The 57,671-nt window shown below is 69.5% G+C and carries 45 protein-coding genes (1 of these 45 running past the window's edge); 19 read left to right on the top strand and 26 right to left on the bottom strand.

Features of this window, described 5'->3' with window-relative positions; all coding sequences use genetic code 11:
• From OU415_RS20910 to eccD, 9 genes are all read right to left on the bottom strand, one after another.
• Nucleotides 1-13,751: the 5' portion of a WXG100-like domain-containing protein gene (locus OU415_RS20910; RefSeq protein WP_270950608.1), read on the bottom strand. Its footprint begins 3,973 nt before the window's first position; the window shows 13,751 of its 17,724 coding nt (coding positions 1-13,751); its start codon is at nt 13,749-13,751; the stop codon falls past the left edge of the window.
• 49 nt (nt 13,752-13,800) lie between these two features.
• Nucleotides 13,801-14,157 carry a hypothetical protein gene (locus OU415_RS20905; RefSeq protein ID WP_270950607.1) on the bottom strand — a complete coding sequence of 119 codons (357 nt, stop codon included), beginning with the start codon at nt 14,155-14,157 and terminating at the stop codon, nt 13,801-13,803.
• Nucleotides 14,150-14,581, bottom strand: coding sequence for a YbaB/EbfC family nucleoid-associated protein (locus OU415_RS20900; RefSeq protein ID WP_270950606.1), 432 nt, complete (start codon nt 14,579-14,581; stop codon nt 14,150-14,152). The genes OU415_RS20905 and OU415_RS20900 overlap by 8 nt, the downstream gene beginning before the upstream one ends.
• Before the next feature lie 141 nt (nt 14,582-14,722).
• Entirely contained in the window at nt 14,723-16,891 is a 2,169-nt protein-coding gene (locus tag OU415_RS20895) for a hypothetical protein (RefSeq protein WP_270950605.1), read from the bottom strand.
• Between the two features lie 93 nt (nt 16,892-16,984).
• Complete coding sequence (locus OU415_RS20890) at nt 16,985-17,353, bottom strand: hypothetical protein (RefSeq protein ID WP_270950604.1); 369 nt, start codon at nt 17,351-17,353, stop codon at nt 16,985-16,987.
• Nucleotides 17,354-17,375: 22 nt separating this feature from the next.
• On the bottom strand, nt 17,376-17,678 hold the full coding sequence (locus OU415_RS20885) for a hypothetical protein (protein WP_270950603.1): 303 nt from the start codon (nt 17,676-17,678) through the stop codon (nt 17,376-17,378).
• A gap of 29 nt (nt 17,679-17,707) precedes the next feature.
• On the bottom strand, nt 17,708-18,061 hold the full coding sequence (locus tag OU415_RS20880) for a hypothetical protein (protein ID WP_270950602.1): 354 nt from the start codon (nt 18,059-18,061) through the stop codon (nt 17,708-17,710).
• A gap of 104 nt (nt 18,062-18,165) precedes the next feature.
• Nucleotides 18,166-19,596: a type VII secretion protein EccB gene (gene eccB, locus OU415_RS20875; protein ID WP_270950601.1), complete on the bottom strand. Its 1,431-nt coding sequence runs from the start codon at nt 19,594-19,596 to the stop codon at nt 18,166-18,168.
• 94 nt (nt 19,597-19,690) lie between these two features.
• Entirely contained in the window at nt 19,691-21,076 is a 1,386-nt protein-coding gene (gene eccD, locus OU415_RS20870; RefSeq protein WP_270950600.1) for a type VII secretion integral membrane protein EccD, read from the bottom strand.
• 44 nt (nt 21,077-21,120) lie between these two features.
• Here eccD and OU415_RS20865 point away from each other — a divergent pair, with 44 nt between their 5' ends.
• Both OU415_RS20865 and eccCa read left to right on the top strand, forming a co-directional pair.
• Nucleotides 21,121-21,279 (top strand): hypothetical protein, encoded by a 159-nt coding sequence (locus tag OU415_RS20865; RefSeq protein ID WP_270950599.1) that lies wholly within the window; start codon nt 21,121-21,123, stop codon nt 21,277-21,279.
• Nucleotides 21,280-21,344: 65 nt separating this feature from the next.
• On the top strand, nt 21,345-25,280 hold the full coding sequence (gene eccCa / locus OU415_RS20860; RefSeq protein WP_270950598.1) for a type VII secretion protein EccCa: 3,936 nt from the start codon (nt 21,345-21,347) through the stop codon (nt 25,278-25,280).
• Nucleotides 25,281-25,563: 283 nt separating this feature from the next.
• Here the strand turns inward: eccCa and OU415_RS20855 are convergent, their stop codons facing one another.
• On the bottom strand, nt 25,564-26,091 hold the full coding sequence (locus OU415_RS20855) for an RICIN domain-containing protein (RefSeq protein WP_270950597.1): 528 nt from the start codon (nt 26,089-26,091) through the stop codon (nt 25,564-25,566).
• Between the two features lie 315 nt (nt 26,092-26,406).
• Between OU415_RS20855 and OU415_RS20850 the strand changes: the two genes are divergently transcribed.
• Nucleotides 26,407-27,129, top strand: a complete 723-nt coding sequence (locus OU415_RS20850; RefSeq protein WP_270950596.1) for a response regulator transcription factor — start codon at nt 26,407-26,409, stop codon at nt 27,127-27,129.
• Between the two features lie 292 nt (nt 27,130-27,421).
• Here OU415_RS20850 and OU415_RS20845 read toward each other — a convergent pair whose 3' ends face one another.
• Both OU415_RS20845 and OU415_RS20840 read right to left on the bottom strand, forming a co-directional pair.
• Nucleotides 27,422-27,682, bottom strand: a complete 261-nt coding sequence (locus OU415_RS20845) for a hypothetical protein (RefSeq protein ID WP_270950595.1) — start codon at nt 27,680-27,682, stop codon at nt 27,422-27,424.
• A 72-nt stretch (nt 27,683-27,754) separates the two neighbouring features.
• Nucleotides 27,755-27,886: a hypothetical protein gene (locus OU415_RS20840; RefSeq protein ID WP_270950594.1), complete on the bottom strand. Its 132-nt coding sequence runs from the start codon at nt 27,884-27,886 to the stop codon at nt 27,755-27,757.
• 37 nt (nt 27,887-27,923) lie between these two features.
• Between OU415_RS20840 and OU415_RS20835 the strand changes: the two genes are divergently transcribed.
• Both OU415_RS20835 and OU415_RS20830 read left to right on the top strand, forming a co-directional pair.
• Nucleotides 27,924-28,766: a helix-turn-helix domain-containing protein gene (locus tag OU415_RS20835; protein WP_270950593.1), complete on the top strand. Its 843-nt coding sequence runs from the start codon at nt 27,924-27,926 to the stop codon at nt 28,764-28,766.
• Nucleotides 28,767-28,774: 8 nt separating this feature from the next.
• Entirely contained in the window at nt 28,775-29,020 is a 246-nt protein-coding gene (locus tag OU415_RS20830) for a DUF397 domain-containing protein (RefSeq protein WP_333778319.1), read from the top strand.
• A gap of 6 nt (nt 29,021-29,026) precedes the next feature.
• Here OU415_RS20830 and OU415_RS20825 read toward each other — a convergent pair whose 3' ends face one another.
• The gene (locus tag OU415_RS20825; protein ID WP_270950592.1) at nt 29,027-29,827 is read right to left on the bottom strand and encodes a sensor histidine kinase; all 801 of its coding nucleotides are present in this window, start codon (nt 29,825-29,827) and stop codon (nt 29,027-29,029) included.
• Between the two features lie 213 nt (nt 29,828-30,040).
• Here OU415_RS20825 and OU415_RS20820 point away from each other — a divergent pair, with 213 nt between their 5' ends.
• Both OU415_RS20820 and OU415_RS20815 read left to right on the top strand, forming a co-directional pair.
• The gene (locus tag OU415_RS20820) at nt 30,041-33,250 is read left to right on the top strand and encodes a right-handed parallel beta-helix repeat-containing protein (protein WP_270950591.1); all 3,210 of its coding nucleotides are present in this window, start codon (nt 30,041-30,043) and stop codon (nt 33,248-33,250) included.
• A 193-nt stretch (nt 33,251-33,443) separates the two neighbouring features.
• On the top strand, nt 33,444-34,589 hold the full coding sequence (locus OU415_RS20815; RefSeq protein ID WP_270950590.1) for a S8 family serine peptidase: 1,146 nt from the start codon (nt 33,444-33,446) through the stop codon (nt 34,587-34,589).
• A gap of 84 nt (nt 34,590-34,673) precedes the next feature.
• Here the strand turns inward: OU415_RS20815 and OU415_RS20810 are convergent, their stop codons facing one another.
• The gene (locus tag OU415_RS20810; protein ID WP_270950589.1) at nt 34,674-35,606 is read right to left on the bottom strand and encodes a DMT family transporter; all 933 of its coding nucleotides are present in this window, start codon (nt 35,604-35,606) and stop codon (nt 34,674-34,676) included.
• Between the two features lie 181 nt (nt 35,607-35,787).
• Here OU415_RS20810 and OU415_RS20805 point away from each other — a divergent pair, with 181 nt between their 5' ends.
• Complete coding sequence (locus tag OU415_RS20805; RefSeq protein WP_270950588.1) at nt 35,788-36,417, top strand: superoxide dismutase family protein; 630 nt, start codon at nt 35,788-35,790, stop codon at nt 36,415-36,417.
• Between the two features lie 78 nt (nt 36,418-36,495).
• Nucleotides 36,496-36,726 carry a YqeB family protein gene (locus OU415_RS20800; RefSeq protein ID WP_270950586.1) on the top strand — a complete coding sequence of 77 codons (231 nt, stop codon included), beginning with the start codon at nt 36,496-36,498 and terminating at the stop codon, nt 36,724-36,726.
• A 199-nt stretch (nt 36,727-36,925) separates the two neighbouring features.
• Here OU415_RS20800 and OU415_RS20795 read toward each other — a convergent pair whose 3' ends face one another.
• Nucleotides 36,926-37,318 (bottom strand): PIN domain-containing protein, encoded by a 393-nt coding sequence (locus OU415_RS20795; RefSeq protein ID WP_270950585.1) that lies wholly within the window; start codon nt 37,316-37,318, stop codon nt 36,926-36,928.
• The gene (locus OU415_RS20790; protein WP_270950584.1) at nt 37,315-37,635 is read right to left on the bottom strand and encodes a hypothetical protein; all 321 of its coding nucleotides are present in this window, start codon (nt 37,633-37,635) and stop codon (nt 37,315-37,317) included. The genes OU415_RS20795 and OU415_RS20790 overlap by 4 nt, the downstream gene beginning before the upstream one ends.
• Before the next feature lie 115 nt (nt 37,636-37,750).
• Between OU415_RS20790 and dusB the strand changes: the two genes are divergently transcribed.
• The 6 genes from dusB (at nt 37,751) to OU415_RS20760 (ending at nt 45,153) form a co-directional block, all read left to right on the top strand.
• Nucleotides 37,751-38,890, top strand: coding sequence for a tRNA dihydrouridine synthase DusB (gene dusB, locus OU415_RS20785; protein WP_270950582.1), 1,140 nt, complete (start codon nt 37,751-37,753; stop codon nt 38,888-38,890).
• A gap of 58 nt (nt 38,891-38,948) precedes the next feature.
• Complete coding sequence (locus OU415_RS20780) at nt 38,949-39,404, top strand: hypothetical protein (protein ID WP_270950581.1); 456 nt, start codon at nt 38,949-38,951, stop codon at nt 39,402-39,404.
• A gap of 405 nt (nt 39,405-39,809) precedes the next feature.
• Complete coding sequence (locus OU415_RS20775; protein ID WP_270950580.1) at nt 39,810-40,673, top strand: GGDEF domain-containing protein; 864 nt, start codon at nt 39,810-39,812, stop codon at nt 40,671-40,673.
• A gap of 252 nt (nt 40,674-40,925) precedes the next feature.
• The gene (locus tag OU415_RS20770; protein WP_270950579.1) at nt 40,926-43,328 is read left to right on the top strand and encodes an LCP family protein; all 2,403 of its coding nucleotides are present in this window, start codon (nt 40,926-40,928) and stop codon (nt 43,326-43,328) included.
• A gap of 185 nt (nt 43,329-43,513) precedes the next feature.
• A complete protein-coding gene (gene phoU / locus OU415_RS20765; protein WP_270950578.1) occupies nt 43,514-44,161 on the top strand; it encodes a phosphate signaling complex protein PhoU in 648 nt (215 codons plus the stop codon).
• A gap of 152 nt (nt 44,162-44,313) precedes the next feature.
• A complete protein-coding gene (locus OU415_RS20760; RefSeq protein WP_270950577.1) occupies nt 44,314-45,153 on the top strand; it encodes a helix-turn-helix domain-containing protein in 840 nt (279 codons plus the stop codon).
• Nucleotides 45,154-45,425: 272 nt separating this feature from the next.
• Here OU415_RS20760 and OU415_RS20755 read toward each other — a convergent pair whose 3' ends face one another.
• The 3 genes from OU415_RS20755 to OU415_RS20745 all read right to left on the bottom strand — a co-directional run bounded on the left by OU415_RS20755 (nt 45,426) and on the right by OU415_RS20745 (nt 48,130).
• The gene (locus OU415_RS20755; RefSeq protein WP_270950576.1) at nt 45,426-46,277 is read right to left on the bottom strand and encodes an oxidoreductase; all 852 of its coding nucleotides are present in this window, start codon (nt 46,275-46,277) and stop codon (nt 45,426-45,428) included.
• Nucleotides 46,278-46,386: 109 nt separating this feature from the next.
• Nucleotides 46,387-47,262 (bottom strand): helix-turn-helix transcriptional regulator, encoded by an 876-nt coding sequence (locus tag OU415_RS20750; protein ID WP_270950575.1) that lies wholly within the window; start codon nt 47,260-47,262, stop codon nt 46,387-46,389.
• 58 nt (nt 47,263-47,320) lie between these two features.
• A complete protein-coding gene (locus tag OU415_RS20745) occupies nt 47,321-48,130 on the bottom strand; it encodes a helix-turn-helix domain-containing protein (protein ID WP_270950574.1) in 810 nt (269 codons plus the stop codon).
• 106 nt (nt 48,131-48,236) lie between these two features.
• Between OU415_RS20745 and OU415_RS20740 the strand changes: the two genes are divergently transcribed.
• Complete coding sequence (locus OU415_RS20740; protein ID WP_270950573.1) at nt 48,237-48,590, top strand: nuclear transport factor 2 family protein; 354 nt, start codon at nt 48,237-48,239, stop codon at nt 48,588-48,590.
• Between the two features lie 73 nt (nt 48,591-48,663).
• Here OU415_RS20740 and OU415_RS20735 read toward each other — a convergent pair whose 3' ends face one another.
• Nucleotides 48,664-49,554, bottom strand: coding sequence for a TIGR03564 family F420-dependent LLM class oxidoreductase (locus OU415_RS20735; protein WP_270950572.1), 891 nt, complete (start codon nt 49,552-49,554; stop codon nt 48,664-48,666).
• Between the two features lie 89 nt (nt 49,555-49,643).
• Here OU415_RS20735 and OU415_RS20730 point away from each other — a divergent pair, with 89 nt between their 5' ends.
• The gene (locus tag OU415_RS20730) at nt 49,644-50,207 is read left to right on the top strand and encodes a TetR/AcrR family transcriptional regulator (protein ID WP_270950571.1); all 564 of its coding nucleotides are present in this window, start codon (nt 49,644-49,646) and stop codon (nt 50,205-50,207) included.
• A gap of 55 nt (nt 50,208-50,262) precedes the next feature.
• On the opposite strand, the gene pstB is transcribed toward OU415_RS20730, so the two are convergent.
• The 6 genes from pstB to OU415_RS20700 all read right to left on the bottom strand — a co-directional run bounded on the left by pstB (nt 50,263) and on the right by OU415_RS20700 (nt 56,277).
• Nucleotides 50,263-51,039, bottom strand: a complete 777-nt coding sequence (gene pstB, locus OU415_RS20725) for a phosphate ABC transporter ATP-binding protein PstB (RefSeq protein ID WP_270950570.1) — start codon at nt 51,037-51,039, stop codon at nt 50,263-50,265.
• Nucleotides 51,040-51,049: 10 nt separating this feature from the next.
• A complete protein-coding gene (pstA, locus tag OU415_RS20720; RefSeq protein ID WP_270950569.1) occupies nt 51,050-51,964 on the bottom strand; it encodes a phosphate ABC transporter permease PstA in 915 nt (304 codons plus the stop codon).
• Nucleotides 51,961-52,872: a phosphate ABC transporter permease subunit PstC gene (gene pstC / locus OU415_RS20715; protein WP_270950568.1), complete on the bottom strand. Its 912-nt coding sequence runs from the start codon at nt 52,870-52,872 to the stop codon at nt 51,961-51,963. The genes pstA and pstC overlap by 4 nt, the downstream gene beginning before the upstream one ends.
• A 217-nt stretch (nt 52,873-53,089) precedes the next feature.
• Nucleotides 53,090-54,205, bottom strand: coding sequence for a phosphate ABC transporter substrate-binding protein PstS (gene pstS / locus OU415_RS20710; protein WP_270950567.1), 1,116 nt, complete (start codon nt 54,203-54,205; stop codon nt 53,090-53,092).
• Nucleotides 54,206-54,426: 221 nt separating this feature from the next.
• Complete coding sequence (gene mshD, locus OU415_RS20705) at nt 54,427-55,380, bottom strand: mycothiol synthase (protein ID WP_408641879.1); 954 nt, start codon at nt 55,378-55,380, stop codon at nt 54,427-54,429.
• A gap of 162 nt (nt 55,381-55,542) precedes the next feature.
• Nucleotides 55,543-56,277, bottom strand: a complete 735-nt coding sequence (locus tag OU415_RS20700; RefSeq protein WP_270950566.1) for a winged helix-turn-helix transcriptional regulator — start codon at nt 56,275-56,277, stop codon at nt 55,543-55,545.
• Between the two features lie 203 nt (nt 56,278-56,480).
• Here OU415_RS20700 and OU415_RS20695 point away from each other — a divergent pair, with 203 nt between their 5' ends.
• On the top strand, nt 56,481-57,221 hold the full coding sequence (locus OU415_RS20695) for an alpha/beta hydrolase (protein WP_270950565.1): 741 nt from the start codon (nt 56,481-56,483) through the stop codon (nt 57,219-57,221).
• A gap of 43 nt (nt 57,222-57,264) precedes the next feature.
• Nucleotides 57,265-57,671: LmeA family phospholipid-binding protein (locus OU415_RS20690; protein ID WP_270950563.1), on the top strand; the 407-nt coding region annotated here is incomplete at its 3' end.

Genomic DNA, 57,671 nt, shown 5'->3' with positions numbered 1-57,671 from the left:
CCCTCCCAGGTCGGGTGCTCCTCGTAGATCGTCACCCCGCCGTTGAGTACCTCCCGCTGCACCGCCTTCTGGTCGAGGAGCTGCAGGCGGCGGATCGCGTCGTAGAGCGGCAGGTGCGGCGCGCCCTCGCGGTTCGACGTCGGCACCAGGTCGGGCACGTGCGCCTTGTAGATCGCCGCAGCCCGTTCGGACAGCGGGACGTCGCTGGTCAGCTTCTCCAGGCCGACGCTGGCGTCCAGCGACTTCCCGAGGTCGGTGGGGGCGGGCAGCTCCGCCGAGCCGGTGGACGCCGCCTGGTGCTGGTTCACCAGCGCGTCGGCGTCCGCCTCGGGCATCAGCAGGACGGTCGAGTCCCGCATCAGGTAGCTCTGCTGCTTCTGGGCGCCGCCGACCGGGTACGGGTTCAGGAACTTCCAGTGCGTCGGGTGACCGCGGAAGTTCTGGTAGCTGTCCACCTGCTGGGTCAGCAGGGCGTCGACCTGGACCAGCGCGTACTTGACCTGCTTCCCGGACTCGCGGGTGATCTTGTGCGAACCGGAAGCGGACTCGCCCTGCCCGGTGCCCCGCGAGGCGGACAGCGACAAGAACCCGTCCAGCCCGGCCGCGCCCAGTTGCAGGGTCCCGCCGCCGGACAGGCCCGAACCGGTGCCGGACTGCAGGCTGCGCCCCAGCTTCGCGATCTCGCTGACCGTCAGCGAACCGGGATCGATGGTGCCCAGCTTCGCCGGGTTGTAGTACTCGAGCTTCGCCGTTTCCCGCACCGCGCGGTCGAACACCTGCCCGCCGCGGATCCCCTGGGCGGTGATCTGCGGCCCCTGGTGGCTCTGGGACAGCGCGCTGCCGACGATGTTGGGATCCAGTCCGGCGCGGAACTTCGGTTCGCTGGTGCCGGGCAGCTTCAGCCGGTTCGCTTCCCACGACGCCTTCACCGCGAGGGAGGCGGACTGCTGCAGGTTCCCGGATTCGCCCTGCAGCAGCTCGAAGAGCGCATCGCCGGGCGAGGTCAGCACGTGCCCCAGGCCCTTCGGCACCGGCTGGCCGAGGTCGAGGTCGGCGGATCCGCCCTCGAGGACCTGCACGGTGCCGGTCCGGAAGTCGTTCGCGTGCTCGGCCAGGAACTCCGGGACCACGTACTCGGCCGCGCTGCGCACCGTTCCCCCGGTGGTGCTGCGCACCTCCCCCCGGTGCGTCACGTTGACCGCGAAGTCGAGGTCGAACGCCTGCTTGATCTCGAGCGCGGCCCCCTGGTAGGTCACGTCGGTCTCGTCTCCGGCGGTGGTGGCCGAGCCGGAGGAGGTGCTGCGCGAGGACGTGACGTCGAAACCCGCGTTGAAGTTCGCGTACAGGCCGCTGCCGGGCCCTGCCGCGAAGTTCTTGATCCGCGACCGGAACCGGCCGGCGAAGCTGCCGGAGACGCTGTTCGCGGTCGAGCTGCCGACGGTGGTCTCCAGACCGCGGTTGCCGGAGATCTTGGCGTTCTGCACCGCCTGGGCGGTCAGCACCTCCTTGGGGGTTCCGGTGACCGCCACGTCGATCTCGTAGTCGCCCAGCTCGAGTTGGACGGTGTAAGCGTGCTTGCTGCCGCCGCTGCGGCGGTTCTCCTTGTCCGCCTTCAACATCTCGCGAACCGCGTCGACCTGCTTCGCGTCGAGCTCGATGCCCTTCTTGCCCAGCTCGTGGGCGAACTCGGCAGCCGCGGCCGAGGCGGACTTCGTGCTGCGCACCTGGTAGTTCTTGCCCTGGACGTGGATCGCGGTGTCGATGGTGAAGGGCTTGCGCAGCGCGTTCTCGGCGCGGATCGCCTGGTTCGCTTCGAGCTCGGCGAGGATCTGCTCCTTCTCCGCGGGGGTGACGGGTTCCTCGCCCCGGACTTCCAGCTGGGCGTCCAGGTGGGCGGCGAAGTCCACCAACGCGCCGGCGGCGTCCTTCGAGCTGTGCACCGCGTACTCGTCGCCCCGCACCACGACCTTGGTGGCGATCGCCGTGGTGCCGATGTGCGCGAACTCGCGGATCAGCTTCGCCGGGGACAGCTTGGCGAGCTGGTCGTCCAGTTCCACCAGCAGCTTGTCGCGCTGATCCGACGTCAGCGAGTCGTCGCGCGTGATCGCACCGCGGGCGATGTCCCGGACGCGGGCCGCGACCTGCTCCGACCCGGTCAGCTTGCTCAGGTCGGAGAGCCTGGTGTTCTTGGCGACCTCGGCGTAGGCATCCTTCTGCTGGGCGGTCAGGGTGCTGTCGGCCCGCGGCAGCGGCGTCGGGCGCGGCACACCGTCCAGCGCGGCTTGCAGGACCGCCTCGAACTCGGCGGCGTCGGTGTCCCGGACCCACACGTAAGCCGCGGTTTCCCCGGTGCCGGAAGGGGTTTCGCCGGTCTTCTTCCCGCCCGCGGTGACCGACAGCTCGTAGTCGAAGCCGAGGTCGATCCGGTACAGGGTGCTGCCGGACTCGTAGAAGGACTTCTGCTTGATGCGCTGCTTGGTCTTGCCGTGGACCGTCGCGGTGTGGCTCGCACCGCCCTTCAGCACGCCGCTGCCCCCGACCTGCACCGGTAGTTTCCCGGCCTCGCCCACCTGGCCGACCGCCTTGAGCCCGCGCACCTCCAGGCCCAGTTCCAGCGCGGAAGTCGTGCTGCTCTGGAACACCAGCTGCTCGTCGCGGCGCCGGTTGGTGCCGGACTGCATGGTGGACGTGCCGACCGCCTGGAAACCGCGCAGCTTCGGCCGCATGGTCACCTCGGCGCTGTACTTCGCGGTGTCCGAGGAGAAGTAGTTCCGCACCGCCTTTCCGATGCCGTCCACCGAGTCCGGCAACCAGCTCGTCACCGGACCGGACTTGTCGCGCAGTTCCGCCACCTGCCGCGCGATCTTCACCGGCGAGGTGAGCGCGGGGGTGAAGTTGTCCAGCAGGCCGTCCTCGGAGAAGTTGGCCCCGAAGTCCCGGTGCAGCTTGGTCGCGTCCGGAACCAGCTGGACCAGCTTCTGCAGCACGGTTTCCCGCAGGCCGCTGAGATCTCCGTAGCCGGCGACCTTGCTGATCAGGTTGTGCACCGCGGTCGGCACCGCCGGGGGTTTGCGGTCGCCCCGCAGCGCGTGGTGCGCGGCGTCCTGGACGGGGGTGCCGAGCGCTTCCTCCGGGTAGCCGAACTGCATCGTCTCGGACAGCGGGGAGACCATCTCGGCGTGCTCGACGCCGTCGTCCACCAGCGTCGCGCGCATCTCGAAGTCGAAGTCGAAGGCCGCGAGCTGCTGGCCGAGCTTGCGCTCGTGGAGCAGGCTCTCCGCGGTGGACTGCCCGTACTTGACCGCGCCCTCCTTGCTGGTGGAGATGGTGGGCCACACGTAGAACGGGCTGCCGGAGAGCTCCATGAGGACACCGGCGGTGAGGTTGAGCTTCTGCTTGTGCGAGTGCTGCGCGCTGCTGCCGGAGCTCGGCCCGGTCTCGAACCGGACTTCCTGCCGCGGCCCCGGACCGCGCTGCGCGTGCGCCACCGCCGTCGGCGTCAGGTGCAGCCAAGCGTGGCGCTTCGGGCCGAGCGGAACCAGGTGCCCGGCGTTGAGCTTGTGCACCAGGTCGACCTCGGTGAGTCCGTTCAGGTGCTCGGTCAGCGCGGTGAGGTCGGCCCGGGTCCACGTCGACCGACCGGCGTCCGGCGCGTTGAGCGGGTTGTTCTCGATCGCGTCGACGACCGACGCGACCAGCTGCTCCTTCGCGGTGCCGACTTCCCTGCCGCCGACCGCGAGCAGCTTCGCCGACGGTGAGATGACCTTGTCCGAGATGCCGAGCGGGGTCGGCGCGGCGGCCCGGTCGCCGACGCTCTCGATCGTCGTGCCCGGGCTGGGCAGCGTCGCGTAGTAGTGCGCGAGGTTCTCCTCGCCGGTGCGCCCGAGGACGACCGGCCCCGGGCTGATCGCGGTGGGGGCGAGCCCACCGACCTGGAAGTACTCGCCGCTGTCGAGGTCGAGCACTCGGAGGTCGAGGCCGTAGGCGTCCGCGATCAGGCTCGGGATGACGTTGCCCGCCTCGTCGCCGTAGTACCCCATCTGCCTGATCAGAGCGGCAGCGTCGGCAACCCCGATGTCGTGGAAGAAGTCCTGGTAGACGGCGGAGTTGTCGAGGAGGTGGTTCGCGACCTGGTTGCGCATGTCCGCCACCGGCAGGTCGGACAGCGCGGGGCTGGCGATCTTGACCGCGTTGAACAGGCAGTCCCCGTAGCCGGGCACGTAGACCGGCGTCCGGCCGTCCAGGTTCGCGGCCTGAACGTCCGTCAGGTGGGCGTAGGCCTCCTTGATCGCCTCCTCGTGGGCGATGTGGCTCGCGGGCCGCTCCGGCGGCGCGTAAGCGGTGTCGATCTTCCCGGGAGCGTCCACTTCGAACGGGGGGAGGTGATCCGCCTCCGGCGGCTGCTCCGCCAGATCGATCTGCGACAGCAGGTCGACTTCCGCCTGGAAATCGGCTTCCTGCTGCTGGGGCGTCGGATCCTCGTCGAGCTGGATTCCCGACAACGCCTCGAGCTCCGCGGCCAGGTCGGCGAGCGCTGCGGACTTGCGCACGTTCGGGTCGAACTTCGCCGCGTCCGCGACACCGACGTCGAACACCACGCTCTTCGGGTAGAGCCAGGCCGAACGGTGCGGGGCGGTCCACCCGCCGCCGCGCAGCTTGGTGGACACCTCGACGACGTGCACCGCGTCCGCGTGGTAGCGGTTCAGCTCGACCTTCGAAACGCGCTCCCCGACCTCCAGCTTCGTGCTGCTGTTGTCGCCGTACCGCTCGCCGGTCTTCCGGTTCACCGGCCGGGCATCGAGGTTCTGCTGCACGTGCGGGCTGGCCGCGCCGTAGCCCAGACCCCCGTAGTAGCCCTCCTCCGCGGTTTCCGCGTAGTCCTCGGCGCGCAGCTGGGCGTGCTTCTGCTGCCGCTGCGGCATGTTCCAGGACAGCTCGTGCTCCGGGTTGTACAAGCGGGTTTTGACGCGCACCGAGATCTCCTCGCGGCGGGTCCGGTCCGGCACCCGGATCTCGAGGGTCGCGCCGTCCTCGTCGAGGAAGAGCTTCGCGTTGGTCACCAGCGAATCCGGTGAGAGCGCGGTCTCCAGGACGCCCCGGTTGAACAGGCCGGGACCGGTCGACCGCTGCGCCGGGCCGTCGGTGCCCGCCCCGTGCTCGCGGGCCTCGACGATGGTCTTGACGACCTTGTCCACCAGATCCCCCGGCAGCGCCTTGACCACCTCGAACGAAGTCGAACCGACCACCTGGCCGGTGATCTCCGGCGGGTGCAGCGGGGCCGGGACGAGCCCCTTCGGGGAGGTTTCGGCACCGCCGCTGGGCACCAGGTCCGCCGGCACTTCGAGGCGCACCGTGCCCTGGTAGGTGTGCTCGCTGGTCGTGGTGCGGCTGTCGACGTCCCGGAAGGACTTGCCGCCGAAGCCGTTGGTGATCGTGCTCAGCAGCAGCGGCGGCCGGGTGACCTTCGTGAGTTCGACCTTCAACCGCACCGGCTGGTCGAACTGGGCGTTGTCGCCGGTCCGGGCGCGGTTCTGGTGCTGGTCGGTGACCGAGTCGCCGACCTCGGTGCCGGACGCGGTGTGCGCGCCGAGCACCGCCGCCGGGCCCGCCACGTTGCCGTCGTGCGGCACCAGCGGGTTCGCGGTGAGGCCTGCGGTGAGCTTGGTGGACCGGCTGCCCTGGTGTTCCGTCCCGGTGCTGCCGGTGGCCTCCGTCGAACCGCCGCTGCTCGGCTCCTGGTGGACCACCTGATGGGTGGTGCCGACCGGCTCGGCGGTGACCTTCACCGCGTAGTGCTCCGTGCCGAACCAGCCCGAGCGGTTGAACGACCGCGTCCACCCGCCGTTGAGGACCTGCCGCATCGCTCCGCGGTTGTCGAGGCCGTCCAGGGCGCGCACCGCGTCGAAGGCCGGGGCAGGCGAACCGCTCTTGGGGTTCCAGTGCGGCACCAGCTTCGGGAACGCCTCCGCGACCGCCTTGGTCGCCCAGCCCGACAGCTTCTGCTGCCCGCTGCCTGCGTCCGGGGTGAAGCCGACGACCTTGACGTCCTTGTCCAGCGCCTGCCCCAGCCCAGTCAGCACCGGGACGCCGTCCGGCTTCGGCACGAGCTTCGGCGGTGCCGACTCCCAGCCGTCGGGCGCGGGCAACCCCTGCGCCGCGCGGCTCTCCTCGGAAACGCTCACCAGCGCGCCGCCGGGGAACAGGACCTGCACCTGGCCGCGGGTCGCCGCGATCGGGTAGGGGTTGATCGACGGCCACTTCGTGGTGGGCTGGCCGAACAGGTTCTGCCAGGTGTCCCAGCTCATGGTGGCGAGCACGTCCACGCCGTAGAGGTGCACCGGCCCGGGCTGCTTGCCCGCGGTGAGCTTGTTCGCCGCCGAAGTCGTGTCCCGGTCACCGGTTTCGGCCTGCCAGCCGTAGTTCACGCCGAGTTCGCCCACCCCGAACAGCAGCGAACCGCCCGCTTCACCAGCGGCGCTGGAGGACTTGCCGTGCTGCGTGGACCGATCGCCGGTGGTGCTCGGCTGCCACGAGAGGTCGTTGCGGACGTCGACGTGCTTGGGGTTGAACGCCTCGAACTCGATGGTGCCGACCCCGGCCCGGTCGAACAGCAAGCCCCGTTCCAGGCCGTCGGTGCGCCGCTGCCCGCCGGTGAACATCGACTGCTGCGCCGGGTCGAACCAGGCGTGCAGCAGGTCCGTCGGGTTCTTGGGGGCGCTGCTGCCGGGCGGGCGGAACCGCAGCCCGGACTTGCCGACGACTTCCGCCTGCAACTTCTGGAACTTCTCGTTGAGCAGCGAGAACTGGTCGGTCGCCGAGATGACCGCGCCGTCGAGCCGGATCGGGTCGCGCAGCGGATTGCTCGCCAGGTGCTGCTTCAGGGCGTCGCCGTGCAGCGGCTCGCCGGGGCGCAGCTGCGCTTGCAGGTCGATCAGGAACTTCGGCACCAGGTGCGTGGTGGTCGCCTGGACCGACACGTCGCCGAGGTCGCTGCGGACCGAGCGCTTGCCGAGCTCGGACAGGTCGGTGGGTCGGTGCACGCTCGCCCACCGGTCGCCGAGACCGCGGTGCAGCGCTTCCTCGACGTGCGCGTTGAAGGTGATCTCGCGGTGGACGCGGCTGGCCGGGCCGGCGTACTTGTGCTTGTCCTCCTGGCCCGAACCGCTCAGGTGGCTGCTGTTCTTGCCGAACTCCCCCTTGCCCTGCGCGCCCGCTGCGCCGCCGACGTACATGGCGCGCTGCATCCCGTCGCTCGCGAGCCGCTTGCGGGCGTAGGCGGCCAGGTTTCCGCTGATGCTGAAGGCGTTCTTGCCGCGCATCCGCCAGCTCGTCCCGCCGGAGCGGGTTCCGGTCAGCACGGCCTGGTCCACGTGCTGCTCGCCGACCACCTTGCCCAGCACGCCGTCGACGGTGATGGTGAAGGTCCGGTCGCCGACCTGCACGGTCACCTTGTGCGGCGCGGCGGGCAGGTCGTCGTAGTGGTGGGCGATGTCGTGGTACTTCGCAGCCAGGTCGAACGGGTTGAGCCCCTTGAGCTGCCGGTCGATGCTGCCGCGGGTCTTGGCGTCGAGCTCGACCCCAGCGCCGCGCAACCGCTCGTGCAAGAACTGGCGCACCCCGTCGAAGAGCTTGGACGCGTTCTCGATGTGCGTCAGATCGGTCAGCAGGCCGTTCTCCGCGGCCGACTGCAAGTCCGCGGCCCGCTGCGGGTCGAGGTCGGCTGCGGTGATCACCGGCTGCTCGACGTGCGCGTCGTCGAGCGCGGAGTCGAGCAGGTCGCGGAACTCCTGCGCCTTGGCCTGCTCCACCACCACGTAGTGCGCCGCACCGTCGACGTTGCCCAGGTCCTGGAAGTCGAGGGCCTTGCCGCCGTACTTCTGCGACTCCAGCTCCAGCTTCAGGCTGGTGTCCAGTTCGAAGGCCACCACGGGGCCGTCGACCCGGGCCTTCTGCTTGAGCCCCCAGGACTCCTTGCCGGTGCTGGTCTCCTTGTACGACGGCCCGGCGTAGACCTGCAGGTTCGGCCCCAGCTGCACGTCACCGCCGAGCCCGTCCAGGTAGCGGGCCCGCAGTCCGGCTTCGAAGGCCGTGGGCACGCTGGTCTCCTGCAGGTTCTCGAAGCCCTGCCGGTGGTCGGTTCCGGTCAGCGCGGTGAAGGTGCCGATCTCGCGGTAGTTCTTGAGCTGCGGGCGGACGTGCAGCGACACCTCGGCGGGCTTGGTGCCCGGCTTGATCGACAGCGGCGGCAGCTTGCGGCCGTGCTCGGAGCGGTGGGTGATGGTGACGCCGTGCGCCAAGCCCTGCACCGACGCCTCCTCGAACAGCGCGGGGTTGAGGCTGTCGCCGAGCTTGTTGCGCAGTGCGAGGTCCTGCTTGACGTGGTCCGGGAGCTTGGCGAGGACCTTCTGCACGTCGCCGAGCACCACGGTGTCGACCGCGGCCACCAGCTCGGTCAGCTTGGTCGGCAGCTCGACCGGGGTGTTGTTCGCCGGCGCCTCGCCGCCGGTGGGCAGGTCGGCGCTGCTGACCAGGTTCGCTTCCGGGTAGGCGAGCCGTCCGGTGCCGAGCGCGGCCTGCCCGGTGCGGCCGTCGCCGGTCTCCCAGCGCACGTCGAAGCCGACGTCGAAGGCGTGCTCGGCCGAACCGAGCTTCATCGAGCCGACCACGGTGTTGTAGTGCCGCGCACCGGTTTTGGTGGCGGTCTCCCCACCCAGGTTGAGGGCCGGGACGACGGCGGCCAGGTTGTTGGCCAGCGAGATGAGCCCGCCCAGCACCGTGTTGACCGGTCGGCGGCGCCCGATCTCGGTGCTGCTCTCCCACTTCTGCGCGGTCTCCTGCTTGACCTTCTCCTGGACGTCCAACAGGTCCGGCGAGTTCGGGTCGACCGCGCGGATGTCTCCGACCGGCAGCTTCAGGAACACGTCCAGTTGGCCGGAGGAGCTGGTCAGCTGGAACTGCTTGCCGTTGCCGGCGAGCGCCTGCAGCAGGCCGTGCGGACCCTTGTGGTGGGCGTAGTCGGTGAGCTGCTCGACCAGGTCCGCGGTGGCCGTCGCCTCGTCGAGCCGGACGTGCTCGGCGATCTTGGCGGCGAACTCCGCGGCGTTCTGCTCCCAGCTCTTGCCGTTGGACGGCCCGACCACCTGCCCGTCGAAGGAGAGCAGCACCGCGCTGGGGGAGATCGCGCCCTTGACGGCCAGCGCGTACGGCACCTTCTCCGGCAGCGGCCGCGCCGGGAGCGGCTTGTCCTGGGGGTTGCTCGCGGACTGGGCTTGGTCGCCGGGGAGCGGTGGCAGCGCCTTGGTCTCGGTGTGCGAGGTCTGCTCGCCGGATTCGAGCGTCACCTCGGGACGGCGCTTGGGCGGCGCCTTCGGCTCCGAGTGGGTCTTGTCCTCCGGGCTTTCCAGGAGATCGCCGAACTCGTTGACCTTGTCGGCGATCGCCACCCAGGTGTCCACCGCGATCTTCGCGATCACATCGCGGGCCCCGTCGTCGCCCAGCTTCTTCGCGGCCTTCCTGACCTCCTTGACCACGGCGTCGCGCGGACCGGGCAGGCCCTCGCCCGCCGCGGCCTTCTTGAACACGAGATCCGCCACCTTGCCGAGCACTTCGGAGGCGCCGGTGATCCCGTGGTGCACTTCCAGGTAGTGCGCGAGCTGGTCCTTCCAGACCGTCTTGCTCGCGTGGCTCTGGGCGAGCTTGTCCATCAGGTCGTGGACCGTCGCCTTGCCCGGCAGCTTCTTCAGCTTGTCCGCGATCCGGTCGTCGTCGGTGGTCAGCGAGAACTCGGAGTCGAACGCGGAGTCGTCCTTGCCGAACACGTCGTCGGGATCCGCGGCCACGCTGTCGTAGAGGGCCTTCCCCTCTCCTGCACCAGTGCCGAACGTCCAGTCGTGGCCGAGCGGCTCGTGCCCGTACTTGATCTTCAGGAAGGTGTTCGGCTCGGTGAAGTACACGGTGCGCGGGTCGGTCTTCGCCATGGCCTCGCGCACCGCGAGGTCGAGCTCGATGGCCATCCGGGTCGCCGCGTGGTCCCCGGGGCCCCGGTAGGCACCGCTGAACAACTTCAGGGACGACCCGCCGAGGCGATCGGCGGCCGCGTCGAACAGCGGCTCGCCGCCCGGCGTGGTCAGCGACTTCACGTCCCCGTCCCCGATGTGCAGGTACGTCTCGTCGTTGGCCTCCGCGAACTGCTCGACGAACGACTTGCCGTCGTCGTGGCGCAGGACGACCTCGCGGAGCATCCCGTACGGAATGGCCTTCTGGTCGTCGAGGCCCATCGACCCCTGGTGGACCTTCGGGTTCGACCAGGTGAAGGGGAGGATCCGCACGGGGATGTCGAGCGGCTTCTTCGCCCACTCCGCCTTGAACTCCTCGATGGCGCTGTTGAGCGCTGTTTCGTGGCCCCCGTTGGCCTGCCGGTGCTGGTTGAGGCCGATCACCAACCCGAGGTGGTGCTGCCGCTGGTCGCCGGACATCGCGTTGGAGTACTTCTCGGCGAGCGCGTGGAGGCCGCCCTTCAGGTCCGGCGTCGCGAGCACCGTCGCGACGAACCCCACGGGGGACTTCTCCGGTTCCGGGACCGCATCCGGCACCCGGTCCACCGCGTCGCCCAGGAAGTGGACGTAGTGGTTCTTGAGGGCGTCCTTGAAGGTCGCGCTGCCGCTCTTCACCGCGGACGTGTCGAGGCCGTCGCGGGACGGCAGCGGACCGTACTGCGCGCCAGGTGCGGTGGTCTCGTCCTTCTTGCCCTTCTTCGCGGCGGCTTCCGCCCAGTCGTTCTGGTCGAAGTCGGACGAAGTGGTGGTCAGCGGCCGGGGCTGGTGGTCGGGGCTGGTGAGCGGGTGGTCGACCACGTTCACCACCTGGGTGGCGAACGCGTCGATCTTCGCCAGCTCCGCGTCGGTCAGGTCGGCGGACAGGTCCAGGTCGCTCATCAGACCGGGCCCAGCGGACGCGTTGCGCCGGAACAGCGAGTTCGAGTCGCGGTAGGTGTCCGGAAGCCCGACGAAGTGCATGATCTCGTGCACGAACTCCGCGGTGGGTGCTTCGTACACCCAGTTCCGCTGCGTGCTCGACTCCTCGTCCGGATCGCCGTGCCGCACCGCGACCTGGGCGTGCGGGTCCGGCGAGCCGAACTCGACGCGCAGGTGGAACTGGTCTCCGCCCGCGAACCGGTACCGCTTGTTGACCTGCGCTTCGACGGCCTCATGCACCTGCTTCTGGAGATCCGCGAGTTGGGTGGCGGTGATCTCGCCCTGCCCGACCAGGTCGAGCTTGACCGTGAACTCGCGAACCCACTTGCCGGGCGTGACTTCCAGGTGGCGCAGGTCGAAGCGGACCGCGGCCATCGTGCCGTCCAGGAAGCCCTTCCCGTGCCGGTCCTCCCGCCGGCCGCCCCGCCCCGGATCGAAGTGCTCGCTGCGGATCTGGGAGACGGGGGCACCACCCCGCCGGTCCTCCCACTGGGACGGGTCGAGGAAGTGCTGCTCCGCGTCGTCCCCCCGGGCGTTCTGCTGCGAAACCTGCTGGCCGTGGTCCTGCGACTGATCCCGGTGCTCGTCCAGCGGCGGCTCGCCGGCGACGCTGTCCGGCGAAAGGATCGCGCTGAAGTCCAGCTGCGGAACGTAGCCGTTGCCGCGCCTGGTCCGGTGGTCGCCCGTTCCGGTCGACTGCACCTGCGGGTCGCTGGAGCCGGTGGTCACCGCGGTCGGCTTCGGCGAGGTGCCGAGCTGGGCCGACTCGGTCGGCCGCGCGGTCGGGCTGGTGGGCGGCTGCGGAACCGGTTGCGGTGAACCGGAGTTCGGCGGTGCGGCGTTGGGCGTGGGGTGCACCGAGGTGGTCGGAGCGGTGGACGCCTGCGGCCCGGTGGAAGTCTGCTGCGGCGGAGGCGCGGTGCTCTGCGCGGCGGCACCGTGCTGCTGACCGCTCTGCTGGGCAGTCTGCTCGGAGTGCTCCGAGTTGGACGACGACTCGTCGTGCACCTCGAAGTCGTTCGGATCCGGCAGATCCACGTTGTCGTCCAGGTTCTCGGTGGACTTGCCGGTGTCGTTCGAGGTCGAGTTGTCCGTCTGCGACCCGTTGTCGTTCGCGTGGTGCGGATTCGAGGAATCCGCCTGCCCGGCGTCGTCGTTCGAGCTGAACGGGTTGGGGGATTCCGTCTGCACGGCGGTGTTGCCCGGACTGGTCGGGTTCGACGAATCCGCACCGGTGTGGTTCGAATTGCTGGGGCTGCTCAGGTCGTCGGTCTGCGAATCCGAGTGGTTCGAGCCGTGCAGGTCCGGCGACTCCGTCCGAACACCGTTGTTGTTCGGGCTGCTCTGGTTCGACGAGTCCGCGTTCCCGCCGGTGCGGTCCGGGCTGTTCGAACCCGACGGATCAGCATGCCCGCCCGAGTGGTCCGGACTGCTCTGGTTCGACGTGTGCGAGCTGCTGTTGTTCGGACTGGTCGTGTTCGACTGACCGCCGCTGTTGTTCGAGCCCGACGAGTTCGACTGGTTGCCGGCGTGGTTCGAGTTGGTCGAACCGGAGGAATTCGATTGAGCGCCAGCATGGTTCGAGTTGTTCGCGCCCGCCGGGTTCGACACCGAACCGGTGTTGTTCGAGCTGGTCACGGGGGTGTTCGCCGAGGTGTCGGTGCTGTTCGGGAACTCACCGATCTTGTCCGAGTTCGGCGACCACTTCTCGCCGTTCTCGTTCGGGTCGACCAGGGTGCTGGTCTCGCTTTCCGGCGGGGGATTGCCGGCCCCGGAGTTCGGGGCGTCCGCACCCTTGTTGCCGATTCCCGTCAGCGCGTTCTTCAGCTTCTCGTTGAGGGGTTCGCTGATGGTCTTGTCGCCGAGCTCCTCGGCGAAACCCATCACCGCGCCACCGGTGAAGCTGTACCAGTTGACGTCGAAGGAGCCATTCTCGTCGTAGTTCGTCAGGCCCTCGCTGAGCACGCCGTGCGCACCCATGATCGGGCTGCCCAGCGCCGACACCGCGGTCTTCTCCCAGAGGTCCTTCACGGTCGGGTTCGAGAACTTGACCGCGGCCCCGCCCGGCAGCTTGCTGGCCAGCTTGTCGAAGATGCTCTTGCCGAGCGCGTTCGCCCCCATCGACGCGATGCCGCCGAGCGCGCCCGAGATCGCCGCGCCTTTGATCGCCGAGTTGGTCAGGTCGTGGTTCCAGTCCCGGCGGGTGCCCGCGGCCAGCTGCTGCGCCTGGATCGCCGCGTCCAGCGCCACCGCGAACAGCAGCTCCATCGCCAGCGAGATGATGGTGGCGCGCACCATGTTCAGCAGCAGCGTGAGGATCCACTTGGTGACGATCTTGATCGTCGGGATCTTCAGCAGCGACAACCCGGCGCTCGGCACCGCCATCGCGATGGCTATCGCGATCTCGACGGCCATCAGGATCAGCTGCCCGATGGCTTGCCACTTCATGTACTCGACGTCCGCGGCGGTCTCGAACAGGAACTCGCCCATCGCGTCGGCGGCCTGCACCGCCGCCTCCAGCGGTACGACGCCCTTGTCGTTCTTGATGATGAACTGGCGGACGTAGTCCAGGAACGCCTGCTGCGCCTCGCCCTCGAAGTCCTGGTTGATCGCGTTGATGAGCTCCGCGATGTTGCCGTGCAGCGAACCGAGCTTCTCCGCGAGCGCGTGGTACCTGGTGGACAGCTCGCGGAGCTGGTCCTCATCGGCCTCGGGCCACGACGACCCGGTGAGGGCCGCGAACGCGGTCGCGTGTTCCGGCGGAATGTACAACGACAACGTTCAACACCTCCTCATCCGGCCGTCGCACCGTCCACATCGGACGGGATCAGTGCCTGCCGCCACCGGAGAACGAACCACCCTCGGTACCCGTCCCGAACTTGTTCGCGATCTCGGTGTTCTGGGCGTCGGCGTCGGCGAACTTCTTGTGGGTCTCCTGGCCCTTCTCCGAGTTGATCCCGAACGCGTCGCCGAGGGAGGTCAGCAGCTCGGTGAGGCTCGGGTTGACCTGGTCGGCCTTCTCCTTGATCTGCTTGGAGGTCTCCTCGTCGTTCCCGGCCGCCGTCTTGACCGCCTGGTCCAGACCGTTCCAGATGAACAGCGCCTCGCGGATGTCGTCCTCGGCCAGCAGCAACCTGCTGAACCGCTGCTTGAGGTCCTCCGGGATCTGGATCCGCTCAGCCATCGCGCCGCCCCGCGTCCGGGAAGTTCGACGCCTCCTGCTGCGCCTTGAACAGCGGCGCCAGGAACTCGCCCCAGTTCGATCCGCTGTGCAGCGATTCGCGCAGCTCGGCGGCCTCCCCCATGTGCGGCTCCACCGCGGCGTTGACCTGCGCGGTCATGTCCGCCCGCGCTTGGCCGACGACCTTGACGATCGCGTCGGCCAGCTCGGCCTTGGCCATCGACCGGTACCGCTCGTCGTGGAACTCCAGCTTGCTCAAACCCCCGGAGGAGTCGACCGTCGCGGACACCATCCGGTCCTTGGACCGCGCAGTCGCCGACCGGGCCCGCAGCTCCTCCTCGAGCTCCTGCATCCGCTGCTGCGTCTCGGTGATCTCCCGCATCGCCTGGTCCAGCTGCGCCTGCAGGTTGAAGGGCACTCGACCCACCGCTCCTCCTCACGTCCTCAAGCCGTCCCGGACCCCGACGTCCGGAAATCCGCAAATTCAATGGAAATCAGACCCGCGATTTCCATTGAAATCGGAGGTCCGATTTCAATGGAATTTGCGGGAGACACCGATCTCCGCAGGTCAGCGGCCGATGGCGCCGCTGAAGCCCTCGTCGGTGTTCCAGGTGTCGGCGTCCTCGGACAGCCAGGTGGTGCGCTGCCGGTCCTTGTTCTGGTCGCCGCCACCAGCACCACCCGCCATCGGCGGCGGCATCATCGGTTGCTGACCACCCGCGCCGCCCTTGCCGCCCTTGAAGCTGCTCTCGGTGGCGGGGTTGGTGGGCTTGCGCAGCGCATCGTCCAACGCCGAGGAGTTCACAGTGGACCGCCGCGTCGGATCGTTGATCTCCGCGGAGCCGAACCCACCGCGCTTGGTGGTCTCCAGCCCGGACGGGTTGTACGACGAGAACTTGTTGCCGGAGGTGTGCAGGTCCGGCGGCAGGGTCATCTTGCCCAGGGGCGGGTAGAAGCTGCTGTTCGACGAGTTCGGGTGGTAGATCGAGTTCGGCGGCACCTTGACCACGTTGCCGTGTGAATCGCGCAGCTGGGTCCCGTCGGGGGTGGTGACGGTTCCATCCGGGTTCACCACCGATCCCGGCGGGAAGTCCGGCTGGATCGACGATCCCGGCGGCACCTTGACCAGGTTGCCGTTGGCATCGCGCAGCTGGGTCCCGTCCGCCTTGGTGACGGTTCCGTCCGGGTTGATCTTCGCGCCGGGCGGCAGGTTGAGCGGCGAGCCGTCCGGCTTCGTCAGCAGCTTGCCGTCCGGCCCCACCACGCCGCTCCCGCCGCCGCTGTTGGGGAACAGGTTGTTCATCCCGTTCGGCGTGAACTGCGACGGGTTGAACGTGGTGACCGGCGGCGGTGGCGGTGGCGTTTGCCCGCCGCCGTGGTTGTTCGGATCGGTCAGGCTGCCCTTGCCGCCGTTGGCGTCGTCCTGCCCGTCGAGGTCGGTGTCCGGTGCATCGAAGTCCTGGCCGTCCGAGTTCTCATCGGTGGGCGGTACGTCGACGTTCTGATCGCCCGAGTTCTCATCCGTGGGCGGAACGTCGACGTTCTGATCGCCCGAGTTCTCATCGGTCGGCGGCACGTCGACGTTCTGATCACCCGAGTTCTCATCCGTGGGCGGCACATCGGTGTTCGTGTCGGTCGGCGGCACATCGGTGTTCGTGTCGGTCGGCGGGATGTCGACGTTCTGGTCGGCACCGGAACCGCCGCCGTTCCCGTTGCCACCACCGGGCGGCTGGTCACCACCGCCAGCGCCGACCGGGCCGAACTTCGGCTGCTGCGGCATGTTGTTCTTGGTCGACTGGTACTCGCTCTGGACGTCGTTGAAGGTGCTGTCGGTGCCGGGGTCCAGCTTGGCCGCGAAGTAGTTCAGCCACTCCTGCTTGGCCTCCTTGTCGAGGTTCTCCTTCAGCGCTGCGCCGTCCCTCGCATCGCCCAGGCCGAAGTCGACGTCCTTGACGTCCCAGGAACCGTTTTGCTGGTTGTAGCCGATGTTCACCGACAGCTGGTACTTGTTCAGCGCGGCAGCGACGGCGTGCGCCGGGTTCGAGAGGTTGGCTTCCTCCCCACCCGGTTTTCCCACCGGATCGGCGTAGTTCTTGTTGTTGTTCCAGCCCGTCCAGGCATCCGCGTTGCCGACCGCGCTCCCGTTGCGCCAGTCGATGAACTTGTCGAGCAGCTGGTTGAGCTCGGTGCCCAGCTTGGTCCCGGATTCGCGCAACTGGCCGACCAGCACGGAGTCGGAGATCTCGGCGCTGAACGCACCGATCTGCTTGCTGAGGCTCTGCAGGACGTTCTGCACCGCCGTCGCCGTGGCCCCTTCCAGCTCACCGCCGGATTCGATCTGCTTCGCCCAGCTGGCGACGTCGTCGCGCTTCCGGTCGAGGAAGTCGCGGGCGCCTTCCAGGGTGTCGGCCAGCTCCCCGAAGCTCGGTTGCCGGGTGACCGAGTTCGCCCCGCCGCGCACCAGCGGGTCCAGCCACTGCTCACCGAGGCCGAACAGCTGCTGGAGGGTGTAGTTGTCCCGGAGCAGGCCCCAGTTCAGCTTCACCCAGATCTGGACGGTCAGCGTGGAGCTCTGGCCGTTGTTGGTGACGGTGGTGGTGCCACCGCGCACGACGTCCCAGCTCGGGCTGACACCGCCCACCGAGATCCCGGCGTCTTCGATCCACGAAGGGGAGCCGGGGCCCGCGAGGTCGTTGCGATCGCGGATCGGCTGATCCGATGGAAGTACGCTGTTCACCGCTTGTTCCCAGGCGCCTGCCACGCCGTCCACCTCTCCGCAACGCCCCGCGGTCACCCACCGCGAACTCTCGAGCCAGATCCCGGGTCCCGGCTACGCCTTAGCGCCCATTCCCAGGTCGGCCATGAACTGCTGAATCGTGTAGGTGTTCTCGTCTTCGTTGTTGTTGAACTGCCGGATGGCCTCGTCCAGCCCGTGCCGCAGCTTCGGCAGCGTCGTGCTGGTCATGCCCTGGACCGCCGTGGTGACGGACTTCGCGAACGTCGCCGCCTGTCCCTTCAGGTCCGTCGCGGCCGGCGAGGACCCCGGCAGCAGCAGCTGGTCGCTGTTGAGGGCCAGCTTCTGCAGGTTCGGCTCGTCCGCGAGCTCCTTCTGGAGCTGCTCCAACCAACCCTTGATCTTGTTGAACTCGGACTCGGAGAACTTGATCTCGTCGCCGGTGCTCGTGTCCTTCTCCACCATGGTTCTTCGACCTCGGGCGACGTCAGCGGACGAAGTACTGCTTGGTGGTGTTGTCGGTGTTCAGGTTGTTCTCGTTCATCTGGTTCACCGTCACACCGCCGACCTTGATCTGGTTGTCCATCTGGCGCTCCAGCTCGTTGATCTTGGTCTGGGCGTTGGCCCACTCGGTGGCCCACTGACCACCGGACTCCTGGGCCAGCTTGCCCAGCTGGACCTCGAGCTGCTCCATCTGCTGGCGCATCTTCTCGGCCAGGGTGGTCATCTGCTGGGAGATCTCGTTGACCGCGTTGGGGTTGGTCTTCAGAATTCCTTCGAGCCCGCTCATTCGAACCTCCTGGGTGCGTGGTCAGTGGGTCACTTGCTGCCGGAGAGCCCGTTGTAGAAGTCGTTCATGAACTTGTGGCCCTCCTGGATGTTCTGCTCGTTGATGTCCAGGAACTTGGTGTCCGTTCCCTGCAGGCCGTCGATGATCCGGTCGAACTCGCCCTTGGCCTGCCGGTAGAGCCCGAGCCAGTCGTTGATCTTCTGCAGCAGCTGCTGCGAAGCGCTCGAGACGTAGGCGACCCGCAGGTCGTCGCACAGCGCGGTGACCTGCGCTTCGGTGCTCTGCATGATCGACGTGTGCTGGGTGAGCTGGTTGATGCCCTGCTTGATCGCCGCGGACTGCGTGACGATCTGCTGCCCGTTCTGGCCTGCGTCCAGTACCACCGGTCTTCCTCCTGTTGTCGTCTCCGCCCGCACCCTCGCGACCGAAACTAGAACCGGCGGGGGTGCTCCAACCACATCCCAGAACAGGGACGTGGCAAGGGAATTCAGCACTGCGGCGGGGTCACCGGCGGCAGCTCGGTGACCGGTCGCCCGGCCGCCGCCGGGTCCAGCGCCGGCCCGGTGGCCAGCTGGTCCACGAGCAGCGCAGGCATCGCGACGGGCGGTGCCGCGTACCCGAGCGCTCCGGCCACCTCGGCGGACGGGACCGGGTACTTCACGCCGTTGTCCGCGACCAGGAACAAGGTGGGCGACGGGGTTTCCCCGCTGGGCTCGACCGCGACCAGCACACCTGTGCCCGGCTCCACGCCGACCCGGTCCGGCCGGGTGCAGGACAGGGCGATCCCCGGCTGCGGCAACGTCGGCCGCGCGGCATCCACGACGCTTCGGTCCACAAGGGACACGCTGGTCACAGCAGGCGCCGGGGTGGTGGACACGCACAGCGCCTGCTTGTCGTCGTCGCCGACCAGCTGCGGCGGGGCGGCCGGGAACGCGCCTCCGCGGGTCAGCTCGTCCTTCGCCGCCGCGGGAGCGGAGTGCGCGGTGATGTCGCTGGCACCGATCTGCCGGGGCTGCACCGGCTGTCCGCCGTAGGCGGCGGCCTGGGTCCGCGGATCGCCGCTGATCAGCTTGAACAGGGTGTCGGTGAGCGGCACCAGCCCGGACTCGGCCAGCAGGTACGGCTTGCCAGCGGCGTCGCGGAACAGCTGCCCGACCACGCTCGGCGCCCCGGCCAGCTGCGGCCCGGGGTTGCCGCGACCGGCCACCTCCGGGGCGACCAGGTCGGGGCCGGTGGGCAGCGCGTTGAGGAACCCGGCGGGCACCGCGATCGGGTCGGCCGTGCTGTAGCCGAGCGCGGCGGGACCGGCGGATTCGGTGTCCATCCGCAGCTTGTGCCCGAACCACACCAGGAACACCGCGCCGTCCGGACCGGACACCAGCGCGCCCTCGTCCTTGGTCAGCCCGGTGCCCTCGGCCTCACCGATCAGCGCGGTGAAGTCCCGCTTCCCGTCCACCGGCGCGGCGCACGACAGCCACGGGTCGCTGCTCAGCGCGCCGGGCGACGGCAACCCGTCCGGCGCGCCGGGGATGCCGATGGTCGCGCCGCGCGGCGTTCCCACCAGCGAGTTCGCCGACACCGTGTGCACGGTCATGTCCGCGCCCGCGACCAGCCGCGCCGACGCCTGGTTGAGCACCGGGTGCAGCTCGCCGGCGAGGTAGAGCCAGCGCGCGCCGGACTCCTTCTCCACCACGACCGCGCCCGGCACCTGCCACGCGGTCGCGCCGCCGGGCTTGATCAGCCCGAACAGGAACGTTCCGAGGCCGAGCAGCACCGAGATGACCACGCCGATGACGACACCGCGCGAAGTCCGCCGCTGCGGGGTGTCGGAGATATCCGGATCGGCCCGCAACATCCCGGCGCTGAGCCGCCCCATGATGAACATGTGCGCCTGAACCTGGTCCCGCCGCGACTGCACACTCCCACGCCCTTACCGAAAGTCTCGAAGAGGATCCGCCGTTTCGTGAGTGCTTTGGGGCGCTATGACACCCCGAACCACTCACGAACGTCGGTCAGCCGTTGAAGGCTCGAATCCAGCCGAACACGCCCAGAACGGTCAGCATCAGCGGAATCAGGCTCACCGCGAGCAGGACGTGGATGATGTCCGCCGCGCGTCCCCAATACGGGACCAGGCGGTTGCCCGGCACGACCCAGCCGGACACCATCAGCGCCGTTCCGACCAGCGCGACGCCGACGAACAGCAGCAGGCGTCCGAACAAGTCCTGCATGGACAGCGCCAGCAGCAGCATCGTGACGCCGAGAACCCCGGGCAGCACAACGGAAAGCCGGTGCCAGATGCCGCCGACGTCACGCCCGTGCAGCAGCATGATCGCGCTCAGCACGCCGGCCATCGTGTACGTCGCCCAGTCCGGTTCGGTGAGCAGCCCGAAGACCGCCACCGCGCACACCGCGCCGACCGCCAGGAACAGCGAGGTCATGTACTTGTCGGCGATCGCGGTCCGGTCCAGCACGTTGCGGCTCGGGTGCGGGTCGATGCCCTCCTGCAGCTGCTCGGAGTTGGTCGGCAGCGGCGGCATCTTCAGCCCGGCCACCCGGAACGACAGCCCCGGCACGAACGCGCCGAACAGCACCGCGATCATCGCGGTCGCCGACACCGCCTCGGCCATGGTGCTCGTGACCAGCGCCAACAGCGCGGTGATCACGCCGAACACGCACACCACCAGCACCCCGAGGAACGCGTGCGGATGCGTCCCGGAAGCCGCCAGCGCCAGGACCGCACCACCGGCTGCCGTGGCTGCCGCGGCGAGCAGGACCGCCATCCCGGACGCCCCTGGCCCAGGCACGAGGAACCCGGCCAGCGCGAAGAAGGGCACTGCGGCAAGACCGAAGATCGTGCCGGCGAAGGCGTCTCCGACCGCGCGCGATGCCGACAACGACGCGGCCAGCAGCAGCAGCGCTGCGACACCAGCGGCCAGCGAGCGGACCAGCCATTCGCCGGGGAACCCACCCGGCAGCAACAGCCCCAGCCAGATGATCCCGGCCGCGACCAGCACCGATCCGTGCAGCAGCCGCTTGGTGGCGGCCGGCTTCCAGGCCCACGGGCGCTCCTGCATGCCCTTCGAGATGCCGTCGACCAGGTCGTCGAAGTGCACCGCAGGCATGACCTCCTGCCGCGAGCGCAGGTGCAGCACCTGGCCGTCGTGCAGGTCCAACGCCTCCGGCGTCGACTCCTCGTCCAGCGGATCACCGCCGACGTCCTGCAGCACCCAGCCGCCGTGCTCCAACCCGGCCTCTTCGACCTGGGGGCCCGCGTAGCTGACGATGGTCGGCATCAGGTCGATCAGCGGCACGTCGGTCGGCACCGCGAGGTCGAAGTTCCGATCCGGTGCCCGGATGGACAGCCGGCACAGGCCCGCGGCCGCACTGGTGGTGCTCACGCCGGTTCACGCTCCCTCTTCCCGCAAGGATTCGGCGAAAATCGGTGCCGGGCACCGAAATCGCGATGCCCGGCACCGTCGAGATCAGCCTCGATCGTCGGGGGACGGTTCGAATCGTCGAGACCGGGACGGCGCCGCCGTCCTGGTGCAAAACCCTAGGGCGAATTCCGGTGATCGTGGTGTCGCCGATTTACGTGACCTGAAAATCCCCGCCGTCCGGTGGAATTCTTCGCGGGTCACAGTTTTCCCCAGCGGGAAGGGAATCCGCGTGAGCGTCACGCTGTTCCGCCGTCCAGAACGGCAACCGGGGCCGCCGATGCCGTCCGGCGAGCTGACCCTCCAGGAACCTCCGGAGCTGCCCGAAACGCAGAGCGGCTTCTCCGGGATGATCACCTACATGCCGATGGCGCTCAGCTCGTTGGCGATGGTGATGATCTTCCTCCGCCCCGGCATGGCCGGTAGCGGTGGCACGATCATGTACTTCGCGATGGGCATGATGGTGCTGGCCGCGCTCGGCATGCTCGCCGCGAACTTCCTGCGCACCGCCGCGGAGCGCAAGCGCCAGATCACCGGCGCCCGCCGCGACTACCTGCGCTACCTCGCCCAAGCCCGGCGCCAGGTGCGCAAGACGGTGGTGGCGCAGCGCAAGGCGCAGACCTGGCGGCACCCGGACCCGGACGCGATCTGGTCGCTGGTGCGCACCTCCCGGTTGTGGGAGGTCCGCCCGGAGCACCCGGACTTCGGCGAGGTCCGCATCGCCGTCGGCGACCAGCAGCTCGGCACCCGGATCGGGCAGCTCAACACCAAGCCGGTGGAGGACCTCGAACCGCTGTCCGCGCACGCGTTGCGCCGGTTCATCCGCGCCTACGCCACGGTCGCCGACCAGCCGGTCCCGCTGTACCTGCGGGCCTACGCGCGGATCCTGGTGCGCGGCGACGTCGAAGCAGCCCGCGCCATGGTCCGCTCGATGCTCGCCCAGCTCGTCGTGCTGCACGCGCCGCAGGACCTGCGCATCGTGGTCCTCGGCCGCGAGCTGGACCAGTGGCAGTGGACGAAGTGGCTGCCGCACTGCTTGCACCCGACCGACACCGACGGCGCCGGGCCGGTCCGGCTGGTCGCCGAAACCCCAGGTGAGCTGGAAGGACTCCTCGGCGAGGAGCTCGCCGGGCGCCCGTTCTTCGACCGCGACGCGATGCCCACCCGCGACGAGCCGCACGTCGTGGTGGTGCTCGACGGCGCGCAGCCCGCGCCCGGCAGCCGGATGGCCACCAACGGCTACCGCAACGCCACGGTGATCGACCTCAGCGATGCCCTGGACTGGCAGAGCGATCCCCGAACCCTGCTCATGCGCGTCACCCCCGACCGCGCCGAGCTGGTGCGGATCGGGCGCGCGGGCAAGGAGAGCACCTCCCCGATCGGCCGGCCGGACGCGCTCAGCCCGCTCCGCGCCGAGTCCCTCGCCCGCCTGCTCTCGCCCTACCGGCTGGCCATCTCCACCGACACCACCGAGCCGCTGGCCACCGACTTCGAGCTGACCACGCTGCTCAACATCAGCGACCTGCGCGGTTTCGACGTGCCCAAGCTGCAGGCGCAGCGGGCCTCGGGCGCCGCCCGGCTGCGGGTGCCGATCGGCGTCACCGGCGACGGCACGCCGATCGAGCTGGACATCAAGGAGTCCGCGCAGGGCGGGCAGGGGCCGCACGGCATGCTCATCGGCGCCACCGGTTCCGGCAAGTCCGAGCTGCTGCGCACCCTGGTGCTCGCGCTGGCGCTGACGCACTCCTCGGAGACGCTGAACTTCGTGCTGGTCGACTTCAAGGGCGGCGCGACGTTCCTCGGCCTGGACGAGCTGCCGCACACCTCGGCGGTCATCACCAACCTCGCCGACGAGGCGTCGCTGGTGGAGCGGATGAAGGACGCCCTGCACGGCGAGCTGGTCCGCCGCCAGGAGCTGCTGCGCAAGGCGGGCAACTTCACCTCGGCCACCGAGTACGAGAAGGCCCGCGCCGAAGGTGCGGACCTGGATCCGCTGCCGACCCTGTTCGTGGTGGTCGACGAGTTCAGCGAGCTGCTGGCCGCGCACCGCGACTTCATGGACCTGTTCGTGATGATCGGCCGCCTCGGCCGAAGCCTCTCGGTGCACCTGCTGCTGGCCTCGCAGCGCCTCGACGAGGGCCGCATGCACCAGCTCGAATCGCACCTGTCGTACCGGATCGGCCTGCGCACCTTCTCGGCGATGGAAAGCCGCGGTGTGCTCGGCGTCCCGGACGCCCACCAGCTGCCCTCGCAGCCCGGCGCCGGGTACCTCAAGACCGATGTGGACACCCTGACCCGGTTCAAGGCGGCCTACGTCTCCGGTACCTACCGGCACGCGCGGCGCGAGATCCGGCAGTCCGTGGTGGCTCGCCAGATCGTCCCGTACACCACCTCCTACGTGCCGTCCCGCGAACTGCCGATACCCGAGGAACCCGTTGCGCAGCAAGATGAAGCGGGCGAGTCGCTGCTGGAGGTCGCGGTGCAGCGGCTGGTCGGGTCCGGGCCGCCCGCGCACCGGGTGTGGCTGCCGCCGCTGGAGGTCTCGCCGACGCTGGAGCAGATGCTGCCGCCGCTGGAGATCGACCCGGCACGCGGTCTGACCACAGTGGACACCGAGCGGAACCTGCGGGTCCAGCTCGGCGTGATCGACCGGCCCTTCGACCAGCTGCACGAGCCGCTGATCGCCGACCTGTCCGGATCGGGCGGGCACGTGCTCGTCGCGGGCGGTCCGCAGAGCGGCAAGAGCACCCTGCTGGCCACCCTGATCACCGCCCTGGCGCTCACCCACACCCCGCGCGAAGTGCAGTTCTACGGCCTGGACTTCGGCGGCGGCATGCTCTCCTCGCTGACCGGGCTGCCGCACGTCGGCGGCGTCACCGGGCGCCTCGACAGCGAGCGGATGCTGCGCACGATCAACCAGGTCAACGCCCTGATGGAGGAGCGCGAGCAGCGGTTCGCCGAGCTCGGCGTGGACTCGATGGCCACCTACCGGCGCCGCCGCGCGGCCGGCGAGTTCGCCGACGAGCCCTACGGCGACGTGTTCCTGGTGGTGGACGGCTGGACCACCATCCGCCAGGACTTCATGGACCTGGTGCCGCAGTTCACCCTGCTGGCCACCCGCGGCCTGAACTACGGCATCCACCTGATCATCGCCGCCGGCCGCGCGGGCGAGGTCAACAACGGCATCCGCGACCAGCTCGGCACCCGCCTCGAGCTGCGGCTGGGCGACCCGGTCGAATCCACCATCAACATGCGCGCCGCCGCCACGGTGCCGAAGATCTCCGGTCGCGGCCTGACCGAGGACCAGGCGCACTTCCTCGCCGGGCTGCCGCGGCTGGACGGCGAGGGCAGCACGTCCGAGGGCACGCAGGAGCTGATCGGCACCATCTCCTCGGCCTGGCCCGGTCCGGCCGCGCCGCCGGTGAAGATGCTGCCGGTCGTCCTCGACGCCGGTGAGCTGCCGGCCCCCACCGGTCAGCTGCGGGTGCCGCTGGGCCTGTCCGGTGAGGACGTCGAGCCGCTGTGGCACGACTTCACCGAGCACCCGCACCTGCTCATCGCCGGTGACGACGCGACCGGCAAGACGAACCTGGTGCAGCACATCGCCCGCGCGATCACCAGCCGGTACACGCCCGAGCAGGCGCGGATCACCTTCGTGGACTTCCGCCGCGAGCTGTTCGACGCGGTGCCGGAGGAGTACCGGCTCGGCTACGCGGTCTCCAAGGACATCGTGCGCGACGCGGTGGCCGGTTCGTCGCGGGCGATGCGGGAACGCGTGCCCGGCCCGGAGATCAGCCCGGCGCAGCTCGGCCAGCGCGACTGGTGGACGGGTCCGGAGCTGTTCCTGATCGTCGACGACTACGACATGGTCAGCACCGACCAGACCGACAACCCGTTCGTCCCGCTGCTGGACTGCCTCGCGCAGGGCCACGAGATCGGCCTGCACGTGATCGTCTCCCGCAGCGCCAACGGCCTGTCCCGCGCGCTCTACGACCCGCTGCTCCGGCGGCTCCAGGAGGTCAACACCCCGGCGGTCCTGCTGTCCTGCCCGCCGACGGAAGGCACCGCGTTCCACGACGTCCGCCCGAAGAAGCTGCCGACCGGCCGCGCGCAGTACATCACCCGGCGCAAGACCGTCCTGCTGCAAACCCCGCTGCTCAAGGACTGATTCGTGCTCCGGCCCCCGTCGCAGCGTCGCGACGGGGGCCGGACGTTTCTCAGAACCTGCCTTGTGATCTCGGCGTTTGATCTTTTGCTGTGATGCGCCGCAGGCGCATAGCCCACCCAAGCAACCGGCACCGCCGCGGGTTCTCAGCGTTCGCCTGGCGAGGACGGCCCACCCGCCGTGTATTGGCATACATAAGGGTGGGCACCCGCAGTCCAGGCGGACGCTGAGGTTCCGCTACCCGCACCGCCACGCAAAGCGAGTGCTTCAGACAGGCACTCAGGCGTCAGAGCGTGTCCGCGACCTTGATGTATCCGCGCTGGAGGACCCACTGCTGGTTCTTGTTGCGGTCGTCGCACCGCCAGATGTGCACGCGGTCGCCCTTCTCCCTGGTCCTACCGGTGTCCAGGCACATCTCCTGGGCCTTGCCCACCGTGTCGGCGAGCACGATCTGCGAGTTGCGGACGATCCACTTCTGGTTGGTGTTGGTGTCACCGCACTCCCAGAGGTGCACGCCGGCACCGTTCGTCCGGGTCCAGCCGGCGTCCAGGCACCGTTCCTGCTGCCGCGTGCCGATCGTGTCCTCGACCTTGATCTGCCCGCCGGAGATCACGAACCGCTGGTTGGGGTTGTCGCCGCACTCCCAGATCGTCGCCTTGTCGCCCTTGTCCCGCGTCTTGCCGACGTCCAGGCACATGGCCTTGACGTGCGGCGCCGGCGCCGCTGTCGCGGCGGGCGCTCCCAGGCCGAGGGCGAGCGCGAGTGCTGTACCGGTGATGGCGCCGAGGCGTCGGGTGGTGAAGAACGAAGACATGTTCACTTCCTCAATCATCGGAGTGACGATGTGGACACCGCGCCGAATCGGACAGTCGGTGCGAAACGAATACTGATCGCGTCTGCAGGTGACCGGCAGCGGAGATCGGCGTTCTCCCTCCTCCCGGGTTACCAACGACCACCCATCCGAATACAAACGGGCGAATTGTGTAACGCTCTTGCGGACGCCGCATCGGCGGTGAGAGCCCAAACCGGCGCCATGGCAAGGGAAACCGGTCTCGGCCGCCTGCCCGCCCCCGGTTCAGGTCGTGGAGCAGATAGGCTCGACCCCGGTCGGGTCGAGCGGAGGAGTGCGGTGGAGAGCGGGTCCGGTGCGGTGCGGCGGCACCGAGTGCTCGTGGTCGAGGACGATCCGATGATGGCCGAGGTCATCGCCAGCTACCTGAACCACGCGGGCATGCTGGTCGCGGTGGCCGCCGACGGCGTGATGGCGCTGGACGGCTTCCAGGCGTTCAACCCGGACCTGGTGATCCTGGACCGGATGCTGCCCCGCCTCGACGGGACCCACGTCTGCCGCAAGCTCCGCGAGCAGAGCAACGTCCCGATCATCCTGGTCACAGCCCTGGGCGAGCAGGACGACCGCATCCACGGCCTGGAACTCGGCGCCGACGACTACGTCACGAAGCCCTTCAGCCCGCGCGAACTGGTACTCCGCGCCCAAGCCCTGCTCCGCCGCACCGCGGGCCAACCGGTCCAGCCGCAGCAGGCGCCGCAGACCCGCCAGGTCGAGGACCTGGTCCTGGACCTGACGACCCGCCAGGTCACGAAAGCCGGGAAACCGCTGCGCTTCACCGGCCGCGAGCGGGACCTCCTGGACTTCTTCTTCGACCACCCCGGCGAAACCTTCCGCAAGGACGAGCTGATGCAGCGGGTCTGGCAGTGGAAGGTGGGCGACTCGTCGATGATCAGCGTCTACGTCCGCCGCCTCCGCGAGAAGATCGAAACGGACCCGGCCAACCCGACGATCCTCAACACGATCTGGGGAGTCGGCTACCGCTTCGGCCCAGCCCCGAACTGAGCACGACAACACTGGAACAAGAAGCCCACCCTGCCCTTTGACCGGGCTCTCGTTTTGGAGGGCGGCCGGGCGCGGGGAGGGGGTCGCGCCCGGCCGCCGGAGTGGGCCGGCGCGGCTGATGCCGGGGGATGTCCAGCCGCACCGGCCCGGCTCAGGGGTTGGAGCGAACGGCCTGTTTGCCTCGCCAGACGGCGCAAAACGGCCCGTTCGCTCTTCACCTGGTGCTGTGAGCCGGGACTGGGGGTCGTGAGTGCGTAACAGTGTTCGAACACTGTTACGCACTCACGACCGCTCACAGGCGCAGGTGGTGGCGTCCGGTGGGTTGGTCGTCAGGGTCGAAGTCGGGAAACTGGGGTTGTGGTGGTTCGGGGGATATCGCGCGGTTCTCGGCTTCGATGTCGGCTATGAGGCGCCAGACCGTGTACTCGCCATCGCCCGTGCCCGAGTGCTGACCGGTGGCGAACCGCAGTCCTGGCACCGAGACGTGCGTGACGAGCAGAGCGAGGATGAGCACGTTGAACAGGACGAAGGTGCTCAGCTGAATCCAGAACATGGCGTGGTCCTTTCGGGCGATGGGTGGTCAATTTCGCGAGAAATTGACGCGGACTCAGGTGACGCGGCTGGGTCAGGGGCGTTCGGCGAGGATGCGCCAGCAGTCCATGCAGGCCTGCTCCCGCACCCAGTCCACTTCGGACCGGTCATGCAGCTGCGACGCTTCGGCCTCCGCCCCGCAGTAAGCCTCGACGGTGGAAGTCATGATGTTCGCCGTATAGAGGGAAGGCAGACTTGTGCGCATGACCAGCAACGACCCCGGCCCACTGGTGCAGCGACTCGTGCTCGGAGCCGAGCTGCGCGAACTTCGTGAGAACGCTGGCTTGTCCGCAGACGAGGCTGCGGCAGCTCTCGGTTGGTACCGCAACAAGATCAGCAAGATCGAGACGGGCGAGAGCAAGCTGTCTGATAAGGACGTTCAGGCTCTGGTCGCGCTGTACGGGGCCAAGGAGAAGGCAGTCGACCGGGTCCTCGAGATGGCGAAGGATGCGCGGCGCAAGATCCCGCCGGCGCGCGTGCCGGACTGGGCGAAGAAGTACGTGCACCTCGAGGCGTGTGCTTCTGAGATCAAGCTGTTCTACGGCGACACGATCCCGGGAGTCCTGCAGACCGCTGACTATGCGCGCGAACTGCTTTCAGCCTCGGTCGTAGTTCCGTCGGTCGACGTCGATGCGATGGCGGAGTCGCGCGAACAACGTTCGGCGAGGTTCTTCGGCTCGAACCCGCCCTTGCTGTGTGTCGTGCTGGGAGAGGAAGCGATTCGGCGACGGGTCGGCGATCGAGACGTTCATCGGGCTCAGCTGGAGCGGCTGCGCTCCCTCGCGGAACTGGACAACGTGACGATCCAGGTGGTCCCGCTGGAGAGCGGAGCTCACGCGGGCCTCGGCATCGCCTTTACCCTCCTCCACCTCGAGCACGCCAACTCGGATATCGCCTACATCGAGAGCCTGACCAGCTCCGATTACTTGTCTCGACCGCAGCACACCCGCGCATATAGCCTGGTTTTCGATCGATTGCGGGTAGCCGCTATCAGCGACAGGGACACGTTGTCGCTGATCAATCGGGAGATTGCAGCGCTTAGCTAGGAGTGATCATGCTGCGGAAATCGGACGAGATGGTCTGGCGCAAATCCAGCCGCAGCAACGGAGCGCAGAACTGCGTAGAGGTGGGCTGGCGGACGTCGAGCCGAAGCGCCGGGCAAGGAAACTGCGTTGAGGTGTCGTTAGACCCTGAGGTGGTCGGGGTTCGGGACTCGAAGGACCGGGATGGGGCCGTGCTGGCCTTCCCCCGTCGTCAGTGGGCGGCGTTCGTCTCTGGATTGCGGGATCGTCGCTGGTAGTGCAGCTCAGGTGAGGCCGGCGGGGAGGCGGGTGGTGAAGCGGCAGCCGTCGGTGACCTGGTCGACTCGGACGTCTCCGCCGTGGGCTCTGATCAGGCCGCGGGTGATTGCCAGGCCGCTGTCCGCCGGTTCCAGCGCGGATTCGAAGTCCGCCGCTCCGCCGCAGCCGTCGACGACGATCACCTCGATCTCGTCGCCCGACACCATCGCCGTCACCGTCACCGGCTCGCCGGGCACCGTGTGCCGGACCGCGTGCATCACCAGGTTCGCCAACGCCCGCGTCAGCACCGCGATGTCCACCCGGACCGGATCCGTCGCGCTGTCCAGGCCGACGCCGTGCAGCCGCACCCCGCGCTCCAGCGCGACCGGAAGTGCCGCCGCCAGCGCGGAATCCAGCAGGTCGGCCAGCCGCGTCGGGGTCCGCTCGACGGTTTCGACCTGCAACCGCGCCAGCTCGAAGAGATCGCCGGTGACCCGGTTCAGCCGCTGCGCCCCGCCGATCAGACCGTCCAGGTAGCGCTGCGGTTCCTGCGCCACGCCGTCCTGCAGGGCCTCCGCTGCGGCGCGGATTCCAGCCAGCGGGGTGCGCATCTCGTGGGAGATCGCGGTGATCAGCTCGCGCTGCGCCCGGCGGAGGTCGGCGCGCTCCTGCTCGGCTTCGATCAGCGCGTTGCTGGTCGCGGTGAGCTCCTGGCGCAGCCAGCGCAGTTCGGCCCGGGGGTAGCGGCGCGTCCAGCGGCCCAGCAGCCAGCCGGTCGCGCTCGACGCCAAGCAGGCCGCGACCAGCCCGCTGCTCACCCTGGCCACGTTCGGTCACCTCTGTTGCGCTCGCCGGCTGCCCCACCGATCAGTACCTCCATTCAACCTCCCGTTAACCGCGCGCCGGGAGTCCCATGAATAGGGGTCCGTGCGCGACGTTGTTGGGACTAACGCCGCCCGAGCGCGCGAGGCAGGCTGGGAACACCGTTTCTACTCAAGCGGATCCGGGTGCGCCCGGGTCGGCGACTGGAGGAATTCATCGTGGCGCGGCCTGTGCTTTCCGTTCGAGCGGAGGGATCCGACGGTCACCGGACCATTGCGGCGGCGTTGGAGCAGGCCCGCCCCGGGTCGGTCATCTCGGTGCACCCCGGCCGCTACCAGGAGAACCTGGTGATCACCAAGGTGGTCACCATCATCGCGGCCGAGGGTTCGCGCACCGTGGAGCTGTCCCCGGTGCGCGGCAGCGCGGTGCGCGTGGTGTCCGAAGCGGTGCAGCTCAGCGGGCTGGTGCTGCGCGGACGCGACCCCGAACTGCCCACTGTGGACGTTCCGCGCGGGCAGGCGGCGATGGACGACTGCGAGGTCACCGGCTCGGCCTGGACCGCCGTGCTGGCCCGCGAATCCGGTTCGCTGGCGATGCGCGACTGCCGGGTCACCAACTCCGCGGGCGCCGGGATCGTCGACACCTCCGAGGCGGGCAGCGTCGTCGAGGACTGCGTGGTCGAGCACCTGGGAAGCTCGGCGATCGTGATCAGCGACCGGGCGGCGCCGATGATCCGCCGCTGCGTGCTGCGCGACAGCCGCGGCAACGGGGTCTGCGCTAACGCCGAGTCCCGCGGCACCGTCGAGGACTGCCAGATCTCCCGCACCGACAAGCCCGCGATCGCGCTGGAAGCCAGCAGCAGCACCACGATTCGCGGCACCTCGGTCAAGGACGTGGCGATCGGCGCCTACATCAACAGCCAGGGCCGCCCGACCCTGCAGGACTGCTCGTTCACCGCCACCCGCGAGCACGGCCTGGTGGTGCTGGGCGGCAGCGAACCGGTGGTGACCGGTTGCCGCGTCGGCCGCACCAAGGCCAACGGCCTGCTGATCACCGACAAGGCCAAGGGCAGCTACGAGGAGCTGCGGATCTTCGGCACCCGCAAGGCCGCGATCGAGGTCGGCGAGCTGGCCGGGCCGGTCTTCCGCGACACCTCGGTGCGCGACTGCGCGGAGGACGGCGTGGTGCTCACCGACGAGTCCGTCGCGGAGTTCGAGCGGCTCGAGGTCGACGACGTCGAGGGCACCGCGATCACCGTGCGCGCCGGGGCGAACCCGATGCTGCGCCGGATCACCGTGCGCGACGTCCGCGGCGACGGCATCGCGGTGTTCGGCGGCGGGCACGGACGCCTGGAGGACGTCGAGATCGGCGGCGTCGCGCGCACCGGCCTGCGCATCGGCGAGGACGCCGATCCGTCCGTGGACCGCGCGGTGATCCGGGCCGCAACCGGGGTGGCCGTCGAGAAGGGCGGCACCGGGATGCTGCGGGAGTGCGAGGTCCGCGACTGCACCGGCGACGGCATCACCATCGCCGACCACGCGGACCTGACCGTGCTGCGCAGCAAGGTCGTCAAGAACGACGGGCACGGCGTGCTGGTGGCCAGCGGCGGCCGCGCCACGCTGGAGGACTGCGAACTGGTCGACAACACCCGCGACGGCGTCCGGGTGGAGACCACCGAGCCCGTCGCGGTCACCAACTGCACCGCCACCGGCAACGGCGGATCCGGGGTGCGCACCCCGGACAGCTCCGGCGGCGACCGGCTGGAGATCGAGAACCTGGACAGCAGGGACAACGCCGGCACCAGCGACGCGGAAGCCGGACCGCTGGCCGAGCTCGACGCGCTGGTCGGCCTGGACGGGGTGAAGCAGCAGGTCACGACGCTGGTGAACCTGACGGAGATGGCCAAGCGGCGGGAGGCCGCCGGGCTGCCTGCACTGCCGATGAGCCGGCACCTGATCTTCGCCGGACCGCCCGGCACCGGCAAGACCACCATCGCCCGCCTCTACGGCGAGATCCTCGCCTCGCTCGGCGCGCTGCGCAGCGGGCACCTGGTGGAGGTGGCCCGCGCCGACCTGGTCGCGCAGATCGTCGGCGGCACCGCGATCAAGACCACCGAGGCGTTCACCAAAGCCCTCGGCGGGGTGCTGTTCATCGACGAGGCCTACACGCTGAACGCGCAGGGCGGCGGCGGTCCCGACTTCGGCCGCGAAGCGGTGGACACGCTGGTCAAGCTGATGGAGGACCACCGCGACGACGTGGTGGTCATCGCCGCCGGGTACTCCGAGCAGATGGACGGGTTCCTGGCCTCCAACCCCGGCCTGGCGTCCCGCTTCAACCGCACCGTCGAGTTCGAGAACTACTCGGTGCCCGAGCTGGTCACCATCGTCGAGCGGATGTGCCAGGCGCACAGCTACGAACTCGGCGACGGCACCCGCGAGGCGCTGCAGCGCTACTTCGAGCGGCTGCACCGCGGCGCCGACTTCGGCAACGGCCGCGCGGCCCGCAAGCTGTTCGAGGAGATGATCGACCGGCAAGCGGTCCGGCTGGCCGGGCTGCCCTCGGTGGACCAGGACGAGCTGTCCCGGATGCTGCCCGCCGACGTCGGCGCCGAACCCGAAGCCGCCGAGCCGGACAAGCCGACGGCGCTGAGCCGGTTGCGGGAGATGATCGGCATCCCGGCGGTGAAGTCGGCGGTCGAGGACCTGGTCAACCTGCTGGCGGCCAACCGGCGTCGCGCCGAAGCGGGGCTGCCGACGCCGAAGATCAGCCACCACCTGGTGTTCGCCGGCCCGCCCGGCACCGGCAAGACGACCGTGGCCCGGCTCTACGGCGAGGTGCTGGCCGACCTGGAGGTGCTGCCGACCGGTCAGCTCGTCGAGGTCAGCCGCGCCGACCTGGTCGGCAAGTACATCGGCCACACCGCACAACTGACCCGCGACGCGTTCGAGCGGGCGCGCGGTGGCGTGCTGTTCATCGACGAGGCGTACGCGCTGACTTCCACCGGTGGCAACGACTTCGGGCGCGAAGCCGTCGACACGCTGGTCAAGCTGATGGAGGACCACCGCGACGAGGTCGTGGTGATCGTGGCGGGCTACTCGGCGGAGATGCAGGACTTCCTGGCCACCAACCCGGGCCTGGGCTCGCGCTTCTCCCGCCACGTCGAGTTCGCCGACTACACCGCGGCGGAGCTGACCGAGATCTTCGACCGCAACGCGCTCACCAACGGCTACGAGTGCGGCGAGGACGTCCTCGCGGCGTTGCACCGCCACTTCGAGGAGCTGCCCCGCGACCGCAACTTCGGCAACGCCCGCTACGCCCGCCAGCTGCTCGAAACGACCATGACCCGCCAAGCGGGCCGCCTCAGCGCCCTCCCCACCCCAACCCTCACCGACCTCCGCAACATCCACCCGGAAGACCTACCCGTCTGACACGCCGGAGGTCTGCAGTTTCAATTGAAACTGTGATCCGCCGTGCCTGGGATTTGCAGTTTCAATTGAAACTGCATTCCAAGACCCCGAACAGCAGACGGCGGAAGTACCGGAACGGGTGAAGGCACCGGTAGGTGCTCCCTCCCCGTTCCGGGACGTGCCGGGGAAGCTCTTGGTCGCTTAGCTTCGAGGGGTGCGAAATGGCGCCCTGGTACTGACCACTCTCGTTGCCGCGTCGGCACTTTCGGCTCCGGCCGCGGTCGCCGCGCCGGAGCTGCCGGCGATCCCGCAGGCGCTCTCGTCCTACGACGGGTGCCGCTCCGCGTCCACAGTGGATACTGCCGAGAAGCCGTGGGCCCAGGCCCAGCTCCAACCGGAACGAGCCTGGCAGCACGGGAACGGCACCGGTGTCACCGTGGCCGTCGTCGGCAGCGGGGTCGACGCCACGTCCTCGGCCCTGGCCGGGCGCGTGGACGGATCCGGCCCGGACTGCGTCGGCTACGGCACGTTCGTCGCGGGCATCATCGCGGCCGCTCCGCACCCGGGCGGCGGCTTCGCCGGAGTCGCACCGGGTGCGCGGATCCTGGCCGTCAAAGCCACCGACCAGCGGGGGAACGCCACCGCCGATGGTCTGGCCAACGGCATCCGCACAGCGGTCGCCGGCGGTGCGCGCGTCATCTCGGTAGCCGCGGCGTCCACCGAGCCCAGCGATGCGCTGGCCGCCGCGGTCCGCGACGCCGCAGCAGCTGGTGCACTGGTCGTGGCCCCGGCTTCGACCGGCGACGGCGACAAAGCCGTCCAGGCGTTCCCGGCCGCCTACCCCGAGGCCCTGTCGGTGGCCGCGACCGCACCTGACGGCTCTCCCACTCGATCCGCCCAGCCCCAGATCAAGGTCGACGTGGCAGCCCCCGGAGCAGCCATGACCGGCGTCGGCCCCGGTGGCAACGGCCTGTTCATCTCCGGCGGAGACGCGGTGGCCGCCGCCCAGGTCTCCGGCACCGCAGCCCTGGCCCTCTCCTACCGCCCGCACCTGACCACCGAGGACCTCGCCCGCCGCCTGCGCGACACCGCCTACCCGCCACCAGGCGGCGCCCCGCACTCCTTCCTGGGCAGCGGAGTCGTGGACCCGGCGACGGCGGTCACCGCAGAACTCCCCGCTGCGGCGGGAAAACCGCCCACCATCCCGGCAGCGGTTCACATGCCGCCCGCGACCGACCCCACCCCGTCCACCACTGCGGCGATCCTGGCAACCGCCGCAGCCCTCGTGATCGGCGCGGCCGCGGCGCTCGCCGTCGTCATCCCCCGGGGCCGGAACCGCCGCTGGCGCGCCGCCCCTTGAACAGTCCGGTCAGGACCGTGAGCACTTTTTGGTGCCATAGCGCCACAAAAGGCTCACGGCACCTGACCTGTGAAAAGTCCGCTCTCAGCGCGTCGGGCTGGGTTCGGATTCCGGGAGTTCGACGACCTTCACGCGGCTGACGCGCTCGTGCCAGCCGAGTCCGGCGACCATCGCCACCACCAGCACGAACCCGATCCACTGCGTCGCGCTCAGCTCCGCGCCCAGCACGAACACCCCGATGATCGCCGCGGTCGCCGGAAAGGCCAGCTCCGCCAACGTCGCCCGCGCCGCCGGCGTGGTGCTCAGACCCACGTAGTACAGCCCCAAGGCGATCAGTCCCGGGATCAGCGCCAGCAGGACCAACCCGAACGCGTTGTCCCAGCCGACCGCCACCGGCGAGCCGCTGAGCAGCAGGACCACCGCTGCCGCGGGCAGGCCGATCGAGAACCTCAGCGCCGTGACGTCCCGAGCGGGAATCCGACTGCTCACGTACCTGCCCAGCACGGTTCCCGCCGCCCACAACGCCGCCGCACCCAGGGCCAACAACGCGGGCAGGACCTGTGAAACCTCGATGTGCAGCGGGTTTTCGAACGCCAGCAACCACGCCCCGACCAGCGACGGGACCGCGAACAGGAAGTACCGCGCGGTCAACCGCTCGCGCAGCAGCGCGAACGACGCCACCGCCGCGAAGATCGGCTGCAACTTCTGCAGGACCAGCGGCGTGACCGGGTCCCCGACCTGGAACGCCGTGGTGAACAGAGCGGTCGCCAACGCCGACGACCCCACGCCGACGGCGATCATCGCGATGCGCTCGCGCGGTCCGCACGCCAACAGCGCGCGCCACGCGCGGGGCAGCAGCGGCGCCAGCAGCAGCACGATGATCACGTGCTCCCAGAACACCACGCTGGCCGAGGGGAGCGCCGTCGCGAGGGGTTGCCGCCACAGTGCGTCCGTGCCCCACATCGCGGTGGCCAGCGCCACCAACCAAGTCCGGTCCGCACCCCGCTCCAACGCCATGATTTCAACCTATCGAGCGTCCCCGACCCCGTTTCACGTGACACGACACCCGCGGCGCACCACCCTAGGCTCGAAATCGGGCACTCCGGATGCCACTTCACGCCACGCCCGTGGCAGCGAACTAGACATCACGGGCAGAATCGACACCGCTACGGCCGGTGACGGATAAGGACAGATACCAATGCTTCAGCAGCGGACCCGACTGCTCGGTTCGATCTTCGGCGCGTGCGCGGCGGTCGCGCTGGTCGCCGGGTGCGGCGGCGGCCAGCCCACGCCCCCGCCCGCCGGGCAGCCGACCCAGGAACACCCGCCGACCCACGGGCAGACCGCCGCGGCCAAGCAGGCCTCGGCGACCTTCGGCCCGTACAAGCCGGACGCCAAGGCGGTCACCTACGACCCCGCCCTGGTCCCGGACGGCGCGCAGATCAACCTGACCTCGCAGCGGAGCGGCGGCCAGACCAAGATCACCGTCGACCTCAAGGGCCTGGTGCCCAACCGCGAGTACGGCGCCCACGTGCACACCAAGCCCTGCGGCCCCACCGGCGAGGACGCCGGCCCGCACTTCCAGGAGAAGGCGGACCCGGTCAAGCCGTCGGTCGACCCGGCCTTCGCGAACCCGAAGAACGAGGTGTGGCTGGACTTCCACACCGACGCGCAGGGCAACGCCAGCACCAGCGCGGACGGCAACTGGTCCTTCGACACCCGCCAGGACGCGAAGTCCTTCGTGATCCACTCATCGCACACCCACACCGAACCCGGCAAGGCGGGCACCGCCGGAGACCGCCTCGCCTGCCTCAACGCCTCGTTCTGACCTGCGGAAGGGCGCTCGCAGTGCGGGCGCCCTTCTTTCAGGGTCGATTCTTTAACTGACCAATCAGTTAATCTGCTGGTGATCGCTACCTCCGCCGCGAGGACATCGACGCGGGCTTCCAGCACGGCAAGGCGCAAGGACCTCGTCTTCCTGGACGCGACCACGAGGCAACTAGCCCGCCGCAAATCCTCCGACCTCCCGAAGGACCAGGTCAGGGCCGCCTTCGAGCACTTCGGCTACCCGCGGGCGGGCACCACCGACCCGCACAAGAACGACGTCCCCAGTGGCTCGACGGCCACCCGGCCCTAGACGAAGAGACCAACGCCCTCCTCCGGGCCAGGTCCCGAGCCCTCGAAGACAAGCAGCGCGGAGCAGCAGCCGAACTGGCTGACCAGCTCCAAGCCCTCGGAGTGGTCCTCCGAGACAGAGCAGGAATCCAGCGATACCGCCAGATCCCCACCCGGAAGCCCCTGACCAACCCCGTCTTCCCCTTCAGAGGCGCACCGGGTCAGACGGTGATGAGAGGAACCTGCACCCCGACAGCGTCCGACAGCTTTCGGAGGTCCACGGGGTCCGAGGTGAGCACCGCTGTTCCGTGGCTGATCGCAGCGACGACGACCGCCGCGTCGACGACGTCCGCGGTTCCGGAAGCCGCGAGCAGCCTCCCCACCGCTTCAGCCATCTCGTCGGTGAAAGGCACTGACTGGCACATTCGGCGCAGGACACCGAGTTGAGCCTGCCGCGGACTCGCACGCCACACCTGAGCCAGCACGACAGCAGGCAACAACGCGCGATTCCCCGTCTCGAGCAGGTCGCGGCACGCGCCGTAAACCTTGCCTCGGGGGTTGTTCTCGACTGAGATCAGCGCGCCCGCATCGAGCACGAGGCCCCGGCCGCTCACCCGACACGCCGTTCGTCGCTGAATCCGAGCAGCTTGGCGAGGGCGGCCTGCCGCGCGGCGGCTTCCTCGGGCGGTTCCGGCATCCCCACCCCGGCCTCAGCGAGTTCGCTCCTGACCTGCGCGAGTTCTTCAGGATCGGGTTCACCGAACTTGGCCGCGTACTCCTGCGCGGCGAGCTGGGCGTCCGCCAGGTCGGCAGCCGCCTCGGCCGCCTCGGCCAGCCAGGTGGACAACGGCACACCTGCACGTTCAGCCGCACGTCGAGCACGAGCGGCAACCAGATCGGGTAGCGACACGCTGAGCTTCTCCACCGCCATGACTGCATGGTATCCGCAGAAGTAGTACCACGGTAGTACCGAGCGAGGCGGCTTGGGGCGGGTGTCACACCTGCGGTGGGTGAAGGTCTTTTCCGGCGTCGGTGACAATGGTGGGGTGACCGCCACCTTGTCCAAGCCCGCCTTGAAGATCGGACCGCACCAGGTCGATCCGCCGGTCGTGCTCGCGCCGATGGCCGGGATCACCAACGTCGCGTTCCGCCGGCTGTGCCGCGAGTACGGCGCCGGGCTCTACGTGTGCGAGATGATCACGAGCCGGGCGCTGGTCGAACGGCACCCCAAGACGCTCGAGATGATCACCTTCGCCCCGGACGAGCACCCGCGCTCCATGCAGCTCTACGGGGTCGACCCGGTGACCATGGGCAAGGCCGTCCAGATGATCGTCGACGAGGACCTCGCCGACCACGTCGACATGAACTTCGGCTGCCCGGTGCCGAAGGTGACCCGCAAGGGCGGGGGTTCCGCGCTGCCGTACAAGCGGCGGCTGTTCGCCGAGATCGTGCAGGCCGCGGTGCGCGCCGCCGAACCGGCCGGGATCCCGGTGACGGTGAAGTTCCGCATCGGCATCGACGACGACCACATCACCTACCTCGACGCGGGACGGCTGGCCGAGGAGAACGGCGCGGCGGCGGTCGCGCTGCACGGTCGCACCGCTGCCCAGCGCTACTCGGGCACCGCGGACTGGTCGGCGATCGCCCGGCTCAAGGAGCACGTCAAGACCATCCCGGTGCTCGGCAACGGCGACATCTTCAGCGCTGACGACGCCCTGCGGATGATGTCGGAGACCGGCTGCGACGGCGTCGTGGTCGGGCGCGGCTGCATGGGCCGCCCGTGGCTGTTCCGCGACCTGCAGGCAGCCTTCGCGGGCGAGCCGATCCCGACCGGGCCGAAGCTCGGCGAGGTCGCCGTGGTCCTCAGGCGGCACGCCGTGCTGCTCGCCGACCACATGGGCGAGGAGAAGGGCCTGCGCGACCTGCGCAAGCACATGCCGCAGTACCTGCGCGGCTTCCCGGTGGGCTCGGACCTGCGCAGGCAGTTCGGCATGGTGTCCAGCCTGGCCGAGCTCGACGACCTGCTGGCCCAGCTCGAGCACGACGCACCGTTCCCGATCGACGCCGAGGGCCCGCGCGGCCGCCAGGGCTCGGCCGGCAAGGTCGTGCTGCCGGAGGGCTGGCTCGACGACCCGGACGACATCACCGTCCCCACCGCGGCCGAGATCGACTCCAGCGGCGGCTGACGCCCCCTCCAGCGTGGCGGTCCGGGTAGGCGGCAAGACGAAGGACGAGGGCGCCCAGGTGTCGAAATCCGTTGCGCGCAGCCGATTCCGCTGCCGATCAGCCGTTCTCGTCGGCGCATCGGCAGCGGTTTTCGCAGCGGGCTGCGCGCAGCCGCCGCCGGAACCCGCCGCGGTCGGGCTGGCCGAGCAGTACTTCGCGGACAACAACGCCGCCGCCCGGTCGGGACCCGCCGCCCAGCAGGAGTTCTTCCGCCGCACGCAGCACCCGGACTTCACCGACCAGACCTGCGACCTCGGCGACACCACCGTCCAGCTGGACCCGGCGATGTCCACGCTGCGCCCCGATCCCGGCTACGCACCCGATGGTCTGGCGCCGCGCGGCGAGATCTGGGTGATCGGCGTCGAGGTGACCACCCGAACCGCGGGGACCACCACCGGACACCAGATCGGCTCGATGCACCTGGTCCTGCTCGACGGCCAGCTCCGCGCCTTCGCCCCCTGCCCCAGTGCCTGACGCGAATTCAATGGAAATCAGAGGTCCGATTTCCATTGAATTCGCGGAAGTTGTCCACAGGAATCCGGACTTGTCCACAGGTCTCGGCGTGTCGGCCACCCAGTCGTGGAACATCGTTGCGAGATCAAGAGCCCGTAACGCCACGCCGATGCGACACCGATTAAGTTGCGATGCGGTGGTGGAACTCACGTGCTCGTCTGCTCGTCCGAGCGGGTGGGTCCGTTCGGATTCGCTTCCCCATCCACCTCTCGCCCGGTACACATCAGGCAGTTGGGGATTCGAACGGCGCTCGCATTCGGACGAGGCCAGGGGGTCAGCCGGTTGAGCGAACTGAGCGACGAGCGGGTCAGACCAGCTCGACATGTCCGTCACACCCGAAGACACCACGGACGGGAGGTGAGTGCGATGACCGGCATGCGCAACGGTTTCGCGGGGCGGGAGCCCCTCCACGAGAGCGACGTGCCCCTGCTGCCGTCCGGCCGACGCACCCGCCAGGACCTGGCCAACGGGACCGGGATGGCGGAGCTGCACGAATCGATCGCGAGCCTGCTGGCCGCACGCGGCCAGTGGCGCCAGGCCTACCACCACCTGCGCTCGGCGCTGGACGCGCGATCCAGCGTCCCGCGGGTTCCGGAGCAGCTGCGGCACGAGGTCAACCGGCTGCGCCGCGAGCACGCCGAAGCCCGCGAGCAGAGCCTGCGCGACAGCCTCACCGCCAGCTACAACCGCCGCTACCTGGACGAACGGCTGGCCGACCTGCTCACCGAGCACGCCGGGACCGATGCCGGGCTCGCCGTCGCGCTGGTCGACCTCGACTGGTTCAAGCAGGTCAACGACAACTACGGGCACCTGCTGGGCGACCGGGTGCTGCAACGCGTCGTCGACCTGCTGCAGAAGTCGCTGCCCAGCGGGGCGTTCTGCGCCCGCTACGGCGGCGAGGAGTTCGTGCTCGTGCTGCCCGACGTCGACCCGGCCGAGGCGGTGGCGGTGTGCGAGACGGCCCGCTCCCTGGTGGAGCGGTTCCCGTGGTCGCAAATGGCCCCGGGGCTGCGGGTGACGGTCAGCATCGGCGTCGCGCACGAGCACACCGCCGCCGGACCCGCGCCGGTCTCCGCCGAACAGCAGTTGATCAGCGCGGACGCGCTGCTCTACGCGGCGAAGCAGGCGGGGCGCAACGCGGTCGCCCACCGGATGGGATCCGATGTCCGTTTGGCCGGAATCGCCGCCGAGCGACGAGGAACACATCCGAGAAAGGCGTCGAGTTACTGATCGGCACCTGCCATCATCGCTCGGCGTGATCAACCGTGTTTGCGCCGGTCAACCGGCATAGCACGGTTGGCCGCAATAGACGAGGCACGAGGTACGATCGTGCACTGATTGTGAAGAAATTGTCGGTCCTATCGTCAGTTCGGGCGATCGGCCGTACTATCTCGGAGGCGCCGTCCGATACACGTCGGGGGGTATCGAGCGCGTCGGCATCATGCAGACCGTTGGCATTTTCGAAGGTGGGAGGGAAAAGGCGTGCCGCAAGACCCCCGGCATGGCGAGGTCGGGCACCGGCGTTCCCGCCCGGAAGCCGATGCTGACGACGGCTCCGCCGCTACCGGTCGACGCCGCCGCGCACTCAGCGAAGACGGCACCGGCGGTACCCGAGTCATAGACCTGCTGTCCAAGCACGGCAAGGCCCCCGGTGGCTCCAACCACCGGCGCGCGGCCGAACCGGAGCCCCCGCAGCCCCAGCCGCCCCGCAACACCCGTCCCCCGCAGCCCGGCCCGGCCGCTCCCCCCGAAGCGTCCGAACCGGCCTCGCGGCCCCCGGAAGCCGCACCGCGGCGCCGCCAAGCTCCCCCGAACCGTCCCGGCACACCGCCTCCGGGCTGGACTCCGCCCGCCGGTGGTCGTCCCCCGCAGCCGCCCGCTCGACGCCAGGACACCCCGCCTCCGCCCAGCCGCCGACCGGCGGCGGGTGGCGCCGCAGCCGCCTTCGCCGGTGGCGCAGCCGCCCGCGGCGGACGCCCGGACGAACCGCCGGTCAACGGTGGCCCCCGCAACGGCGCCCCCGTCGAACCACCGCGCGGCGCCGCACCCGCTGAACCCCCGCGCGGCGCCGCTCCGGCCAAGCCACCGGTCAACGGCACGCCCGCCGAGCCCCCGCGCAACGACGTCGAGGCCACGCAGATCAGCCAGGCGCTGTCCGGCGCACCGGCCAGCCCGCCGCGCCGGATGCGCCAGCCCGCGCCGAAACGCCCGGTCCCGCCCCCGGTGAACGAGGACCTCGAGGCCACCACCCAGCACGCCCCGGTGCCCCCGGCACCGCCGAAGGCCGAGGCGACCTCGGTGGTCTCGCGGCTCAACCCCGAGGAGCAGGCGACCACCTTCGCCAAGCCGGTCACTCCGCCGAAGCGCAAGCCCGCCGCGCCGGTGAACGCCGCCGAGGAGACCGCGATCGTCGCGGCCCCGGACGACCTCTCCGACCTGGTCGACGACGACGAGTTCGACGACCTGGACGAGGACCTCGAAGCCGACGAGGAGTCGAGCGAGGAGCGGCAGGCGGACATCAAGCAGATCGACGCCACGCTCGCCCGCTTCTCCGCGGTCCACGACGAGATCGCCGCCGAGGAGGAGGCCCGCCGCAAGAAGTTCTCGTGGCTGCTCGGCAAGCGCAAGGAGCCCGAGCTCGGCACCGACATGCCCTTCGACTTCCACGACGAGGAGGGCCGCGGCGGCCAGTCCCGGATGGAGTGGAAGAAGAAGCAGCGCAAGCGCCGCACCAACCTGATCGTGATGGCGGTCGCGGTGGCCGCTTCGCTGTCGGTGTTCCTGACGCTCGGCTTCGCCTGGGGCGCCACCACGTTCTGGGGCCCGTCGTCCATCGCGGCGCTGGACCCGAACTCCGACTCCATCAAGGACGTCGCCAAGCAGACCGGTGACCAGAACTTCCTGCTGGTCGGTTCGGACACCCGCGCCGGGGCCAGGCCCGAGGACGGCGTGGGCACCGAGGAGGAGTCCGCAGGCGCCCGCGCGGACACCACGATGATCGCGCACATCCCGGCCGACCGGAGCCGCGTGGTCCTGGTGTCGTTCCCGCGCGATCTGCAGGTCGACATGCCCGCGTGCGAGCGCTGGGACGCCAAGACCGGCCAGTACACCGGTCAGCAGGTGCCTGCCCGCCAGGACGTCCGGCTCAACGAGGCTTACGCCGTGGGCGGTCCGCTGTGCACCACGAAGGTCGTCCAGCAGATCTCCGGTCTGCGGGTGGACAGCTTCCTGGGCATCGACTTCAACGGCTTCAAGTCCATGGTGGACGCGGTGCAGGGCGTCGAGGTCTGCACCGAGAAGCCGATCATCGACGACACGCTCGGCACCGTGATCCCCGAGGCCGGCAAGCACACCATCAGCGGCGAGCAGGCGCTCAGCTACGTGCGCGCCCGGCACGTCCAGGGCGACCCGACCTCGGACTACGGCCGCATGCAGCGCCAGCAGATGTTCCTGTCCGCGCTGCTGCGCAAGACGATGTCCGGCCAGGTGCTGCTCGACCCGGGCAAGCTCAGCAACTTCGTCAAGGCGGTCAGCGCCAACACCTTCGGCGAGAACATCGGCGCCGACCGGCTGATGGACCTGGGCCAGCAGCTGCAGGGCCTGGACCCGAAGAAGGTCACCTTCATCACCGTGCCCACCACCGGCTACGCCAACGACGAGGGCATGGAGGTCCTGCGCGAGGACGACACCCGCGCGCTGTTCCAGTCCATCCTCGACGACCAGCCGGTGACCACCGACGCCCAGCCCCAGCAGGCGGCCAACACCCAGAACCTGCCCAGCGGCGGCGGTGCCAGCTTCCACCCGGCGAAGCCGAGCGACGGCGAGGAGCCGCCGCCCGCGACCGGCCTGTCCACGGTGAACGCCGGAACCGACCTCTGCGGCTGAGAACCCGCTCACGGCTCGTGAGCACTTTGTGGTGCTATCACGCCACAAAGTGCTCACGAGCCGTTCTGGTCCCGCCCGGAACGATCATGAAACCCCTGCTCGAGCAGGGATTCCTCACTTCGTGTTAACCGCTGGTTCACCACGGGGCATTCTTCGCGATCCCGCCTGGAAGTACTCTGGGTTGCATGCGTGAGGTCTACCAGGAACAGCTCGGCGAGCAGGCCGAAGAACTCGCTTCGATGTCGGCCATGGTCGGCGCCGCCATGGAGCGCGCCACCAAGGCACTCCTGGAGGCCGACCTCGAGTTGGCCGAACAGGTCATCGAGGACGACGTGCAGGTCGACGAGGCGCGGGCGCGCGCGGAGGAGCACGCCTTCGGGCTGCTCGCCCTCCAGGCGCCGGTGGCCGGCGACCTGCGGACGGTCATCTCCACCATCCACACCGCCGAGGACCTCGAGCGGATGGGCGACCTGGCGCTGCACGTGGCCAAGACCGCCCGCCGCCGCCACCCGAACGCGGTGCTGCCGCCGGACGTGCAGCCGTACTTCGCCGAGATGGGCCGGATCGCGGTCAAGCTCGCCGAGCGCGCGCGGACGGTCATCCAGACCCAGGACGTGGAAGCCGCGCGCGGGCTGGAGGAGGACGACGACGAGATGGACGACCTCCACCGCCACCTGTTCACCGTGATGATGAGCCCGGAGTGGTCGCACGGCGTGGCCGCCGCGGTGGACGTCACGCTGCTCGGCCGGTTCTACGAGCGCTTCGCGGACCACGCGGTGTCGGTGGCTCGCCGGGTCGTGTTCATCGTGACCGGAAAGATGCCGAACAGCTGAGGCGTTTCCGCAGCTCGCCGCCGCTGTGACCGACGAAGTATTAATACTCGGTCTCAGTACTCGCTACTGCTGATCGCCATGTGCGATCCTCGTTCGGGTGAGAACGTTCCGAACCGGGGTCGCTGAGGTGCGCGTTGCGTAAGAGTCCGACCGTGCACAGACGACGGCTGGGCAGCGAGCTGCGGCGGCTGCGCGAATCCGCGGGGCGCACGCACCGCGAAGTCGCCGCCCACCTGGACTGCTCCCAGGGCAAGATCAGCCAGATCGAACTCGGCCGGGTACCGGTCCGCACCTCCGACGTGCGGCTGATGGCCGAGTTCTACGGCGTGACCACCGAACAGCTCTCCTCGCTGGTGGACCTCGCGCAGGACTCCAAGCAGCGCGGCTGGTGGCAGCAGTACCCGAGCACGGCGCAACGGCCGGGCCTGCAGACCTACCTCGGCCTGGAGACCTCGGCGAAGGCGGTGAGCTGCTACGGCGCGGACCCGCTGCCGGAGCTGCTGCAGACCGCCGACTACAGCCGCGCGCTGCTGACCGCCGAGGTCCACGAGCTCACCCAGGACGATCTGCAGGAGCGGCTCGCGGTGATCTCGACCCGCCAGCAGCGCCTGCTCGGCGAGCAGCCGCTGGAGCTGTGGGCGGTGCTGGACGAGTCCGCGCTGCGGCGCTCGGTCGGCGGCCCCGGCGTGATGCGCCAGCAGCTGGAGCACCTGGTGCTGCTGGGCTACCGGCGCAACGTGACGATCCAGGTGCTGCCGTTCCGGGTGGGCGGCCACCCGCTGATGGGCGACCGGATCGCGGTGTTCTCCTTCGCCGACGAGGCCGACCCGCAGGTGGTCCACCTCGGCGACTCGGCGAACTCCCGATTCCTGGACAAACCCGCGGACACGGCGAACTACCTCAAGGCCTTCGAGCAGGTCTGCACCAAGGCCCTCAACCCGAAGGACTCCAGCGCCTTCATCTCCGCCATCGCCGACGAATCCCCGGCCTGACCGCAAAAAGGCGCCGCCCGGACCGGGCGGCGCCTTTCAAGCCGTAACCCCAGCGGTATGGCCTGCCACCGTCAGCGACTACCAGGGACCGTTCTGGGATCTTCGTACGCTACGGTACCCCGTCGTGCGGCTGTCGCACTCGCCAGCGGCTTCCCCGGTGCCCCTGACCGCGCGCGCAGCACCATCGAACAGCCCGTCACCCGGTTGCACGAGCTGAGGAACAGACTGGCGTACCACGAGAGGGTCTGGAATTTGCCTTTGAAGGCCCGGTGTCAGGCGACCGTTGTTCCGCCTTCGGCGGAGTCGGTGGAGCGGCTGAGCTCCTCCCAGGCGTCGATGTCGTCCTGGACGCGTTGGCGCCCGGCGGCGACCAGGCGCAGCGCGTCCGAGCCGAGCAGGACGTGCACGGGCGGCTTCTCCGCGTCCAGGAGGGTGAGGATGGCGTCGCCCGCGCGATCGGGGTCACCGATGCCCTGGCCCGCGCGGGCCTGGCGGCGGGTCCGGATCGGGTCGAACAGCTCGTCGTAGTCGGCGATGCTGCGCGGTGCGCGGACCAGCGACCTGCCCGCCCAGTCGGTCTTGAACGCGCCGGGGGCCACGGCGGTGACCCGCACGCCGAACTGGGTGACCTCTTGGGCGAGGGTGTCGGTCATGCCTTCCAGGGCGTGCTTGCTGCCTTCGTAGAACGCCAGTCCGGGGAAGGTGGTGTGCCCGCCCATCGAGGTGATGACGAAGATGTGGCCGCCGCGCCGTTCCCGCATGCCGGGCAGGACCGCCTTCACGGTCGCCACCGTGCCGAACACGTTGACCTCGAACTGGCGGCGCAGGTCGTCCATCGACGACTCCTCGAAGGTGCCTTCGAGCCCGTAGCCGGCGTTGGCCACGAGCACCTCGACCGGGCCGAGTTCCGCTTCGACGTCCCGCACCACGGGCTCGATCCGGTCCGCGTCGGACAGGTCGAGGATGAAGGGCCGGGCGCGGTCGGGGTCCAGCGCCCGGAAGGCGGCCGCGTGCTGCTCGGTGCGCACGGTGCCCGCGACCCGGTGCCCGGCCGCCAGGGCCCGTCGGGCGATGGCCAGCCCGAGGCCGGTGCTGACGCCGGTGATCAGGAATGTCTTGCTCACTGCGGATGTCCTTTCGTGGATGGGGTGTCAGGCCGCGGGGCGTGCGTGGGCACGGCGGCATGGACCCCGCGGGTGTGGCGGGGCCTTATCTGGGTGGTGTTGGCGCTGGTCAGGACTCGGCGGCGGTGTCCCGGGGAGTCGCGGTGGCGGGTTCGCTGCCCCAGCTGGCCAGCAGTCGCAGGCGCTCCTGGGATGGCGAGCCGGTCGGCGCGCTGTAGACGACGAGCGATTGGCCCGGGTCGGCGACCGAGGTGAAGATCTCGTACTGCAGCTCCAGGTCACCGACGACGGGGTGGTGGAGGCGCTTGAGGCCGGTGCTGCGTTCCTGGACGCGGTGTTCCGACCACCACGCCGGGAACTCGGGGGAGCGCATCATCAGCTCACCGATCAGGTTGGCGATGCGCTGGTTCCGCGGCTGGGCGGCGGCGGCCAGCCGCAACCCGTGCACGTAGTCGCGGGCGACGCGTTCCCAGTCGCACCACACCAGGCGAGCACGCGGATCCAGCAGCGTCCAGCGCGCCATGCTGCGCTCCCGGCGTGGCAGCTCGGCCACGTCGGGGAACAGCAACGCCCACAACGCGTTCCCGCCGACGACGGTGAGGTTCCGGTCGCTGACGAAAGCAGGAACCAGATCCATCGACTCCAGCACCTGCCGCAGCGCCGGACGCAGCTGCGACGAGCGCTCGGCCCGGTCCTCGTGCCCGGCCGCGGTGCCCGCGAGGGCGAACAGGTGCCGCCGCTCGATGTCGTCGAACCGCAGCGCGTCGCAGAGGGCGTGCAGCACCTGTTCGGACGGCTGCCGGGCGCGGCCCTGTTCCAGGCGGGTGTAGTACTCGGTGCTCACCCCGGCCAGCTGCGCGACCTCGCTGCGCCGCAGACCGGTGACCCGGCGACCGGTGTCGAACTCGACCGGCAGACCGACCTCGTCCGGCGTGAGTCCCGCGCGGCGGGCCCGCAGGAAGTCGCCCAAGTCGTTTTTGCCCATAGCCAGAGTTTGCTCTCCGCCCGGCCGGTCACCAAGGGCGTAGCTGGCCCTGCCAGTACTACGCACCGGGCCGTGCGCGGCCCGTCGCCTGGAGGTAGTCCTTGGTGGACTGGTCTGCGGGGAAGAAGGACTCGATCGCCAGTTCTGCGACCGTGATGTCGAGCGGGGTGCCGAAGACCGTTGTGGTGCTGAAGAACGACAGCACCTCATCGCCGCGGCGGAATCGCAGCGGGACCACGACGTCACCGGCGCCGGGAACGTCCACTTCGGACTCCGGCTGGTCGCACGGGTAGTCGCGGAGTTCGGCGTGCAGGTCGTGCAGCACCGGATCGCCCGTCGCAGCCGCTTGGCGGCGCAGTCGGCCTAGGACGTGGGCGCGCCATTCGCCGAGGTTGACGATGTTCGGCGCCGCGCCCTCCGGGTGCAGGCTCAGCCGCAGCACGTTGACCGGTGGGGCCAGCAGGTCCGGCGCCGCGCCGTCGAGGAAGAGCTGGACCCCGGCGTTGCCGTCGACCAGGTTCCAGTGCCGGTCGACCACCAGCGCCGGATTCGGCTCGTGCCCGGCGAGGACCTGCCGCAGCGCCGTGCGCACCGCGTCGAGCTCGGGCGCGTCCAGCGAGCTCGCCGGGTAGACCGGCGCGTACCCGCCGGCCAGCAGCAGACCGTTGCGCTCGCGCAGCGGGACGTCGAGCTGCTCGCTGAGCCGCAGGATCATCTCCCGGGTCGGCTTCGACCGGCCGGTCTCGACGAAGCTGAGGTGCCGCGAGGAGATGTCGGCGTCCAGCGACAGCTGCAGCTGGCTCAACCGCCGCCGCTCCCGCCATTGCCGCAGCAGTGCGCCCACCGGGCGAGGTTCCACCGTCGTCACACCACGACAGTAGCCAGCACGACCATTACCTCCCGGGTAATCGACGCGATGACGTCCGCGCAGCAGTCTTGGACGCATCGAAACCCCAGAACCGGGAGGAAATCCGATGAACGCCGAACTCCTCGACCGCTACCTCGCCACCTGGAACGAGCGCGACGCGGACAAGCGCCGGGCCATGGTCGACGACCTCTTCGCCCCGGAAGGCACCTACACCGACCCGCTGGCCGACGTCCGGGGCCGGGAAGCGATCGACGCGACGATCGCGGCGGTCCAGGCCCAGTTCCCGGACTTCGCCTTCCGCGCCGGCGAGGTCTTCGACGCCCACCACCACATCGCCCGCTTCACCTGGGAACTCGGCCCGGCCGACGCCGAAGCCCCGATCATCGGCTTCGACGTCGCAGTCCTCGACGACAACGCCCAGATCCGCCAGGTCCACGGCTTCCTCGACAAGGTCGCCTGACCCGGGTCACCCCAGGGGTGGTCAATTTCGCGAGAAATTGACCACCACCCGGTCCGCAGGACGACGAAGGGGCTCACCGAGCGTTCAGCGCTGCCAGCACGCTGCGGGTTCGTCGCTGGTCGTCCGCGGTTCCGAAGGGGGCCGCGACGAGTTCGGTGGCCCCGGCCTCGACAAACCGGCGCAGCTCCCGCTCCACCGCGAGGTCGTCACCGATCACCGCGACGTCCTCCGGGCCGTTGAGGCCCTGCCGGTCCAGCACGGCGCGATAGGCGGGCAGTTCCCCGGCGACTGCGAGCTGCTCGGCGAACTGCTCGCGGGCGGCGTCCACTTCGGACGTCACGCACACCGAAACCATGGCGACCACCCGGGGTTGCTGCGCGACAGCGCTGATCGTCGGCACGATGTGCTCGTCGAGGGCGCGCGGCCCGGCCCAGACCGTGATCGTCCCGTCGGCGAGTTCACCGGCGATCCGCAGCATCACCGGCCCGAGCGCCGACAGCAGCAGACCCGGCGGCCGGGCACCGGGGACGTCGACGCGACCGGTGGCGCGCAGGACCGCACCGCGGTGATCCACCGCTTCCCCGCGCAGCAAGGGCCCGAGCGCGGACAGGTACTCCCGCACGTGCCTGGTCGGCTTGTCGAAGTCGTAGCCGAACTGGTCCTCGATGATCGTCCGGTGGCTGGGCCCGATTCCCAGGTCGAGCCGGTTCCCGATGACCGCCTGCGCGGTCAGCGCCTGCCCGGCCAGTGCCAGCGGGTGTCGCGGGTAGGTCGGCACGATCGCCGTGCCGAGCCGGATGCCGGGCACCTCGGCCCCGAGCGCGGTCAGCGCCGTCAGCGCGTCCCAGGAATCGTGCTGTCCCAGCCAGAACGCCCCGAACCCGGCAGCGGCCGCCGCGCGCACGTCGGCCAGCAGCTCGCCGTGGGTTCGTCCGCGTTCATCGATGCAAAGCCCGATCCTCACGTTCCCTCCCAGGGGTAAACCGGACCATCGGTCCGCTTGATCGGACGGTAGCATAGGCGGACCGACAGTCCGGTTTTTCGGGAGGCGACGTGCCCAGGCAGGAACGAGCCGATGCGGCGCGGAACCGCCGGGCGGTGCTCGCGGCGGCCGAACGACTGCTGGTCGAGCGCGGCGGCGACCACGTGTCGCTGGACGCGGTGGCGGCCGAAGCAGGAGTCGGCAAGGGCACGGTGTTCCGCCGCTTCGGCAGCCGCGCGGGCCTGATCCGGGAGCTCCTGGAGGAGCGGTCCCGAACGCTGCGCGAGCAGGTCACCGACGGTCCGCCACCGCTGGGCACCGGAGCGCCACCCCGCGAGCGGCTGCTCGCGTTCCTGGCGGAGCTGACCGTCATCGGCGAGCAGAACGCCGCGCTCATCTCAGCCCACGAAGCCTCCTGCGGGGACCACAAGCACGAGGACCCGAGCTACCGCTTCTGGGCCGGGCACATCGCCGCCCTGATCGCCGCGGAACGCCCGGACCTGGACGCGGACTTCCTGGGCCACGCGATCCTGGCGACCTTCGACGCGGACCTGATCCGCCACGTGCAGAGCCAGGGCAAGTCCTTCACCAGCGCGGTCCAGGCCCTGGCCACCGCCCTGCTCGACGGGCCGTGAGACGACGGAGGGCACCTCCGACCGGAGTCGGGGGTGCCCTTCCGTTGCGGGTCGATCAGCCGAAGCGGCCGGAGATGTAGTCCTCGGTGGCCTTCTGGGTCGGGTTGGAGAAGATCTTGCCCGTCTCGTCGATCTCCACCAGCTGGCCCGGCTCGCCCACCGCGCGCAGGTTGAAGAACGCCGTCTGGTCGCTCACCCGCGCCGCCTGCTGCATGTTGTGGGTGACGATGACGATCGTGAACTCCTGCTTGAGGTTCGCGATCAGGTCCTCGATCGCCAGCGTCGAGATCGGGTCCAGCGCCGAGCACGGCTCGTCCATCAGCAGGACGTCCGGGCGCACCGCGATGGCCCGCGCGATGCACAGCCGCTGCTGCTGACCACCGGAGAGGCCGCCGCCCGGCTTGTTCAGCCGGTCCTTGACCTCTTCCCACAGGTTCGCGCCGCGCAGGGCGCGCTCGGCGACCTCGTCGAGCTTCTTCTTGTTCTTCTCGCCGGCCAGCTTCAGCCCGGCCACCACGTTGTCCCGGATGGACATCGTCGGGAACGGGTTGGCCCGCTGGAACACCATGCCGATGGTCTTGCGCACCTGCACCGGGTCCACATCGCTGGCGTAGATGTCCTCGCCGTCGAGCATCACCTTGCCCTCGACGCGGGTACCGGGGATGACCTCGTGCATCCGGTTCAGCGACCGCAGCACGGTCGACTTGCCGCAACCGGACGGGCCGATGAACGCGGTGACGCTGCGGGCCGGCACCTGCAGGGTCACGTCCTGCACGGCGTGGAACTTGCCGTAGTGCAGGTTCAGGTCCTTGATGTCGAGACGCTTGGCCATGTTTCGGTCCCTACTTCGTCTTGATCGCGAAGAGCCTGGACAGCAGCGACGCGACAAGGTTGATCAGCATGATGACGAGCACGAGGGTGAGCGCGGCGCCCCACATCCGGTAGTCACCGGCCACGGTTCCGGTGCTGCGCTCCATGTAGATGGCCAGCGGCAGCGACGCCAGTTCGCCCTGGAACAGGTTGAAGTTGATCGAGGAGGAGTAGCCCACCAGGATCAGCAGCGGTGCGGTCTCGCCGAGCACGCGGGCCAGGCCGAGCATCACACCGGTCAGGATGCCCGACAGCGCCGTCGGGAGCACGATCTTCATGATCGTCTTCCACTTCGGCAGGCCGAGCGCGTAAGCCGCCTCGCGCAGCTCGTCCGGCACGATCAGCAGCATCGTCTCGGTGACCCGGACGACCACCGGGACCATCAGCAGCAGCAGGGCCAGCGCCACCGCGAAGCCGCTGCGGGTGAAGCCGAAGGTGGTGATCCACAGCGCGTAGATGAACAGGCCGGCCACGATGGACGGCAGACCGCTGAGGATGTCCACCATGAAGGTGGCGACCTTCGCGAACCGCGAGGACTTGCCGTACTCGACCAGGTAGATGCCGACCATGATGCCCAGCGGCACCGAGATGACCAGGCAGACCAGGCCTTCGAGCAGGGTGCCGACCAGCGCGTGGTAGATGCCGCCGCCGAAGTCGTTGGGCAGCAGGCCGTTGAACGAGTGCGTCCACCAGTCCGCGCTGAGCACCGGCTTGAGACCGCGCGCCAGCAGCGTCCACAGCACCCAGAGCAGCGGGACCACCGCGATCACGAACGCCGCGGCGAACAGCGTGGTGGCCAGGTGGTTCTTGAACTTCCGCGCGAAGCTGATCCGCTGGAACGCCGGTGGCGTGGCCAGCTGCTCCACGTCAGCGGTGTCGGTCCTCATGCTTTCCCCTTACCGCTGCGGCTCTCGATCCAACGCGCGATCGCGTTGACGGCGAAGGTGATGATGAACAGCACCAGGCCCGCCGAGATGTAGGCGCCGACCTGGATGTGGTTGTTGAACTCCGCGGAACCGAGCGCGATCTTGGAGGCGAAGGTGGCCCCCGCGTCGAAGATGCTGTAACCGGGCGGGGCGGTGGTGGAGCTGAGGATGATGGTCAGCGCCATCGTCTCGCCCAGCGCGCGGCCCAGGCCCAGCATCGAGCCGCCGATGAACCCGTTGCGGCCGAACGGCCACACCGTGGTCCGCACGACCTCCCACTGGGTGGCGCCGAGCGCGAGCGCGCCCTCCACCTGCTGGTTCGGGGTCCGGGAGAAGACCTCGCGGGTGACGCCGGTGATGGTCGGGATGATCATCACGGCGAGCACGATCCCCGCGGTGAAGATGTCGGTGCCCAGGCCCATCGGGCGCACGTTGCCCTCGGCGAAGATCGGGATCCAGCCGAGGTACTCGTTCAGCCACAGGGCCACCGGCCGCAGCACCGGGCCGAGCACCAGGAAGCCCCAGAGGCCGTAGACGACCGACGGCACCGCGGCCAGCAGGTCGACGATGTAGGCGAACGGCCGGGCCAGGCTGCGCGGCGCGTAGCGGGTGAGGAACAGCGCGATCCCGCAGGACAGCGGCATCGCGATGATCAGCGCGACCAGCGAGCTGGCCACCGTCACCCAGGCCAGGTCGAGGATGCCGAACTTCAGGTTCGCCGGATCGCGGGTGTCCCACTCCCTGCTGAACAGGAAGTTCACCTCGTTGACCTGCAACGCGGGAACGGCGCGGATCAGCAGGAAGATCGCGATCGCCGCGATCAGGGCGACCACGAAAGCACCGGAGGCGGTGGCGATCGAGGAGAACACCCGATCGCCGAGGCGGCGCGTCTTGCCCGCTGAGATTTCGGGAGCGGAAATGGGAGCCTCCGGTCCGGAACTAGGCGCCGAAGCGCCCCGCGGGGCACCGGCACCGGTGTCCGCGGGGCGCTGATCGGCTCTCGTCGAGTCGGTCACTGCTGCTTGCAGCCTCTCACTTCGTAGATTCGACCCGTTGTTCGCCCGGGCGGGGTGCGACCCGGGTTACTCAGGAGATGGCGTTGATGGCCTCGGTGACCTTGGTCTTGAAGCCCTCCGGCAGCGGCACGTAACCGGCCTCCTGCAGCTGCTGCGGGTCGGCGTTGGCCGCGACGGTCAGGAACGCCTTGACCGCCTTCGCAGTCTCCGGGTCGTAGCCCTTGGAGCAGACGATCTCGTAGGTGTTGAGGACCAGCGGGTAGACGCCGGCCTCCTTGTTGCCGTAGATCGACTTGAGGTCGACGCGCAGGTCGTGGCCCTCGCCCTCGATCTTGGCGCCGTCGATGGCCTTGCCGACGTTCTCGGTGGTCAGCTCGACCGGGCCGGCACCGCTGTCGATCTTGGCCTGGCCCAGCTGGAGGTTCTTGGCGAACGACCACTCGACGTAGGTGATGGCACCCGGGGTGGCCTTGACCGACTGCGAGACCTGGTCGCTGCCCTCACGGCCCTGGCCGACGCCCGGACCGCCCTGGAAGTTCTTGCCCTCGCCGGTCCACGCGCCGCCGGTGGCGGTGGCCAGGTACTTCTGGAAGTTCTCGGTGGTTCCCGACTCGTCGGAGCGGAAGAACGGCACGATGTCGGTGGACGGCAGCTGCGCGTTCGGGTTCAGCGCCTTGATCGCCGGGTCGTCCCACTTCTTGATCTGGCCCTGGTAGATCTTGGCGATCACGTCGGCGTTGAGGGTCAGGTCCTTCACGCCGTCCACGTTGTAGGCGACGGCGACCGGGCCGAAGACCATCGGCAGGTTCCAGGCCGGGTTGCCCTTGCAGCGCTCGGCGGCCTTGGCGACCTCGCCCTTCTCCTCCTTCAGCGGCGAGTCGGAGCCGCCGAAGTCGATCTGGCCCGCGGTGAAGGCAGCGACACCCTTGCCGGAACCGGACTTGGTGTAGTTGACGTTCTGCCCCTGGCACTTGAGCCCGTAGTCGCGAGCGAAGACGTCAACAGCGTTCTTCTGCGCCGAGGAGCCTTCGCCCGAGACCGGCTTGGTGCCGCACTCGACCTGCAGCCCCTCCAGGGCCTGGTTGCCGCCGCCCTGCGGGGTGTTCTGGTCGGAACCGCAGCCGGCGAGCACGAGCGCGCCCGCGGCGAGAACGGCGAACGCAGCGCTGTGCCGCTTGATCTTCACTTCGTTCCTCCAGTGGGAAAACCTGCGGATGTGCGGCCAAAGCCCGGTGAAGGCCCTGCTCTTCGCCGCTCGCCCGGGACGTTAAGGAGTCGGGGTGGACGGTCCTCGCCATCCAGGTGAACGAAAGGTGAACAAGGCACGCTTAGTAAGCAGACCCACATTCAAACGGGGGAACACAGGCACGAAACCGATGGATCTCAGTGACGCAGAGCACGGGACGGTCAGCGGCTGAACTGCACGTCCACGTCCCACTTCTCGAACCCCAATCGCTGGTACACCTTCACCGCGGGAGCGTTGTCCGCCTCCACGTACAGAATCACCTGGCGGCAACCAGTGTCGCTCAAGTGTCGTAGTCCGGCCACTGTGAGTGACCGGCCCAGCCCACCGCCTTGCGCGTCCGGGTCCACCCCGACGACGTAGACCTCACCCGTTCCATCCGGGTGCACCTTCGTCCAGTGGAATCCGAGCAGCTCATCGCGCTCGTCCACGGCCAGGAAGAAACCGGCCGCGTCGAACCAGTCCTCGCGCTCCTTGATCCGCAGGTCCTGCTCGGTCATGTCGCCCTGCTCGGGGTGCCAGGAGAACGCCCGGTGGTTGACCGCCACCACGGCGGCCTCGTCGTGGTCCGGGCGGAAGGTGCGGATCCGCACGCCCTCCGGCAGCTCGACCTTCGGCAGCTCCGGCTCGGCCAGCTCCCGGCCCATCCGCCACAGCTCGCGGGGACGGCTGAAGCCGTACCGCTCGGACAGCCGCACCGCGCCCGGGTGCTCGCCGTGCGACCAGATCCGCAGCTTGGCGAGGTCCGGGGCGGGTTCGGCGGAGAGCTCCGCGCGCTCCAGCAGCGCCTCGACCAGGCGCGTGCCGGCGCCCTTGCGGCGGTGCTCGGGGTCGACCGCCAGCTCGGCGGTCAGCTGGCCGGAGGTCTTCTCGTGCTCGGTGTCCAGGTGCGCGTACCCGATGAGCTTGCCGCCCGCGTCGCGCAGCACGAAGTGCTCGGAGCGCACGTCGGCCTGCACCGGTTCGATCTGGTGGACGACGTCGCGGTGCGCCTTCAACCGCAGGATCACGTGCTCGCCGACCGGGGCCACCCCGTCGGCCTCCTCGGTCTTGTCGAGCAGGCCCATGACCTCGGCCGCTTCCCTGCTGTCCAGTCCATTACGCCAAGTCAGCTGCACGCCAAAGACGTTACCCAGCTTCCCGGCGGATGACGCGTGAAGAACGCAACGAACTCAGCCACCCCGACACCTGTGGACAAGTCCCGGGTCCTGTGGAGAACTTCCGCAAATTCAATGGAAATCGGACATCCGATTTCCATTGAATTTGCGTCAGAACACCGGTCAGCGGGTGGTGACGGCCTCGCGGGCGGGGGTCTGCTCCGCGGTTTCCGCGGCGATCGGGCTGTTGCCGCGGTTCGGGCGGACGAACTTGTAACCCACGTTGCGGACCGTGCCGATCATCGAGTCGTGCTCCGGGCCGAGCTTCGCGCGCAGCCGCCGGACGTGGACGTCGACCGTGCGGGTGCCGCCGAAGAAGTCGTAGCCCCACACCTCCTGCAGCAGCTGAGCCCGGGTGAACACCCGGCCCGCGTGCTGGGCGAGGTACTTGAGCAGCTCGAACTCCTTGTAGGTGAGCTCCAGCGCCCGGCCCTTCAACCGCGCCGTGTAGGTGGCCTCCTCGATCACGAGGTCGCCGACGCTCAGCGAATCGTCGCCGCTGCTGCCGGCCACGCCCTGGCGCGAGACGAGCAGGCGCAGCCGGGCGTCGATCTCGGCCGGACCGGTGGTCGGCAGCAGGATCTCGTCGACACCCCACTCGGCGCTGATCGTGACCAGGCCGCCCTCGTTGACCAGCGCGACCACCGGCACGTCACCGGCCGACAGCAGCCGGCACAGGTCCCGGGCGCCGACCAGGTCGGTGCGGGCATCGACGAGGATCACGTCGTGCGCGCCACCGGACAGGACAGCGCCCGGGTCCGCCGGCAGCACGCGGACGCGGTGCGGCAGCAGGGCGAGTGCGGGCAACACCGCTTCGCGATCTGGTTCGTTGGTCAGCAGCAGAAGTTCGGAGCTCATCCGGAGGGCCTCCGTCCCAAGGCGATCACCCGACGACCGGGCAGTCAGGGGCCACCCGCATGTGGCGGATGACTCGGCGTCGTTGCCTGTGGATGGCAAGGAGAATAACCGACATGCAGTGGAAAAGCCCAGGTCCAACGGGGCGCATCACATTTGTGAACAGCAGTCGACCGTTTGTTACGGGGGTGTGTCCGCCGCGCTCGGTGCAGCTGTCCGCCGCCGACGGGACCACTTTGCGCGGTCTGCTGCACCCCGGTCCCGGGCTGCCCGCCGACCTCGGATTCGTCATCGGGCACGGCTTCACCAACCACGTCCGCAAGCCCACCGTGCAACGGATCCTGCACCGCTTGGCCGGGCGTTCCCCGGTGCTCGCGATCGACTTCCGCGGCCACGGCCGGTCCGGCGGCCGGACCACCGTCGGACCGGCCGAGGCGCTGGACATCGACGCCGCCGTCGCGCACTTGCGCGAGCTCGGCTGCCGCAAGGTCGTCACGATCGGTTTCTCGCTGGGCGGCTCGGTGGTCCTGCGCCAGGCCGCGCTGGGCACGCCGCCGGACGCGGTGATCGCGGTGAGCAGCCCGGCCCGCTGGTGGGTGCGCGACACGCCCGCGATGCGTCGGGTGCACTGGCTGCTCGAGCAGCCGCACGGCCGGTTGAGCGCACGACTGCTGGGCGTCCGGCTCGCCCCGCCATGGGAGGAGGTGCCGATCTCGCCGATCGAGCTGGTCCCGCGCATCCCGGCGCCGCAGCTGATCGTGCACGGTGATCAGGACCACTACTTCCCGGTGGCCGACGCGGTCGCGCTCGGCGAAGCCGGTGGCGGCGAGTTGTGGCTGGAAGCGGGCATGCGGCACGCCGAGAGCGCGACCAGCCCGGATCTGGTGGACCGGATCTCCCGCTGGGCGGCCGATACAGTGGGGCCACCCGATCGTGGCGGTCGCTAGCGCTCCGCCGACCAGTCCTGCCCCGACCAGAACGGATCGCTCGGTGAAGAAGCTCGTCATCGCCCTCGTCATCATCGCGGGCCTGCTGGTGGGCGCCGACTTCGGCGCCGCCGCCATCGCCGAGAGCCAGGTGTCCCAGAAGGTCGCCGAGCAGCTGAAGCTGCGCGAGAACCCCGAGGTGCGGATCAACGGCTTCCCGTTCCTCACCCAGGTCATCGCCGGCAACTACCGCGACGTGCAGCTGGCCGCCGACTCGGTGCAGGTGGGCCCGTTCAACGAGGTCGGCATCGAGGCCGACCTGCACGGGGCGAAGGTGTCCGCCTCCGAGCTGATCTCCGGCACCGCCGACCACCCTCGTCATGGACGCCGCGGGCCGCGAGCTCTTCCGCATCAGCGGAGTCCCCCGCCGCGACAACCTCGCCACGGCCCACGAACCACACCTCACCACAG

The sequence above is a fragment of the Saccharopolyspora oryzae genome (genome assembly GCF_027853915.1).
In the GTDB taxonomy this organism is placed as follows: domain Bacteria; phylum Actinomycetota; class Actinomycetes; order Mycobacteriales; family Pseudonocardiaceae; genus Saccharopolyspora; species Saccharopolyspora oryzae.
The sequence above is the reverse complement of the archived record's forward strand: the minus strand, read 5'-3'. Positions and strand labels throughout refer to the sequence as shown.

Bases quoted from the DNA above. Each gene is read 5' to 3' on its own strand.
- OU415_RS20905 (WP_270950607.1), bottom strand. From the start codon at position 14,157: ATGGCTGAGCGGATCCAGATCCCGGAGGACCTCAAGCAGCGGTTCAGC.
- OU415_RS20890 (WP_270950604.1), bottom strand. From the start codon at position 17,353: ATGGTGGAGAAGGACACGAGCACCGGCGACGAGATCAAGTTCTCCGAG.
- OU415_RS20885 (WP_270950603.1), bottom strand. From the start codon at position 17,678: ATGAGCGGGCTCGAAGGAATTCTGAAGACCAACCCCAACGCGGTCAAC.
- OU415_RS20855 (WP_270950597.1), bottom strand. From the start codon at position 26,091: ATGTCTTCGTTCTTCACCACCCGACGCCTCGGCGCCATCACCGGTACA.
- OU415_RS20845 (WP_270950595.1), bottom strand. From the start codon at position 27,682: ATGTTCTGGATTCAGCTGAGCACCTTCGTCCTGTTCAACGTGCTCATC.
- OU415_RS20840 (WP_270950594.1), bottom strand. From the start codon at position 27,886: ATGACTTCCACCGTCGAGGCTTACTGCGGGGCGGAGGCCGAAGCGTCG.
- OU415_RS20835 (WP_270950593.1), top strand. From the start codon at position 27,924: ATGACCAGCAACGACCCCGGCCCACTGGTGCAGCGACTCGTGCTCGGA.
- OU415_RS20830 (WP_333778319.1), top strand. From the start codon at position 28,775: ATGCTGCGGAAATCGGACGAGATGGTCTGGCGCAAATCCAGCCGCAGC.
- OU415_RS20810 (WP_270950589.1), bottom strand. From the start codon at position 35,606: ATGGCGTTGGAGCGGGGTGCGGACCGGACTTGGTTGGTGGCGCTGGCC.
- OU415_RS20805 (WP_270950588.1), top strand. From the start codon at position 35,788: ATGCTTCAGCAGCGGACCCGACTGCTCGGTTCGATCTTCGGCGCGTGC.
- OU415_RS20790 (WP_270950584.1), bottom strand. From the start codon at position 37,635: ATGGCGGTGGAGAAGCTCAGCGTGTCGCTACCCGATCTGGTTGCCGCT.
- OU415_RS20775 (WP_270950580.1), top strand. From the start codon at position 39,810: ATGACCGGCATGCGCAACGGTTTCGCGGGGCGGGAGCCCCTCCACGAG.
- phoU (WP_270950578.1), top strand. From the start codon at position 43,514: ATGCGTGAGGTCTACCAGGAACAGCTCGGCGAGCAGGCCGAAGAACTC.
- OU415_RS20750 (WP_270950575.1), bottom strand. From the start codon at position 47,262: ATGGGCAAAAACGACTTGGGCGACTTCCTGCGGGCCCGCCGCGCGGGA.
- OU415_RS20740 (WP_270950573.1), top strand. From the start codon at position 48,237: ATGAACGCCGAACTCCTCGACCGCTACCTCGCCACCTGGAACGAGCGC.
- pstB (WP_270950570.1), bottom strand. From the start codon at position 51,039: ATGGCCAAGCGTCTCGACATCAAGGACCTGAACCTGCACTACGGCAAG.
- pstA (WP_270950569.1), bottom strand. From the start codon at position 51,964: ATGAGGACCGACACCGCTGACGTGGAGCAGCTGGCCACGCCACCGGCG.
- OU415_RS20700 (WP_270950566.1), bottom strand. From the start codon at position 56,277: ATGAGCTCCGAACTTCTGCTGCTGACCAACGAACCAGATCGCGAAGCG.